Source organism: Aeromonas sp. 30P (genome assembly GCF_051919805.1).
Lineage (GTDB): Bacteria > Pseudomonadota > Gammaproteobacteria > Enterobacterales > Aeromonadaceae > Aeromonas > Aeromonas veronii.
The window spans coordinates 297,877-340,000 of record NZ_JBQBEA010000001.1 but is presented as its reverse complement, the minus strand read 5'-3'; the positions used below and the strand labels follow the sequence as shown (position 1 = coordinate 340,000).

The following is a 42,124-nucleotide window of genomic DNA, read 5'->3' as shown; positions in this document are numbered from 1 at the left end:
GGGTGGCCGAGGCCACCCCTTTTCATGTCTGTATATAACGAATCGATTAGGCGATTACGCTAGCTACAACACCAGCACCTACGGTACGGCCACCTTCACGGATAGCGAAACGCAGACCGTCGTCCATTGCGATCGGAGCAATCAGGGTAACAACCATTTTGATGTTGTCGCCCGGCATTACCATCTCTACGCCTTCCGGCAGTTCGATGGTACCGGTCACGTCGGTAGTACGGAAGTAGAACTGCGGACGGTAGCCTTTGAAGAACGGGGTATGACGACCACCTTCTTCTTTGGACAGTACGTACACTTCAGATTCGAACTTGGTGTGCGGCTTGATAGAACCCGGCTTGGCCAGTACCTGACCACGCTCTACGTCTTCACGCTTAACACCACGCAGCAGCGCGCCGATGTTCTCGCCTGCACGACCTTCGTCCAGCAGCTTACGGAACATTTCAACACCGGTACAGGTGGTAGAAACGGTATCTTGATACCAACGATTTCTACAGTCTCACCTACTTTAACGATACCGCGCTCTACACGACCGGTAACTACGGTACCACGGCCAGCGATAGAGAATACGTCTTCGATAGGCATCAGGAACGGCTGGTCAATCGCGCGCTCCGGCTCCGGGATGTAGGTATCCAGGTGGCCAGCCAGCTCGATGATCTTCTCTTCCCACTGAGCGTCGCCTTCCAGCGCTTTCAGTGCGGAACCACGAACTACCGGCAGGTCATCACCCGGGAAGTCGTACTCGGTCAGCAGTTCACGAACTTCCATCTCAACCAGTTCGAGCAGCTCTTCGTCATCAACCATGTCACACTTGTTCATGAACACGATCATGTACGGAATACCAACCTGACGACCCAGCAGGATGTGCTCACGAGTCTGCGGCATCGGGCCGTCAGTCGCTGCTACTACCAGGATCGCGCCGTCCATCTGGGCAGCACCGGTGATCATGTTTTTAACGTAGTCGGCGTGACCCGGGCAATCTACGTGGGCGTAGTGACGGGTAGCGGTGTCGTATTCTACGTGGGAGGTGTTGATGGTGATACCACGCTCACGCTCTTCCGGTGCCTTGTCGATCTGGTCAAAGGCGAAAGCTTTACCACCGAAGTGCTTGGCCAGCACGTTGGTGATAGCTGCAGTCAGGGTGGTTTTACCGTGGTCAACGTGGCCGATGGTGCCGACGTTTACGTGCGGTTTATTACGCTCAAATTTTTCTTTAGACACGACGTAGTCCTTCTAGGTTAAACCCGCCTACCGTCGTAGGCGGGGAATCTTAAATTACTTGGATTTGCGCTCTTCGATCACGGCTTGTGCAACGTTGGTCGGTGCATCGTGATACTTGGCGAATTCCATGGCGTAGGAAGCACGACCCTGGGTAGCGGAACGCAGTGCAGTTGCATAACCGAACATTTCGGCCAGCGGCACCAGAGCACGTACGATCTTGCCGGACGGGCCATCTTCCATACCTTCGATCAGGCCACGACGACGGTTCAGGTCACCGATAACGTCGCCCATGTAATCTTCCGGAGTTTCAACTTCTACTTTCATGATCGGTTCGAGCAGAACCGGGTTGGCTTTCATGAAGCCAGCCTTAAAGGCCATGGAAGCAGCGATTTTGAACGCCAGTTCGGAAGAGTCGACATCGTGGTAAGAACCGAAGTGCAGACGCACACCCAGATCCATAACCGGGTAACCAGCCAGCGGACCAGATTTGAGCTGCTCACGGATACCTTTATCAACACCCGGGATGAATTCACCAGGAATGACACCACCTTTGATGTCGTTGACGAATTCGTAGGCTTTGCCTTCTTCCAGCGGGTACATGTCGATAACAACATGACCGTATTGACCGCGACCACCAGACTGCTTGGCATGCTTGCCTTCGATGTCTTTAACGGTGGTACGGATGGTTTCACGGTAGGCAACCTGCGGCTTACCTACGTTGGCTTCAACCTTGAACTCGCGACGCATACGGTCAACGATGATGTCCAGGTGCAGCTCACCCATACCAGCGATGATGGTTTGACCTGACTCTTCGTCAGTCCATACGCGGAAGGACGGATCTTCCTGAGCCAGACGGCCCAGTGCCAGACCCATCTTCTCCTGGTCAGCCTTGGTTTTCGGCTCAACCGCGATAGAAATTACCGGCTCCGGGAATTCCATACGCTCGAGGATGATCGGTGCGTTCGGGTCACACAGGGTGTCACCAGTGGTCACGTCTTTCAGACCGATAGCAGCAGCGATGTCACCAGCGCGTACTTCTTTGATCTCTTCACGCTTGTTGGCATGCATCTGAACGATACGGCCAAAACGCTCGCGCTTGTCCTTGACGGAGTTCAGCACGGTGTCACCGGAGTTGATCACGCCAGAGTAGACACGGAAGAAGGTCAGGTTACCAACGAACGGGTCGGTAGCGATCTTGAACGCCAGAGCAGAGAACGGCTCGTCATCGGAAGCGTGACGCTCGTCTTTGGTCTCGCCGTCCATTTTCAGGCCGTCGATAGCAGCAACGTCGGTCGGAGCCGGCAGGTACTCGATCACGGCATCCAGCATTGCCTGTACGCCCTTGTTCTTGAACGCGGAGCCACAGGTTACCAGGATGATTTCGTTGTTCAGCACGCGCTGACGCAGAGCACCTTTGATCTCTTCCTCGGTCAGCTCTTCGCCGCCCAGGTATTTTTCCATCAGGTCTTCAGACGCTTCAGCAGCGGCTTCAACCAGATTCATACGCATTTCTTGCGCCTGTTCCAGCAACTCAGCCGGGACGTCTTCGTAATCGAAGGATACGCCCTGATCAGCTTCATTCCAGTTGATGGCTTTCATCTTGACCAGGTCAACAACGCCCTTGAAGTTCTCTTCAGAGCCGATGTTCAGCTGAAGGGGAACCGGAGTACCTTTCAGACGGGTCTTGATGTGCTCAACGCAGCGCAGGAAGTTGGCGCCGGTACGGTCCATCTTGTTGACGAACGCGATACGGGGAACCTTGTACTTGTTAGCCTGACGCCATACGGTTTCAGACTGTGGCTGTACGCCACCTACGGCACAGTACACCATCACGGCACCGTCCAGAACACGCATTGAACGCTCTACTTCGATAGTAAAGTCAACGTGGCCCGGGGTATCGATGATGTTGATACGGTGCGGTTGGAACTGTTTACCCATACCGGACCAGAAAGCGGTGGTCGCGGCGGAGGTGATGGTGATACCACGCTCTTGTTCCTGTTCCATCCAGTCCATGGTGGCAGCGCCATCGTGAACTTCACCGATCTTGTGACTTACACCGGTGTAAAACAGTACGCGCTCGGTAGTAGTAGTCTTACCGGCGTCAATGTGAGCGGAGATACCGATGTTACGATAACGCTCAATGGGGGTTGTACGAGCCATTGTCATCCTCTTACTAAGGCGCTTGTCCCTAGATAATTAAAGGTGCGCAGAGTCAAAAGACCCTGCGCAAGCGGATTACCAGCGGAAGTGAGCGAAGGCTTTGTTCGCTTCAGCCATACGGTGAACGTCTTCACGTTTCTTGACAGACGAACCCTTATTGTCAGCGGCATCCAGCAGCTCGCCAGCCAGACGCTGAGCCATTGATTTTTCACCACGTTTACGAGCGGCATCAACCAACCAGCGCATTGCCAGGGCATTGCGACGTACCGGACGAACTTCTACCGGCACCTGATAGGTTGCACCACCGACGCGACGAGATTTAACCTCGACCGCCGGACGAATGTTATCCAGAGCTTCTTCGAATACGGCCAGGTGCTCTTTGCCAGATTTGGTGGCAATGATGTCCAGGGCGCCATAAACAATGGCTTCTGCAACAGATTTCTTACCGTCAACCATTACTACGTTGACAAATTTAGCCAGCAGCTCTGATCCGAACTTGGGATCTGGCAGGATTTTACGCTGACCAACAACACGACGTCTTGGCATTTCAAATTCTCCGTAACTTCAGGGATTACCCAAAACTAGAAAGCTATCTAACTAGAAACGAATTAACGTTTGGCCTTACTTAACGGAGAACCATTAAGCTTTAGGACGCTTCACGCCATACTTGGAGCGAGCCTGCTTACGGTCTTTAACACCGGCACAGTCCAACGCACCACGAACGGTGTGATAACGAACACCTGGCAAGTCTTTTACACGACCGCCACGGATCAGAACAACAGAGTGCTCTTGCAGGTTGTGACCTTCACCACCGATGTAGGAGGTGACTTCGAAGCCGTTGGTCAGACGTACACGGCACACTTTACGCAGTGCAGAGTTAGGCTTCTTCGGGGTGGTGGTATATACACGAGTGCATACGCCACGCTTCTGAGGGCACGCTTCCAGCGCCGGCACGTTGCTTTTCACAACGAGCTTGATGCGTGGCTTGCGAACCAACTGGTTAATAGTTGCCATCAAAAGGCTCCTGATAATGACTTCATAAACGTGTGGAAAATCCTCCCCGCAGATACGGGGACGCGAAATTTTATGCCCTGTTGTCTGGGGAGTCAAGATTTATACAATTTGCGTCACAAAAGGGCAATTCGGATCCGTTTGATTTCACGACATCATCTTGAATTTTCTTGGAAATGTGCTTCTCAGCCACCCCAGGTGCGCGGGGAACCTTTTTGCGCAATCAGTGCCACCAGACCCGCCATATCGAGCACATTACCCACCCGATGCTGCAAACCGCGAGCTTGCAGATCTTCCTGCATCACATAAAGCGGGATACCCGCCAGCCGCGCGCTCCACTGGGGAGCCGATGCCGCAATCACGGCATCCTGCATCAGTACCAGCTCATCCTCGGGCTGAAGGTATGAGAGCGCCTCTGCCAGAGCCTGACTCTGAAAAGGGGAGTTCAATATCAGATGCAACATGGAGACCTCAAAAGCTGATGTGAGTCGAACATTGTGCCCAGCGCCGAGCCAGTTCCTGGCGCGGTAGACTCTCGACGGGGATCAGCAGATCATCCACAGTCACGCCACGCTCTGCCAGCGAGTCAGCACAAACATAGACCTCTTCGATGTCGTAGAGTTCCAGCATCTTGAAGGTAGGTGCGTAGTGGCGCTGTAAAATGGCGGCAGGCTGCTGCTCCTTGAGCAGTTGCAGCACACCGTCCCCAATCAGGAAGAGCGCCAGCTCATCGCTCATGGCCGAGGTGGCCAACAAGGCATCCAGTCCTTCCCGGCCGGCGGCATGGCCATGGGGGCCACGACTGCAGATAAAGGCGATTTTCTTGCTCATGACTCCCCCTAAAACTGAACCAGTCGATCGGCGGTGAGCGCCGCCTCGGCCAACTGGCCCAGACCGCTCAGACAAAATGGCGCTTGCAGATTGAAGTGTACCTGCCCTGCCCCCTTGGCTTCCTGTTCATCGAGCACACCGCGTCGCATGGCAGCGGCGACACAGACGTCGATACGGATCCCCTGCTCTGCTGCCAGCTCTCGCCACAGACGCACCAGGTCAGTCTCATCGGATGCAGGCAGATGCAAACCGTTGCCGTTGCAGACCCCGTCCTGATAGAAGAACAGGTGGGACAAGGTATGCCCCTGTGCCAACAGGGTGCGGGCAAAACGATAGGCTGTGCTGGCCGATTGGGTGCCATAGGCGGGCCCCGTGACCAGGATGGCAAAACTCAGACTCATAGCAGGACTCCTGTGCTGACCCGGTCCATTTTACGCCAAAAACAAAAAAGCCCCTGCCAGGAGGGGCTTGATTCAATCTGTTGATCAGAGATGGGCAATCGCCTCGACCTCGACCAGCACATCTTTCGGCAGACGGGCCACCTCCACGCAGGAGCGGGCTGGCGCCGCATCGCCAAAGTAGCGGGCATAGACCTGGTTGAAGGCAACGAAGTTGTTCATGTCGCTCAGGAAGCAGGTGGTTTTGACCACTTTGCTGGCATCGGCACCGGCAGCGTGCAACACAGCAACCAGGTTCTTCATCACCCGTTCGGCCTGCTCTTCGATGCCGCCAGCCACGATTTCCATGGTGGCAGGATCGAGCGGGATCTGCCCGGAGGTGAAGATCATCTCGCCAACCTTGGTAGCCTGAACATACGGACCAATCGCGGCAGGCGCCTTGTCGGTTGCAATCACTTCTTTAGCCATTCATCTATCCCCTTCTGGAATGAGTTACTCGTTCTCGTCTTCACCCTGCTTGCGCTGTCGGATGTAAAGATAAACGGTATGTTTTGAAATATTGAGTTTGTCCGCCACCAGATTGATCGAATCCTTGATATCGAAAATGCCCTTCTCGAACAGCTGGGTCACGATGAAGCGATTCTTGGCATTATTGGCCACGGTGGGATCGCGATTGATCTCGTCGATGGTGTTATCCACCGTCTGGGCAACCAGCTCTTCCACGCTGTTGGCGAAGGTCTCTGGTGACTGACGCGCCGCCTGCTGGGGCGTCGGGAAAAATTCGGCCACGAACTCGTGGAAAGGCGCATTGATGTGCAGATTGATGCAGATAAGCCCCACTACTTGCCGCTCGCTGTTGCGAATGGCGATGGTGCTCGACTTCATCAGCGCGCCGGTACGGCTGCGAGCGAAATAGCTCTGGGTGTAATCCTGGCCGGTGCTCTCGATGTCCTTGAGCATGCGCAGGGCGAGATCGGTGATGGGCGCCCCGAGGGTGCGTCCGGTATTGAAGCCGTTGGCGATCTTGATCACCGACTCGTGCAGATTTTCCAGGGAGTGGAGTACCACTTCACAATGCTTGCCGAACAGCTCGGCCAAGCCATCGATGAGCCCATCGTATGAGCGCAACAATTCCCTGTCTTCATCTGTAAAAGTGCGGCTGATCAGCTGTTCTTCGGGAAGCATGGCTTCCTCGATACCGACAGTCATGTTCTACCCCTGTAATAACCATTCAACTTTCCCGAGTTTTAAATTGCAGGGGAGTAAAGTCAACTTTTTTTGATTTTTTACTCTACAACTTTGCTCTGGATCATCCTGAAACCCGCGCTGCGTCTACCTTTGCCGAGGAATTGGCCAACAAAAAGGGCTCCTTGAAGGAGCCCTTTTTAATCACGGATGACGAGTTACTCTTCGTCGAAGCTACCGGCTGCGTTCAGCAGATCCGCCAGGTTCTGCTCCGCTTCATCAGCGGTCACCTGCGGGGTGCCAACAGCACGAGCTGCGGCAGCACGCTGGTTGATCCGGCTGTGGTGGTAGGCAAAGCCGGTACCAGCCGGGATCAGACGACCCACGATGACGTTCTCTTTCAGACCACGCAGTTCATCACGCTTGCCACCTACGGCGGCTTCGGTCAGAACGCGAGTGGTTTCCTGGAAGGAAGCCGCGGAGATGAAGGACTCGGTGCTCAGAGATGCCTTGGTAATACCCATCAGTACATGACGGTAGGTCGCAGGGGTCTTGCCCTCGGCAACCAGCTTACGGTTGGCAATCTTCACACGAGCCACTTCAACCTGTTCGCCTTCGATCAGATCGGTATCGCCAGCGCTCAGGATCTCGCACTTGCGCAGCATCTGACGAACGATGACTTCGATGTGCTTGTCGTTGATCTTAACGCCTTGCAGACGGTAAACGTCCTGCACTTCGTTGGCGATGTAGTTGGCTACCGGGCTGATACCGCGCAGACGCAGGATGTCGTGAGCAGACTCAGGACCGTCCGCCAGCACTTCACCCTTCTCAACTTTTTCACCTTCGAACACGTTCAGGTTACGCCACTTCGGAATCATCTCTTCGTAGACGTTGCCACCATCAGTCGGGGTGATGACCAGACGGCGTTTGCCCTTGGTCTCTTTCCCGAAAGAGATGGTACCGGAGATCTCGGCCAGAATTGCCGGTTCCTTCGGTTGACGAGCTTCGAACAGATCCGCAACGCGCGGCAGACCACCGGTGATGTCCTTGGTACCGCCGGACTCTTGCGGGATACGCGCTACCGCGTCACCCACGCCCACGTTGGCACCATCTTCCAGGTTCACGATCGCCTTGCCCGGCAGGAAGTACTGGGCGGCTACATCGGTACCCGGAATCATCACGTCTTTGCCGTTCAGGTCGACCAGTTTAACGGTCGGACGCATCTCTTTACCGGCGCTCGGACGCTCGTTGACGTCCAGAACAACGATAGAAGAGAGACCGGTCAGCTCGTCGGTCTGACGAGTGATGGTCACGCCATCGATCATGTGTTCGAACTGCAGGCGACCTGCCACTTCGGTGATGATCGGGTGGGTGTGCGGATCCCAGTTGGCAACGGTCTCGCCTGCGCTCACGGCCTGGCCGTCCTTCACTTCCAGCACGGAACCGTAAGGCAGCTTGTGGCTTTCCTTGGTACGGCCCATGTCGTCCATGATGGTCAGTTCGGTAGAACGTGAGGTGATAACCAGTTTGTCATCGCTGTTGTGAACGAACTTGGCGTTCTGCAGCTTGATGGTACCGGTGTTCTTGACCTGGATGCTGCTTTCAGCAGCGGCACGAGATGCAGCACCACCGATGTGGAAAGTACGCATCGTCAGCTGGGTACCCGGTTCACCGATGGACTGGGCGGCGATAACACCGACAGCCTCACCCTTGTTAACCAGGTGACCACGGGCCAGATCACGGCCGTAGCAGTGAGCACAGTTACCGAAGTCAGTTTCACAGGTGATGGCAGAACGTACCTTCACACGGTCAACGGAGTTGCGTTCCAGCAGGTCACACAGCTGCTCGTCGAGCAGGGTGTTGCGAGCAACCAGGATCTCGTCCTCGGTACCCGGCTTGATGACATCTTCTGCCACCACACGACCCAGCACGCGCTCACGCAGCGGCTCGACCACGTCGCCACCCTCGATCAGCGGAGTCATCCACAGACCGTCGGTAGTGCCGCAATCGTCCTCGGTGATCACCATATCTTGCGCCACGTCTACCAGACGACGAGTCAGGTAACCGGAGTTCGCAGTCTTCAGTGCGGTATCCGCCAGACCCTTACGAGCACCGTGGGTAGAGATAAAGTACTGCAGTACGTTCAGACCTTCGCGGAAGTTCGCGATGATCGGGGTCTCGATGATGGAGCCATCCGGCTTGGCCATCAGGCCACGCATACCGGCCAGCTGACGGATCTGGGCGGCGGAACCACGCGCACCAGAGTCGGCCATCATAAAGATGCTGTTGAACGAGGCCTGCTCTTCTTCTTCACCCAGCGAGTTGACGTTACGCTCTTTGGACAAGTTCTCCATCATGGCCTTGGAGACGCGCTCGTTGGCGCTGGCCCAGATATCGATAACCTTGTTGTAACGCTCACCCGCAGTCACCAGACCTGACAGGAACTGGTCCTGGATCTCGGCAACTTCGGCTTCGGCTGCCGCGATGATGTCTTTCTTGGCATCCGGGATGACCATGTCATCGATACCAACGGAAGCACCGGACAGGGCCGCGTAGTGGAAACCGGTATACATCAGCTGGTCAGCGAAGATAACGGTGTCCTTCAGGCCCTGCTTGCGATAGCAGGTGTTCAGCAGACGGGAGATGAGCTTTTTGCCCAGCGCCTTGTTGGATACGCACTTGATCCAGTTCTGCGGATTGGCATCCAGATCAGCCTGTTCTGCAGCAGTCAGCACCTTCGGCTCGTCGATCAGGGCGTATTCCATACCTTTCGGCAGGATCAGGCTCAGGATCGCACGACCAACGGTGGTGTTCTTCATCTCGGTGTGTTCACGCAGAGAACCGTCTTCCTGACGCAGGTATTCGGTAATGCGTACTTTCACACGAGCATGCAGATCGGCCAGACCGGCGCGATATACTTTCTCGGCTTCTTTCGGGCCGGCCAGCACCATACCTTCGCCTTTGGCGTTGATACGGGCACGGGTCATGTAGTACAGACCCAAGACCACGTCCTGAGAAGGAACGATGATCGGCTCACCGGAGGCAGGCGACAGGATGTTGTTGGTAGACATCATCAGCGCACGCGCTTCCAGCTGGGCTTCCAGGGTCAGCGGTACGTGGACCGCCATCTGGTCACCATCGAAGTCCGCGTTATACGCAGCACAAACCAGCGGGTGCAGCTGGATTGCCTTACCTTCGACCAGAGTCGGTTCGAATGCCTGGATACCCAGACGGTGCAGAGTCGGTGCACGGTTCAGCAGAACCGGGTGTTCGCGGATCACTTCGTCCAGGATATCCCAAACGACAGCTTCCTCGCGCTCCACCATCTTCTTGGCGGCCTTGATAGTGGTCGCCAGACCGCGGGTTTCCAGCTTGCCATAGATGAACGGCTTGAACAGTTCCAGCGCCATCTTCTTCGGCAGACCGCACTGATGCAGACGCAGAGTCGGGCCTACGGTGATAACGGAACGACCGGAGTAGTCGACACGCTTACCGAGCAGGTTCTGACGGAAACGACCCTGCTTACCCTTGATCATGTCAGCCAGGGATTTCAGCGGGCGCTTGTTGGAACCGGTGATGGCACGACCACGACGGCCGTTATCCAGCAGGGCATCGACGGACTCTTGCAGCATACGCTTTTCGTTGCGCACGATGATGTCCGGAGCAGCCATCCAGCAGACGCTTCAAGCGGTTGTTACGGTTGATCACGCGACGGTACAGATCGTTCAGATCGGAAGTCGCGAAACGGCCGCCGTCCAGCGGTACCAGCGGACGCAGGTCCGGCGGCAGCACAGGCAGCACTGTCATGATCATCCACTCCGGCTTGTTGCCGGACTGCAGGAAAGCTTCCATCAGCTTCAGACGCTTGGTGGTCTTCTTGCGCTTGGTCTCGGAGTTGGTTTGATCCAGCTCCTCACGCATGGTTTTGACTTCACCTTCCAGATCGATAGCGCGCAGCAATGCCAGGATTGCTTCGGCACCCATCTTGGCGTCAAATTCGTCGCCCCACTCTTCCAGCGCATCCAGGTACTGCTCTTCAGAGAGCATCTGGCTGCGTTCGAGGTTGGTCATGCCCGGCTCGATTACCACGAAAGATTCGAAGTAGAGCACACGCTCGATGTCGCGCAGGGTCATGTCCAGCAGCAGACCGATACGGGACGGCAGGGACTTCAGGAACCAGATGTGGGCAGTCGGGCTGGCCAGCTCGATGTGGCCCATACGCTCACGACGGACCTTGGTCTGGGTCACTTCAACGCCGCACTTCTCACAGATCACACCACGGTGTTTCAGGCGCTTGTACTTGCCGCACAGACACTCGTAGTCCTTCACCGGTCCGAAGATACGGGCGCAGAACAGACCATCACGCTCCGGCTTGAAAGTCCGGTAGTTGATGGTCTCAGGCTTTTTGACCTCACCGAATGACCAGGAGCGGATCATGTCAGGAGAGGCCAGACCGATCTTGATACTGTCAAACTCTTCGGTCTTGGTCTGAGCCTTCAAAAACTTGAGTAAGTCTTTCACGTGTTTCCCCTGTCAGGAGTCTAACCTCGGCGCCCCAGCTGCCAAAACAGCGGGGCGCCCACGTCAATTCTCGAACAATAAGAGCGAGCTCTTACTCTTCGTCCAGCTCGATGTTGATACCCAGAGAGCGGATTTCCTTCAGCAATACGTTGAAGGATTCGGGCATGCCCGGCTCCATACGGTGGTCGCCATCCACGATGTTCTTATACATCTTGGTACGGCCATTCACATCGTCAGACTTGACGGTCAGCATTTCCTGCAGGGTATATGCCGCACCGTAAGCCTCCAGGGCCCACACTTCCATCTCACCGAAACGCTGACCACCGAACTGAGCCTTACCACCCAGCGGCTGCTGGGTAACCAGGCTGTAAGAACCGGTAGAACGCGCGTGCATCTTGTCGTCGACCAGGTGGTTCAGCTTGAGCATGTACATGTAACCAACGGTTACTTTACGCTCGAAGCGGTTACCGGTACGGCCATCGAACAGATCAATCTGACCGGATTCCGGCAGATCGGCCAGCTTCAGCAGGGCTTTGATTTCGCGCTCTTTGGCACCATCAAACACTGGAGTAGCAACCGGCAGACCCTTACGCAGGTTACCCACCAGGGTACGTACGTCGTCGTCAGACAGTTCGGCGATGTTCACTTGCTGGGTGTCCTTCTCGCCCAGGTCATAGACCTGCTGCAGGAAGTTGCGCATCTCGTGCAGCTCGCGCTGCTCTTTGACCATGCGATCGATCTTCTCGCCGATACCCTTGGCCGCAAGGCCCAGGTGCACTTCGAGGATCTGACCGATGTTCATACGGGATGGTACGCCCAACGGGTTCAGTACGATGTCGACAGGACGGCCGAACTCGTCATGAGGCATATCCTCGACCGGACAGATCTTGGAGATAACACCCTTGTTACCGTGACGGCCCGCCATCTTGTCACCCGGCTGGATGCGACGCTTGACTGCCAGATAAACCTTGACGATTTTCAGTACGCCCGGCGCCAGATCATCACCCTGGATAATCTTGCGACGCTTGTTCTCGAATTTCTTGTCGAACTCGGCTTTCAGCTCAACGTGCTGTTCAGCGATCTGTTCCAGTTCGGTCTGCTTGCCTTCGTCTTCGATGGCCAGTTCAAACCACTTGGAGCGATCGAGCTTGTTCAGACGATCTTCGCTGTAACCGGCGGCCAGCAGCAGGTTGCGGGAACGGCCGAAAATGCCGTCTTCCAGGATCTTGAACTCTTCGGTCAAGTCCTTCTTCGCTTCCTTCAGCTGCATCTCTTCGATTTCTTTGGCGCGCTTGTCTTTTTCCACGCCATCGCGGGTAAAGACTTGCACGTCAACCACGGTACCGTACACACCGTTCGGTACACGCAGGGAGGAGTCCTTCACATCGGACGCCTTCTCACCGAAGATGGCGCGCAGCAGCTTCTCTTCCGGCGTCAGCTGGGTTTCACCTTTCGGGGTTACCTTACCGACCAGAATGTCGCCGCCCTTCACTTCGGCACCCACGTAGACGATACCGGACTCGTCCAGCTTGGACAGAGCGGCTTCACCCACGTTCGGGATGTCAGCAGTGATCTCTTCCGGACCCAGCTTGGTGTCACGGGAGATACAGGCCAGTTCCTGGATATGGATGGTGGTCAGGCGATCTTCCTGAACAACACGCTCGTTCACCAGGATCGAGTCTTCGAAGTTGTAACCGTTCCACGGCATGAACGCGACGCGCATGTTCTGACCCAGCGCCAGTTCACCTAGGTCGGTGGACGGGCCATCAGCCAGTACGTCGCCAGCCATCACCGGCTCACCCAACATCACGCAAGGACGCTGGTTGATACAGGTGTTCTGGTTGGAACGGGTGTATTTGGTCAGGTTGTAGATGTCGATACCGGCTTCGCCTGGCATCAGCTCATCTTCATTGACCTTCAGGACGATACGGGAGGCATCGACATAGTCGATTACGCCGCCACGCTTGGCCACTACGGTTACACCGGAGTCAACGGCCACAGCGCGTTCCATACCGGTACCTACCAGCGGCTTGTCAGCACGCAGAGTCGGTACAGCCTGACGTTGCATGTTTGAACCCATCAATGCGCGGTTCGCGTCATCGTGTTCCAGGAACGGGATCAGAGCCGCTGCTACAGATACGATCTGCTGCGGGCTCACGTCCATATACTGGATCTGGTCGGCGTTCATAAAGGTGGATTCACCTTTGTGACGGCACGGGATCAATTCATCTTTCAGACGGCCATCTTCGGTGGTCGCGGCGTTAGCCTGTGCGATCACGTACTTGCCTTCTTCAATAGCAGACAGGTAGTCCACTTCGTCGGTGATCACACCGTCAATGACCTTGCGGTACGGGGTCTCGAGGAAACCGTACTCGTTGGTACGAGAGTACACGGACAGAGAGTTGATCAGACCGATGTTCGGACCTTCAGGAGTCTCGATAGGGCACAGACGACCGTAGTGGGTCGGGTGTACGTCTCGGACTTCAAAGCCGGCACGCTCACGAGTCAAACCGCCCGGGCCCAGCGCGGAAATACGACGCTTGTGGGTCACTTCGGAGAGCGGGTTGTTCTGGTCCATAAACTGGGACAGCTGGCTGGAACCAAAGAACTCTTTTACTGCGGCGGAGATCGGCTTGGCATTGATCAGATCCTGCGGCATCAGGGTGTCCAGGTCGCCCAGGGAGAGACGCTCCTTGACCGCACGCTCGACACGCACCAGACCGACGCGGAACTGGTTTTCAGCCATTTCACCGACAGAACGGATACGACGGTTACCCAAGTGGTCGATATCGTCCACTTCGTCGTTACCGTTACGGATGTCGATCAGGCGCTTCATCACATCGACGATGTCGTCTTTGGTCAGTACACCTGCGCCAGTCTCGTCTTCACGACCCAGACGGCGGTTGAACTTCATCCGACCTACGGTAGACAGGTCGTAACGCTCGGCGGAGAAGAACAGGTTTTCGAACAGCTGTTCTGCAGCTTCGCGAGTAGGCGGCTCGCCCGGACGCATCATGCGATAGATCTCGACCAGCGCTTCCAAACGGTTGGAGCTGGAGTCGACACGCAGGGTCTCGGACATGTAGGCACCGTGATCCAGTTCGTTGGTGAACAGAACCTCGAAATGCTTGAAGCCGGCTTGGGACAGGTTGGCGATCGCTTCCAGGCTCAGCGCCTGGTTGGCGGTCACGACCATCTCACCAGTTTGCGGATGTGCGTAGTCCTTGGCAGCAACTTTGCCAACAACATACTCAACCGGTACCTCAATCTGGGTAACGGCGTCTTTTTCCAACTGACGGATGTGACGCGCAGTCACACGACGACCGGTCTCAACCACCACGGCGCCATTGGCCACGATGTCAAAGGTCGCAGTTTCACCACGCAGACGCTCCGGCACCAGATCCATCATCAACTTGCCATCTTTTACTTCAAAACCGATGGTCTCGAAGAAGGTGGCCAGGATTTGTTCGGAAGTGAAGTCCAGGGCGCGCAGAATAATGGATGCTGGCAGTTTGCGACGACGGTCGATACGGACAAACAGGTTGTCTTTCGCATCGAACTCGAAGTCCAGCCAGGAGCCACGGTAGGGGATAACGCGAGCGTTATACAGTACCTTACCGGATGAATGAGTTTTGCCTTTATCGTGGTCGAAGAAGACGCCCGGGCTGCGGTGCAGCTGGGAGACGATAACCCGCTCGGTACCATTGATAACAAAGGTGCCGTTCTCGGTCATGAGCGGAATTTCGCCCATGTATACTTCTTGTTCCTTGATGTCTTTGACGGTGCCGGCAGCTGCTTCACGGTCGTACAGAACCATACGAAGCTTGACACGCAGCGGCGCGGAGTAGGTCACTCCACGGATCTGGCATTCTTTTACGTCAAATACCGGCTCACCCAGGCGATAGCTGACATACTGAAGCTCAGCACTACCGGAGTAACTGGTGATCGGGAAAACGCTACGGAAAGCGGCCTCTAGGCCATATTCACCTTCCGGGTCAGCCTCGATGAACTGCTTGAAGGAGTCCAGCTGAATGGACAACAGATAAGGCGTGTCCAGTACCTGGTCTCGCTTACCGAAGTCCTTACGAATGCGTTTTTTTTCGGTATAAGAGTAAACCATAGGGTTCCTCAGCTCGCTGATAAGTGACCCACTCTGTCCCGCGGGACAGCTCTGTCTCAACACCGTTTTGTGTTGGCCCGGACGAAAGAAGACAGTCCGGATTGCTGGTGCACCGAGAGTCGTAAACGGTGTGAAATGCTCTCAGTCTACAGCGCAAAAAGGCTGGTGAACAAAAATTCACCAGCCCTAGCCTGTTTTATCAGGCTAATCTACATAAATGCAGATTATTTGATCTCAACAGAAGCACCGGCAGCTTCCAGCTCTTTCTTCAGAGCTTCAGCTTCGTCCTTGGACACGCCTTCCTTCAGGTTAGCCGGAGCAGCTTCTACCAGATCTTTGGCTTCTTTCAGGCCCAGACCGGTAGCGCCACGAACGGCTTTGATAACGGCAACTTTGTTGGCGCCAGCAGCAGTCAGAACTACGTCGAACTCGGTCTTCTCTTCTACTGCTTCAGCAGCAGCCGGGCCAGCCATTACGGCAGCAGCGGCAGAAACACCGAACTTCTCTTCCATAGCTTCGATCAGCTCAACAACTTCCATTACGGACATGGAAGCAACGGCTTCGATGATTTGGTCTTTAGTGATAGACATGACAAAAATTCCTGATGTTGAATAAACTCAAACAGCCTAGATAGGCGAGAATCAAGCAGCAGCTTGTTTCTGGTCGCGAACAGCAGCGATAGTACGAACCAGCTTGCCAGCAGAGGCTTCTTTCATAGTCGCCATCAACTTCGCAATTGCTTCTTCGTAAGTCGGCAGCGTGGCCAGACGATCAATTTGTGCTGCGGCGATAAACTCACCGTTAAAAGCGCCAGCCTTGATTTCGAACTTTTGGTTCGCTTTGGCAAACTCTTTGAACAGACGAGCAGCAGCGCCCGGGTGTTCGTTAGAGAAAGCAATCAAGGTAGGACCGGTAAATGCGTCGTTCAGGCACTCGTATTCGGTACCTTCTACCGCGCGACGCAGCAGGGTGTTACGCACAACGCGCATGTACACACCGGCTTCACGAGCGGTTTTACGCAGGACGGTCATCTTGTCTACAGTTACACCGCGAGAATCGGCAACAACTGCAGAAAGAGCGCCTTTGGCAGCTTCGTTGACTTCAGCAACAATTGCCTTTTTGTCTTCGAGTCCCAATGCCATTGGCTTAACTCCTGGATTGAATCCGGGTCTATTGACCCAGTACTGACACATCCCCCCTACCTTTACAACAGAGGGGAACGATGCGGTAGCAGGATTCCAGAAGAGAAAGAATCTTTCTCGCTGGGTTTCCGGCACCGTCTACGCAGGAAACATTAAGGCTTTGCAGCCTCCTGCGGTCTTGGACGGAGGTCGAAACCCCCAACCAATCAAGGCGCAAAATTATAGATTAAATTTTGCGCCTTGTAAAACCCATCAATTAGGCCTGAGCTTCCAGAGAAGCTTGGTCTACGGCAACACCGGCACCCATGGTGGTGGAGATGCTGACTTTCTTGATGAATTGACCTTTGGCGGAAGAGGGCTTGCCTTTTTTCAGGGCAACCAGCAGAGCTTCCAAGTTTTCTTTCAGCTGAACTTCGTTGAAAGAAACCTTACCCAGAGTGGTATGGATGATACCATTCTTGTCGTTACGGTAACGAACCTGACCAGCCTTGGCGTTCTTGACAGCTTCGGCAACGTTAGGAGTTACAGTACCAACTTTCGGGTTCGGCATCAGGCCGCGCGGGCCCAGGATTTGACCAAGTTGACCAACAACGCGCATGGCATCCGGGGATGCGATAACTACGTCGAAGTTCATCTCGCCTTTCTTAACCAGATCGGCCAGGTCATCCATACCTACCAGGTCAGCACCGGCAGCTTTTGCTGCTTCGGCGTTGGCACCTTGAGTAAATACGGCAACGCGTACATCACGACCGGTACCGTGCGGCAGTACAGTAGCACCACGTACGTTCTGGTCAGATTTACGAGCGTCGATACCCAGGTTGACAGCAACGTCAACGCTTTCAACGAACTTGGCGGTAGCCAGTTCTTTCAGCAGGGCAATGGCTTCGTTGATGGAGTACTCTTTTGTACCGTCAACTTTTTCGCGAATAACGCGCATACGCTTGGAAAGTTTAGCCATTGTCTTAATCCTCCACTACCAGACCCATGGAACGAGCGGAGCCTGCGATGCAACGTACTTTTGCATCCAGATCGGCACCAGTCATATCCGGCTCTTTGGTCTTGGCGATTTCTTGCAGCTGAGCAACGGTCACCTTACCAACCTTGTCTTTGTTCGGCTTGGAAGAACCAGACTTGATGCCAGCAGCTTTCTTCAGCAGGAAGGAAGCGGGTGGAGTCTTGGTTTCGAAGGTGAAGGAACGGTCGCTGTAAACGGTGATCACGACCGGAGTCGGTGAACCTTTTTCCAGCTTCTCTGTACGAGCGTTGAACGCCTTACAGAATTCCATGATGTTAACACCGTGTTGACCCAGTGCAGGACCAACGGGAGGAGACGGGTTGGCTGCACCAGCAGCAACCTGCAGCTTGATATAAGCTGTGACTTTCTTAGCCATTAGGAAATTACCTCAAATATGGGTTCTAGCGCCTCGGAGACTTGCTCCTGCAAACGGCTCCCCAACTAATAAAGGGGCAGCGAATTATAGAGATATTCGCTGCCCCTGACAACCGTTAAACGTACAGAATTCAATCAGCCCTTTTCGACCTGACCAAAATCCAGCTCAACAGGAGTAGAACGACCGAAGATCAGTACAGAGACCTTCACGCGGCTCTTCTCATAATCGACCTCTTCAACGGTACCGTTGAAGTCGGCAAACGGACCATCGGCAACCCGCACCATTTCGCCCGGTTCAAACAGGGTTTTCGGACGCGGCTTGTCGTGGGCATCCTGCAGACGGTTCAGGATGGCATCGGCCTCTTTGTCAGAGATCGGTGCCGGACGGTCGGAAGTACCGCCAATGAAGCCCATTACACGCGGTACGTTACGCACCAGGTGCCATGTGGTTTCATCCATGATCATCTGGACCAGGACATAACCCGGGAAAAACTTGCGCTCACTCTTGCGCTTCTGGCCAGCACGCATCTCGACCACTTCTTCGGTCGGGACCAGTACTTCACCGAACATGTCTTCCATGCCATGCATCTTGATATGTTCACGCAGGGACTTGGCTACACGGCCTTCATAGCCGGAAAAAGCCTGCACGACATACCATCTCATACGTTGTTCACGTTGTTCAGTCATGGCTTATCCTTACACACCGGTAATCAGGTTGACCAACCAGACCAAGGCACCGTCCAGAACGAACAGCAGCAGCCCCATCACGGCGGTCACCGCCAGCACAATCAGGGTTGTCTGAATGGCTTCCTGACGGGTCGGCCATACGACCTTGCGGACTTCCAGGCGAGACTCACGGGCGAATGCCAGTGTTGCCTTTCCCTTGGTGGTTTGCAGGGCTACTGCACCAGCAGCAGCAATGACAACGACCACACCCAGGGCGCGGACGGCAGCGACAACATCGTTGAGCAGGTAATTACCCACTACAGCGGCCGCCAGGATAATGAAAACCAGGCCCCAAAGCAGGGTATCCTTGCTTCCGCCCTGGCTCTCAGAACTAACACTCATACAACCCACCTGTATCTGACGTAACCAAAGACACAAAAGCCCCGTACGAGACGAGGTATATGGCAGGGGCGGCAGGACTCGAACCCGCAACCATCGGTTTTGGAGACCGCTGTTCTACCAATTCGAACTACGCCCCTACACAAGAAAGCCCCTATTATAGGGGCTTTGCTTTATTTATGTAAGCCAAAGATTAAGCGATTACGCTGGCTACAACACCGGCACCTACGGTACGGCCACCTTCACGGATAGCGAAACGCAGGCCGTCGTCCATCGCGATCGGAGCAATCAGGGTAACAACCATTTTGATGTTGTCGCCCGGCATTACCATCTCTACGCCTTCCGGCAGTTCGATGGTACCGGTCACGTCGGTAGTACGGAAGTAGAACTGCGGACGGTAGCCTTTGAAGAACGGGGTATGACGACCACCTTCTTCTTTGGACAGTACGTACACTTCAGATTCGAACTTGGTGTGCGGCTTGATAGAACCCGGCTTGGCCAGTACCTGACCACGTTCTACGTCTTCACGCTTAACACCACGCAGCAGCGCGCCGATGTTCTCGCCTGCACGACCTTCGTCCAGCAGCTTGCGGAACATTTCAACACCGGTACAGGTGGTAGAAACGGTATCTTTGATACCAACGATTTCTACGGTCTCACCTACTTTAACGATACCGCGCTCTACACGACCGGTAACTACGGTACCACGGCCAGCGATGGAGAATACGTCTTCGATAGGCATCAGGAACGGCTGGTCAATCGCGCGCTCCGGCTCCGGGATGTAGGTATCCAGGTGGCCAGCCAGCTCGATGATCTTCTCTTCCCACTGAGCGTCGCCTTCCAGCGCTTTCAGCGCGGAACCACGAACTACCGGCAGGTCATCACCCGGGAAGTCGTACTCGGTCAGCAGTTCACGAACTTCCATCTCAACCAGTTCGAGCAGCTCTTCGTCATCAACCATGTCACACTTGTTCATGAACACGATCATGTACGGGATACCAACCTGACGACCCAGCAGGATGTGCTCACGAGTCTGCGGCATCGGGCCGTCAGTCGCTGCTACTACCAGGATCGCGCCGTCCATCTGGGCAGCACCGGTGATCATGTTTTTAACGTAGTCGGCGTGACCCGGGCAATCTACGTGGGCGTAGTGACGGGTCGCGGTGTCGTATTCTACGTGGGAGGTGTTGATGGTGATACCACGCTCACGCTCTTCCGGTGCCTTGTCGATCTGGTCGAAGGCGAAAGCTTTACCACCGAAGTGCTTGGCCAGCACGTTAGTGATAGCTGCAGTCAGGGTGGTTTTACCGTGGTCAACGTGGCCGATGGTACCCACGTTAACGTGCGGTTTATTACGCTCAAATTTTTCTTTAGACATGATCGTCCCTCTAAACTAACGCTGAGTACGCGGTGGCAAGCTAACCACAGAACAGTTTATATGATGGATTTGAATCTGGTGGGAAAGAGAGAGGTACTGATGGCTGGTTCGCTTGCCGAACTCACCCTAGGGTGCGGCTCTGCTAACGCCTGAGCCATATCAGCATCTTGGAGCGGGCAGCGGGAATCGAACCCGCATCATCAGCTTGGAAGGCTGAGGTAATAGCCATTATACGATGCCCGCATTTCTCTAACCCAAAGAACTCAAACCGCAGAGAAATATGGTGGAGGGAGAAGGATTCGAACCTTCGAAGGCAGAGCCGTCAGATTTACAGTCTGATCCCTTTGGCCGCTCGGGAACCCCTCCAGACGCCAGATTGTCACAACGGTAATTCTGCTTGCACCCGTTGTGTTTATCGCTTTTGCACGGCAAATAGACGACAGACAGTCAAGCGTCGCGCATTTTATTGTAAGGTTTTGGGGGATGCAACCATTGAACCCGGCAAAATATGCTTTATTGCTGGGAAGTTTGCAAAAAAGCGGGGGCAAACAAGCCAATCCTGCTGCGTCCCTTGTCGCTCCCCCACCCTTGGTGTATGGTCGCCGTGCCCAAGAAACAGTGATGACACCATGACGACAGAGCATAACCCCTATCTGCAATTCACCCGCGAACAATGGGCGTTATTGCGCGATTCGGTCCCCCTGACCCTGACCGAACACGATCTGCAGACCCTGCGCGGGATCAACGAGAAGGTGTCATTGCGGGAAGTGGAAGAGATCTATCTGCCTCTCTCCCGCCTGCTCAATCTCTATGTCAAAGCCAAACAGCGTCGCAGCCGGGTGCTGGAGCAGTTTCTCGGCCAGTCCCGCGGCAAGGGCACCTATATTATCAGCATTGCCGGCAGCGTGGCGGGGGGCAAAAGCACCACGGCCCGTATTCTGCAGGCCCTGTTGGAGCGCTGGCCGGAACATCCGCGGGTGGAGCTGGTCACCACCGACGGCTTCCTCTATCCCAACAAGGTACTGGAAGAGCGCGGCCTGATGCGCCGCAAGGGGTTCCCTGAGTCCTACGACATTCGCCATCTGGTGGAGTTTGTCGCCAATATCCGCGCCGGTCACGAGAAGGTCGAAGCGCCGGTTTACTCCCACCTTATCTACGACATCATTCCCGATGAGAAGAAGGTGGTGGAGCAGCCGGACATCCTGATCCTGGAAGGGCTCAATGTGCTGCAAAGCGGCATGGATTACCCTCAGGAGCCCCATCGGGTCTTCGTGTCGGACTTCGTCGACTTCTCCATCTATGTGGATGCCGATGCCGAACTGCTGCGCACCTGGTATATCGAACGCTTCCTGAAATTCCGCAGCGGCGCCTTCTCGGATCCCGACTCCTACTTCCATAACTACGCCAAGCTGGCGGAGAGTGAGGCGACCCAGATCGCGAGCAACATCTGGCAAGATATCAACTATCTGAATTTGCAAGAGAATATCCTACCAACGCGTGAGCGAGCCAACCTGATCATGACCAAGGGCCATGAGCACGCCATCGAGCAGATCAAACTGCGCAAATGATGACAGCCATTGCCGGATAACGAAGAGGGGGCCCGCAGGCCCCCTCTTCTGTTTGGCATCATGAGTGGCCTTGCAGTCCCTCAGTCGCCCCGACGCAGGGAGAGCTCGCCCCCTAGATAGAATTTGATCCCTTCACCTGTCTCCAGTCGCAGGGCGCCGCGATCGTCGATGCCACGAGCGATGCCGCGGATCTCCTGATCCCCCATCAGCAGGCGTACCGGGCGACCGGCAAAGTGATCGAGCCGGTTCCACTCATCGACAAAGCTTGCCAACCCCTGCTGCTCAAAGGTTTGCAGCGCCCGCTGCAGATGGACGATCATCCGGGCCGCCAGTTGATTGCGATCCACTAGTTCCGGATTGATGTGACGCAGCTCGGCCCAGGCCTGATCAATCTTCTCACCTTCGCGGGCAGGCATCGCCAGATTGAGACCGATACCGATCACCAGATGACAACTGGCCCCGGCGCTACCGCTCATCTCTACCAATGCCCGCCAGCTTGCGGCCCTGATAGTAGAGGTCGTTCGGCCACTTGAGCTCGACCCCCTGATAACCAAGGGACTCCAGCGCTTCAACCACTGCCACGCCGACCGCCAGACTGAGCCCCATGGCTGCCGCCATGCCTTGTTCGAGTCGCCAGTACATGCTGAGGATCAGCTGGCAACCAAACGGCGAAATCCAGGGTTTGCCACGACGACCGCGCCCGGCGGTCTGGCACTCGGCCAGACAGCTCTCACCGGAGCGCAGCTCATTAACCCGATCCAGCAGGTATTGGTTGGTCGAGCCAATGACCGGAAAACAGTGCACCGGCGCCATCGGGGCCAGTGCCTGCAGCTGCGCCTCGTCATAGAGCGCCATCGGCACCGCCAGCCGGTAACCCTTGCCGGTCAGGCTAAAGAGATCCAGCCCCAGCTCCTTGAGCGCCGCCATGTGTTTGCTCACCGCCGCCCGGCTGATGCCGAGCTGCTCGCCCAGCTGTTCGCCGGAGTGAAACTGGCCGTCACTGAGCAGGATGATCAGGGTCTGTCTGATGGGAGTCAACGTCATGAGAGCACCTCATCGAGCCAGGTTTCACCCTGTGCGCCCATGAAGCGCACCTCGTGCTCCAGTACCACGCCAAACGTCTGCTCCACGCTGTCGCGCACGTGGGCCGCCAGCGCGATCAGCTCCATGGCACTGGCGCCCCCCAGATTGACCAGCACCAGCGCCTGCTCCTGATGAACAGCGGCGCGGCCGATGGCGAAACCTTTCAGCCCGCACTGATCGATGAGCCAGCCCGCCGCCAGCTTGGCCTGCCCTTCTCCAGCAGGATAGCAGGGCATCTGCGGGTAGCGCGCCTTGAGATTCTCCGCCAGCGCGGCAGGCACCACCGGATTCTTGAAGAAGCTGCCCGCATTGCCGAGCACCGCAGGATCCGGCAGCTTGGCCATGCGGGTGGCACAGACGGTATCGAAGATGGCCTGCGCCGAAGGCGCGTCACCGAGCGCCGCCAGCGGGCCATAGCCCAGCACCGGTTGCCACGCCTTGGGCAGTGTGAGCCCGACTGCGGTGATCAGGTGGGAGTCCTGATACTCGTGCTTGAAGATGCTGTCACGATACCCGAAGCGGCACTCTGCCGCCGCGATCCGTTCAATCTCGCCACTCTGCCAGTTGAACGCCTCGACATAGGCGCAGAAGTCGGCCAGCTCAACGCCATAGGCACCGATGTTCTGCACCGGCGCTGCACCGACCGTACCGGGAATGAGCGCCAGATTCTCCAGCCCGCACCAGCCCTGTTGCAAGGTATGACGCACCAGCTGATGCCAATCTTCACCGGCCGCCACATGGAGCAACCAGTGATCGCCACCATCTTCAGCGGTAATCCCCTTGAGCCGGTTGAGCACCACCAGACCGAGAAAATCGGTGGTGAAGAGCATGTTGCTGCCGCCGCCCAGATTGAGGCGCGGCAGCTGGTTGAGCTGCGGATCGGCACGCAGGGTCGCCAGATCGGCAACCTGCTCCACCTCGGCCAGCCAGAGGCAGTACGCATCGAGGGCAAGGGTGTTGAGCTTCAACAAGGAGGCGTTGGCATTCAGTTTCATCGGTCTATCCCGGCTTGGTGCAAGGGCGCAGTCTACCTCAAGTTGCCCCATGACGAAAAACCCGAGCCCTTTTCGGGGGAATAGCAGTGGTTTAGAGTAGGCGACTTCAACTGCTGAGGAACAACTCATGAACAACCAGTTTGCCGTCATCGGCCTGGGCCTGTTTGGCAGCGCGCTGTGCGAAGAGCTGCAACGGCAAGATGCCGAAGTACTGGCCATCGATATCGACGAGAGCAAGACCCGGCAAATCGCCGCCCTCTGCAATCACGTGATCGTGGCGGATGCTACCGACGAGGCCACCGTGGCCGAGCTGGGACTGGCCAATTTCGATATCGTCTTCGTTGCCATCGGTGACAACCTGGAGACCAGCATCCTCACCACCCTCGTCTTGAAAGAGGCAGGCGTGAAGAAGGTGTGGGTCAAGGCGCGCGACAAGTTCCACGCCAAGATCCTGCAGAAAGTGGGCGCCGACAAGGTGATCAACCCGGAGTGGGACATGGGCCGCCGGGTCGCCCAGAGCATGCTGGACAACCGGCTGTTCGACTATCTGGAGCTGGGCCACGACATGGTGCTGACCGAGTTCGTGATTGGCCTGCAACAGAACGGCCGGGAACTAGGCGACTTCCACCTGCTGCAACAGAGCGATTTCCAGCTGCTCGCCATCAAGCGTGGTGATGTGCTGCACAACGTGCTGACCGGCAAGATGGAGCTGCAACTGGGCGACATCCTGATCCTGGCGGGCAACAAGCACGCTATCGACCACTGGCTCGAAACTCTATGATCAACTGGCGCAGCAGCTACGCCTTCGCCCTCCATCGGGAGCAGGACTCTCGCTGGAGCGAAGCCCGGCTGATCCTCGGCAGCTTTCTGATCATTCTGCTGATTGGCACCATCTTTCTGGTGCAACCCTCCAGCCACAATGGCGAGGTTACCTTCGTCAACGCCCTGTTTACCGCCACCTCGGCCATCAGCGTGACAGGTCTTGGCGTGGTGGATACCGGCACCGCCTTCACCCTGCAGGGGCAGATTTTCCTGTTGATGCTGATGGAGATCGGCGGTCTGGGCCAGATGACCATGACCCTGCTGCTGATCGCCATCTTCAGCAAGCGGGTCGGTCTGCGCCAACAGGTGCTGGCCAAGGAGGCGCTGGGACAGGAGGGCTCGGTCAACATCATCCAGCTGGTCAAACGGATCGTGCTGTTCGCCTTTATTGCCCAGCTGATCGGCACCGGCATCATGGCGATCCGCTGGGTGCCCGAGATGGGTTGGGTGCACGGCCTCTATGTCAGCTTCTTCCACGCGGTATCAGCCTTCAACAACGCCGGGTTTTCGCTGTTTGCCAACAACCTCATCGACTATAGGGACGACCCCATCATCAGCCTGACCATCGCCGGTCTGCTGATCCTGGGGGGGATCGGCTTTACCGTCATCGTCGATCTGGTGCGCAACCGCCGCTGGCGCAAGCTGAAGCTGCACAGCAAGCTGATGTTGCTGATGACCCCGGCGCTGCTGCTGGCCGGTACCCTGATGTTCTGGCTGCTGGAACACAACAACCCGGGCACCCTCGGCAAGGCCGGTATCGGTGGCCAGCTGCTGGCTGCCTTCTTCCAGTCTGCCAGTGCCCGTACCGCCGGTTTCAATACCATAGATATCGGGCTGATGACCCCGGCGGCGTTGCTGTTTCTGATGATGTTGATGTTTATCGGTGCCGGTGCCACCTCGACCGGTGGCGGTATCAAAGTCACCACCTTCGCGGTGGTGCTGCTGGCGACCAAGGCGTTTCTGACCAAACGGCCCCATGTCACCGCTTTTGGCCGCACCCTGTCGCCCCAGATCGTGACCCGCTCGCTGGCCATCATCATCGTCAGCACCATGGTGCTGATGCTGGCGATGTTCCTGCTGATGGTGACCGAGGATCTGCCGTTCGACAAAATCATGTTCGAGACCATCTCGGCATTTGCCACCGTCGGTCTCTCCACCGGCATCACCGCCTCCCTGAGCGAGCCGGGCAAGCTGATCCTGGTGCTGGTGATGATCTGCGGCCGTCTCGGCCCGCTGACCCTGGCCTTTATGCTGGCCCGCCCGGTCGAGACTCGCATCCGTTATCCGGAAGAGAACGTCTATACCGGCTGACCAGCCATGAACACGGGGGCAGCCACTGGCTGCCCCGTTTTTTTATTCGGCTTGTTGCTGCGTCTTGAGCCAGCGCCCCGGGCTCACCCCCAACTCCCGCTCGAATGCCCGACCAAAGGCAACACTGCTGCTATACCCCGCCCCCAGAGCCACCTGCACCATGGGCTCCCCCGCTAGCAGTTGCTGGCAAGCGCGCGCCATGCGCCAGCGGGTTAGATAACCCAGCGGCGCTTGACCAACCCGCTCCTGAAACTTCGCGGCAAAGCGGGCCCGCGACATGCCGGCCTCCCGCGCCAGCGTGGCCACCGTCCAGGGTTCATCCCCACGCTGATGCATCACCGAGATCGCTTTGGCCAACTGGGGATCGGAAATACCTGCCAGCATCCCCTGCTGACACACCCCTTGCTCGACCAGATGACGCAGCAGCAGGATCAACAGTACCTCCAGCAAGCGGGAGATCAGCGGATCCTGCCCGTAGCGGGGGTGAAACGCCTCATCAAACAACTGGTTCAGCACCGACGTCAGGGCAGGCAACTCCCTTAGCGGCAGCACCAGCGAGCCCGGTAATGCCAGTTGCAACGGCGATGCGCCCCCCTTGCCGAATGCGACATTGGCGCACACCAAATCACAACCCCCCAGCGTTCTGGGTTCAAGCTTGTGGGGACGTCCCCGAGGGAACAGGATCAGGGTCGGCTCCTCGAGCAGCAAGCTGGCGCCCCCCTCTTCACGCAGCATGACGGCACCGCTGCGCAGCAGATGAAGATGTCCGCCACCGGGTAATCATCACTGGAGGAGTTCTGGCACAGGTTGCCGGCGAAGAAGATCTTGGCTTCGGGGGAGGCATGAACCAACAGGGCAGAGAGCGGATCCATATTTGAGACGAATAGTATTTAATTGCAGACGATGAGTGATAAACCGTATCACGAATGACGGCACACTGTCTCCCGTACCTTCACTACCACAGGAGAAGATCATGAGCCGTATCCAACCCGTATCCCAACCGCAACCCGCAGCCGCCCAGACCCTGGCCACCCTGCACCGCAATCTGGGCATGGTGCCCAACCTCTACACCACCCTGGCCCACTCGCCAGCCCTGCTCAATGGCTTCCTGGCCTTTGCCGAGGCGCTTGGCAAGGGGCGCCTCACTGCCTCACAACGGGAGTTGCTGGCACTGGCCATAGGTCAAGCCAACGCCTGCCAATACTGTTTGTCTGCCCACACACTACTGGCGGGCAAGGCCGGATTCTCGGCCAAGGAGATCCGGGCTGCCCGGCTCGGCCAGGCCTCGGCTCCCCTTGATCACGCCCTACTGCAACTGGCAACAGCACTGGTCAGTCAGCGCGGGGTGCTCAGTGACGAGCAGCTTGCTAGCGCCCGTGCCGCAGGCGTAGATGACGAGCTGCTGCTGGAGGTGCTCGGCCAGGTGGTGGTCAATACCCTGACCAACTATGGCAACCACCTGGCGGCGACCGAGATCGACTTCCCGCCCGTCACTCTGACCCCTTAAACAAGGAGCCCCCCATGCAGCAACATGACAAAGGCTTTCTGGTCGCTCTGGCGGGCGTGGTATTGACCCTGCTCTGGATCGGCGTCTTCAAGTTTACCCCGACAGAGGCCGCCGCCATCAAACCACTGGTAGCCAGCCACCCCTTGATGAGCTGGCTCTATGGCCCCCTGTCGGAACAGAGCGTATCGAACCTGATCGGGGTGGTCGAGATAGTGATCGCCATCGGGCTGGTCGTGGGTCTGTGGCAACCCCGCATCGGTTACTGGTGCAGCATGGGGGCTATCGTCACCTTCCTGGCGACGCTGAGCTTCCTGCTGACCCTGACAGGTGTCTGGAAAGTGGTTGATGGCGTGCCAGTCACCGAGTTCTTCCTGTTCAAGGATCTGGTGTTTCTCGGTGTGGTGCTGCACTACCAGCACAGGATCCGTGCCAGCTTGCCCACTCAGGCAGCCTGACAACAATGCCTTTGGCGCCCAGGATGGGCGCCTTTTTTCGTTATGCAGCCCTGGTCTGGCGCTTGCTGGCCGTCTTGCGCGGTCGGGGCCCGCCAGTCGTGCTGGCCGCCGGACTCTTTCGCTTGGTAAAACGCCGCTTGCCGGCACCCGGCGCCTCCTTGGGCAGGGCGCTGAAGCTGGCGCCTGAGTCCTGCCGCACCCCTTCAATCAGACCGTTGAGCTGCTCGGTGAGCGGCCCCATAAACTGCTGGTAGCTGCCGTGGCGCTCGGCGATCTGGCCGAGGCTCTGCTCCCATAGCGCCGTCATATCCGGCGTGGTGGCAGTAGCAGGCAGCGCCTGCACCAGCGCCCGCCCGGTCGGGGTCGCCTTGATGCTCTTGCCCTGACGCACCAGAAAGCGGCGCTTGAACAGCAGGTCGATAATACCTGCCCGGGTCGCTTCTGTGCCGAGACCATCGGTGTCGCGCAGGGTCTTGCGGATCTCGGGATCCTGCACATAGCGGGCGATGCCGGTCATGGCCGCCAGCAGGGTGGCATCGGTGAACGACTTGGGCGGCTGGGTCATCTTCTCCTGCAGTTCACCCCGCTCGCACAGCAGTTGCTCTCCCTCTTTCAGGGCAGGCAGCGTGCCCGCCTTCTCTTCGTCGTCATCCTCCTCGACCCCGAGCAGCGCCTTCCAGCCCGCCTTGATAATGCGCCGCGCCTTGGCCTGAAACAGGCCACCGGCGATGCGCAGCAGCACCTTGCTGTCGTTGTATTCGAACGGGGGATAGAACTGCAGCAGATACTGTCGGGCAATCAGGCCATAGAGCTTAGCTTCGTCGGCCCCCAGCATGGCGGGGTTGCCCTGCTTCTCAGTGGGGATGATGGCGTGGTGGGCATCCACCTTGCTGTCGTTCCACGCCTTGCTGCGGATCTTGCCGTCCGCCTCGGCGACCGCCTTGGCCAGCGTGGGCGCCGTGGCGGCGATGGCGCTGCGCACCTGTTCGGCCCGCTTGAAGTGGTCGGTCGGCAGATAGCGGCTGTCGGAGCGCGGATAGGTGATGAGCTTGTGGCGCTCGTAGAGGCTCTGGCAGATGTCGAGCACCCGCTTGGCATCCATGCCGAAGCGCTTGGCGGCATCGATCTGCAGGCTGGAGAGGTTATAGGGCAGCGGCGCCGCCTGCTTGCGGGCCTGCTCCTCCACCGATTCAACCTGTGCGGGTTGGCCATTGATCCGGCTCACCACCTTGTCGGCCAGCGCCCGATTGAGCACCCGCCCCTCCTCATCCTGCCACGGCAGGCAGGCTTCCGATGGCAGCCACTTGGCGGTGAAGCGCTCGTTGCTATCGGTCAGCAGATGGGCCAGCACCTCGTAGAAGGGTTTGGGGACGAAGGCCTCGATCTCGAGATCCCGCCGCACCACCAGCCCCAGCAGCGGGGTCTGCACCCGGCCAACCGAGAGCAGCTCACTGCAACCCGCCTTGCGCCCGAGCAGGGTGTAGGCGCGGGTCATGTTGATTCCGTAGAGCCAGTCGGCCCGACTACGGGCCAGCGCGGAGACCGCCAGCGGTACGAATTCCTTGTTGTCCCTTAGTTTGTCGAGGGCGCGGCGCACCGCAGGCGGGTTGAGATCGCTGATGAGGCAGCGCTGCACCGGCTTGGATTTCGGGTAGCCGAGAAAGTCGATCACCTCATCCACCAGCAGTTGCCCTTCCCGGTCCGGGTCACCGGCGTTGACCACGCAGTCCGCCTGCTTGATCAGTCGCTTGATGACGGTGAGCTGGGTTTTGGTCTTGGGCTTGGCCACCAGCTGCCACTGGGCGGGGATGATGGGGAGATGCTCCATCCGCCACTGCTTGAAGGCGGCGTCATAGGCATCGGGCTCGGCCTGCTCCAGCAGATGGCCGATACACCAAGTGACCACATCCCCCTGGGCTGTTTCGATAAAACCGTCGCCCTTCTTGTGGGGCTTGGGCAGGGCATCGGCAATGGCGCGGCCCAGCGTGGGCTTCTCGGCGATAAAGAGTCGCATCGGTGGCTACCTGCAATACTGTATATGCAGACAGTATACAACTGCCACCGCGAAAGCCCAACTGCCCCTAATCGTCGAACGGGTGATCGTGGATGGCGGCAAACAGCCGCGCCTGATTGAGCAGCGGCGCATAGTGGAAGGCATTTTCGCCATCTTCCGCAAGCAGATAGTCGGTCAGCTGTTCGCGCACCGCCTCTTGCAGGGTCTCCAGCTTCCACGGCTTGGCAAGGTAGTAGTGCAACCCGCCACGATTGACCGCTTCGACGGTGGCCTCCAGCCCCGCTTGTCCGGTCAGCAGCAATTTGCGGCTGGCCCGAGTGGTGGCACGCCGGTTCAGCTCCACCAGAAAATCGACCCCCAGGGTTCCCGGCATGATGTGGTCACAGAGGATCAGCGCCAGCTTGTTGCCGTCGCGCTCCCACTCCTCCACCACCGCACGCGCCTCATCGACGCTCTCGGCGGCTTCCAGTTCGAAGTGGGAACGGAACGGGGCGAGATCGTGGATCACCGCATCCAGCACCTCACGCTCATCGTCCACACACAGGATCAGATAGTGTTTGTTCATTGCTCCTCCTTGGCGACATGGTTTGGCACGCCGCGCGATTGATGCTGGCGACGGCTCAGGCCGCATGCTCCTTGTCGTGATGAGGTTCGCCCCCGTAACCGGCCTGCCTCATGCCGTCCAGCGGCAGACAGACCCGCATCCGGGTGTAACGGCCCGGTTCGGAGGCCACCTCGATCCGGCCGTGGTGCTGTTGCACTATCTGCAGCGAAACGCTCAGACCAATCCCGAGGCCGAAATGTCCCTCCCGCTTGGTGGTGAAGTTGAGATCGAAGATCCGCTGCCACAGTTCGGGCTCGATGCCGCAACCGCTATCCTCTATCTCTACCATGACCCACTCGGGATCCAGCAATCCGGTGCGGATGGTGAGCCGCCCCGGGCCGCTCATGGCATCCAGACTGTTGGCGATGAGGTTGGTCCACACCTGTTGCAGGGCGATGGGGTGACAGCGCACCAGCGGCAGCGGCTGGTACTCCTTGCAGAGCTCATGATGCTTGAGGCGGTTTTCGAAAATCATCAGGGTATCTTCCAACCCCTCGTGCAGGTCCACCAGCGAGGGCTCGTCCCTGTCCTGCCGGGCATACTGCTTGAGGCTCTTGACCAGATCGCCGATGCGACGGGCACACACTTCGATATTGCGCAGGAAGCTGCCGGTCTGCTGGAACAGCTCCAGCCGGGAGAGCAGGGCCTCCCGCTCGTCGGCAGTGCGGCCGGCAAACCAGCGCTGCCAGTTCAGCTCGTCATCCAGATTCATCTGCACCGCCAGCCGCGCCTGCTGGCGATCGCCAAAGCGCCCCTCAGCCTGCCGGGTCTTGTCACGGATTTCGCTGGTCGAGACCGGCTGGGAGGAGAGCGCCTGACAGAGGGTCTGGTTGCCCAGCCCCTTGATGGGGGCAGGTAGTTCGAGATTGACCAGATCGGGGATGGCGGCCCGCAGGGTCTCGCTGCCACGGATAATGGCCGCCACCGGGTTGTTGAGCTCGTGGGCGACACCGGCCACCAGCTGACCCAGCATCGCCATCTTTTCGCTCTCCACCAGCTGGGCGTGAGCGGCATCGAGTGAGTTGAGGGTCTGTTGCAGCCGCATCTCGGTGCGGATGCTGTTTTGCAGGCGACGGTTGAAGTGGCGCAGCAGCAGGTTGGTAAAGGAGGGGAGCAGTTCGCTGCGCGCCTGCATCACCCGGGAGAATTGCAGCTTGTCGAGCTTGATCACCTCGGCACCGGTCAGGGTCACGCGGTGGTGAAGGCGGGTTCGCCGGTGACGAAGGACATGCCCCCCACCAGCGAGCCGGTACGGTAGTGCACCACCTCCTGATCGATCCCCTGCTCGTCCCGCTTGCGCAGCACCACCTCCCCCTTGGCGATAAACCATAGGAAGCTGTTGGGCTCCCCCTCACGGGTCAGCACATGGCCCGGACTGTAGTGGCGGCAGACTCGCTCCTCGTCATTGCCCTCGAAAAACTGGTAGAGACCGTCGATCACCACCCGGGAGAGTTCTTCATCGCTGCAGTGGGTATAATCCATAAAGCCCTGCCGATAGGCAGCCAACTGGCGATCGACGTGGGCTCGCAGCAGCTTCTGGTTGTCGAGCACGGCGGCATAGCTCAGCAGGTCCGCCTCGGGACGCTGCAATACAAAATGGCTGGCCTGCTCGATCACCGCCCGGCGCAGGCTGCCATCGCGCCAGGGGCGTTGCAGGTAGTAGTCGAGACGACCGAGGTTCACCGCCTCGATGATAGATTTCATCTCCGGCTGGCTGCCCAGCAGGATCTTGCGACACGCCTCGTGACGGCTGCCGAGGCGGATCAGAAAATCGGCCCCTCGCCCATCCCCCAGCTCGCTGTCACACACCACTACGGCGGGTGGCTGCCCCTTTCGATCCAGCTCGTCCAAGGCCAGCTCCGCCGACCCCTGACCGACCACCACCACCAGCGCGAAATGGCCGAGCAGCGGAGCCAACTCCTGTTCGAATTCGGCCAGCAGTTGCACGTTGGCGGCGACACACAGCAGTGAGAAAGGGCTCATCAGCGACACTCCGTTGAGGCTCACTGCTCACTATATCAGCGAATCTTGTGGGGTTTTGCGAGGGGGCTAACAGCTGTCGCGGAAAGTGCACAAATAGATAAAACAGAAAACAACTGAATTTAATTCGACAAATCTGTCAATAACAAAACAAAAAAACAAAATGTGACAACAATCAAAAATATAATCCATGATGGAGGTCAACGCCTTATCCCTGTCATTACTACTACTATTGGACTAGTACTATGTAGGTAATTATTGACCGTAGGAAAACGCCGCCATGATTGGAAAACTGATAAGAAAAACCTGGTTCTGGCTCCTGCTGCTCGGGGCCCTGCTGGGTGTCGCGGCACTGGGTGTCACCGTGACCGTGCTGCACAAGACCAGCTCCACCGAATTCTGCGTCTCCTGCCACTCCATGCAGACTCCGCTCGCCGAGTATCAGGGCAGTGTCCACTTCCAGAACACCAAGGGGATCCGCGCCGAGTGCGCCGACTGCCACATCCCGGGCGACCCCACCTCCTACCTGTGGACCAAGATCCGCGCCGTGAAGGATATCTATCACGAGGCGATCGGCACCCTGGATACCCCGGAAAAGTATGAAGCCCACAAGTTGCGGATGGCTCAGTCCGTCTGGGACGAGCTGAAAGCCAACGACTCCGCCACCTGCCGCAGCTGCCACAGCTACGAGGCGATGGACATTCTGGCCCAGCGCCCCAATGCCCGCGCCGAGCACCCGGTCGCCATCAAGGAGGGCCAGACCTGTATCGACTGCCACCGCGGTGTCGCCCACATCATGCCTGACATGAGCGGCCTGGCTGCCGCCGGTGCCAGCGAGCTGGCGCAGGCTGCGGCCCAGACTCCGGCCAACGTCACTACCCGTTACGCCATCGCCACCACCCCACTGTACCTCGATGCCGCCGCCAAGACTGACGAAGGTACCCTGATGCCTTCAACCAAGGTGGAAGTGCTGGCCAACGAAAACGGCCGCGCCAAGGTGCAGATCGAAGGCTGGCAACAGGATGGTGTGAGCGAAGTATTCTACGCCGCACCGGGCAAGCGGATCCTCAGCGTACTGGTCGGCGATGCCGCCAAGAAAGCGCTGATCACCGGCCAGAGCGAAACCGACAGCGCCACCAACCTCACCTGGCATCAGGTCAAGCTGACCGCCTGGGTCGACCAGAGCCAGCTCATCGGCGATCAGGGCAAGCTGTGGCAATACGCCTCCACCCTGATGTCCAACAACTGTACCGGCTGCCACGGCCTCACCGCGCTGGATCACTTCAATGCCAACCAGTGGATCGGCGTCATCAAGGGGATGGAATCTCGTACCTCCCTGACCCCGGAACAGGCTCGCATGTTGACCCAGTATGTCCAGAAACACGCCAGTGACATGAGCGCGGCCCACTAAGGCTGGCACAGAGGATAACCGTTATGACTTTTTTCAATGACAAGAAGACCAATCTGTCCCGCCGCAACCTGCTCAAGGGGCTCGGCGCCTGCGCAGCCCTGCCCCTGCTCGGCGGTATTTTTCCCAAGAGTGCGCTGGCGCAAGCCATCAGCACCGCATTGAGCCAATTCCCGACTCTGGTGCCCGCCCAGAAGGGCATTCTGACCGGCGCCCACTGGGGTGCTTTCGAGGCGATCGTCGAAGATGGCCGCATGGTGCGCGTCCAGCCGGTGGCCGATGATCCGGCGCCGAACGATCTCATCGACATGGCGCCGTTCCAGGTGCACGCCAAGAACCGCATCAAATACCCCATGGTGCGCAAGAGCTGGCTAGAGCATGGCCCGGGCGCCAAGCCGGAGCTGCGCGGTGCCGACGAGTGGGTGCGAGTGAGCTGGGACAAGGCGATCGAATTGGTGGCCGGTGAAATCCAGCGCGTGCAGAGTGACTTCGGCCCGCAGGCGATCCACGCCGGTTCCTACGGCTGGAAGAGCGTCGGCATGTTCCACAACAGCCGCACCCTGCTGCACCGCCTGATGAACCTCTCCGGCGGCTTCACCGGTTATGCCGGTGACTATTCCACCGGCGCGGCCCAAGTGATCATGTCCCACGTGATGGGTTCCATCGAGGTGTACGAGCAGCAGACCGCCTGGCCCAATGTGGTGGAAAACGCCGAACTGGTCGTGCTGTGGGGGGTCAACGCTCAGGTCACCCTGAAGAACAGCTGGAACATGCCGGACCACGAAGGGCTGGCTGGCTTTATGGCGCTGAAAGAGAAGGGCACCCGCGTCATCAGCATCGATCCCATCTACAACGAGACCGCCAAGATGGTCGGCGCCGAGTGGATTGCGCCGAACGCTTACACCGACGTGGCCATGATGCTGGGTGTGGCCCACACCCTCTACAGCGAGAAGAAGCACGATCAGGCTTTCCTCGATCGCTACACCGTCGGCTTCGACAAGTTCCTGAACTACCTGCTCGGCAAGGATGACGGCCAACCGAAGAGCGCCGAATGGGCGAGCACAGTCTGCGGCGTCGATGCCAAGGTGATCCGCCAGCTGGCTCTCGACATGGCCGCCAAGCGCACCATGATCATGGCCGGTTGGGGGATGCAGCGTCAGCAGCACGGCGAACAGCCGAACTGGATGCTGGTCACTCTGGCCTCCATGCTGGGCCAGATCGGCCTGCCGGGCGGCGGCTACGGCTTCAGCTACCACTACTCCTCCGGTGGCAGCCCCACAGCCAAGGGCGGCATTCTGGCGGGTATCTCCGCCGGCAACGCGCCGAAGAACAGCCCGGCACCGATCCCGGTGGCCCGCATCGCCGACTGTCTCGCCAATCCGGGCAAGACCATCGACTTCAACGGCCGCAAGGTGACCTATCCGGACATCAAGCTGGTCTACGTGGCGGGCGGCAACCCCTTCCACCACCATCAGGACACCAACAACCTGCTGCAAGCGTGGCGCAAGCCGCAGACCGTGATCGTTCACGAGCCCTACTGGACCGCCACCGCCAAACACGCCGATATCGTGCTGCCGGTCACCACCAGCTACGAGCGCAATGATCTGGAGATGGGCGGCGACTACTCCCAGCGCTATGTGTTCCCGATGCACCAGTGCGTCCCGCCCCAGTTTGAAGCCCGCAACGACTTCGACATCTTCAGCGCCATCGCCGCCAAGCTGGGCGTGCAGGAGCAGTACACCGAAGGGAAGGACGAGATGCTGTGGCTCAAGCAGATGTATGACGGCATGGCGGCGCAGGCCCGCGGCGCCCGCGTCGCGCTGCCGCCGTTCAACATGTTCTGGGAATCCAACAATTACATCCGCTTCCCGATCCCCGAGGCCAACCGGCAGTGGATCCGTCACGCCGATTTTCGCGAGAATCCGCTGCTCAATCCGCTCGGCACCCCGTCCGGCAAGATCGAGATCTTCTCCAACACGGTAGCCGGGATGGGTTATGCCGACTGCGCCGGTCATCCCAAGTGGTATGAGCCCAAGGAGTGGGTGCAGAGCGAGGTGGCGGCGCGCTATCCGCTGTCGCTCAACACTTCGCATCCGACCCAGCGGCTGCACTCCCAGCTCGACAACACCCCGCTGCGGGACAAGTTCGCCATCGCCGACCGCGAAGCAATCATGATCCATCCCGCCGACGCCAAGGCTCGTGGCATCGCCCAGGGGGATCTGGTGCGCGCCTTCAACGAACGCGGCCAGATCCTGGTGGGCGCCCTGCTCTCCGAAGATGTGCGCCAAGGGGTGGTGCGGATCTGCGAAGGGGCCTGGTATGACCCGGCCAAGCCGGGCGAAGCGGGCAGCATCTGCAAGAACGGCAACGTCAACTGCCTCACCTTCGACGAGGGCTCGTCCAATCTGGCGCAGGGCAACTGCGGCCACATGGCCCAGCTGCAGATCGAGAAGTACACAGGCCCGGTGCTGGCCAACACCGCCCACGCGGTACCGGCCAACGGCTAAGGCGATTACCACCCAATAAAAACGGCGCCATCAAGGCGCCGTTTCTTTATCCGTCTGCCAAAGCTCAGGCATGGTCGGAACGGGTTTAGAACTCCCCTTCCTCCATATACTCCTGCGCGCATTCAACCAGCTGCGGCCACAGCTCTTCCGGCACCCAGGCGTCCGGGTCATCTTCATCCCCGTCGTACTGGCTCCAGAAATAGCGACGCAGGCCGGAGGCAAACTCGTCGCTGATCTCGGCCAGCTCCGAGAGCGGTCCCAACCAGGCGATGCGGCGCAGGCCGGAGGCGAGATCGTTGATGGCATCCATCAGGGTGCGATCGTCGAAGCTCTGCTCCACCAGCAGGGTGAAGCGCTCGCGCGCCTGCTCGGTCTGCTCTTCATCCAGCTCGCCCACATCGGCCAGCAGGTCGACAAAATCTTCCAGAAGGAACGCGATCAGGCCATCCCTGTCTTCAAACCACTGGATCTGGGCGCCCTTGACCCCCAGCACAGAGGCATCAAACGAATCGTCAAGGTGACACAGTGCCCACGGATCGTCGGTCATGCTTCTCTTCCTCAGGCTAAAACAAATGCCATATGTTATGCCTAGCTCTCGACTCTTGCCACCTTGGGCAACGAGAGTGAGGCGGCCAGACCGCCCAGTTCGGCGCGGCCCATGATGAAACTGCCCCGATAGGCTTCCGCCAGATCGGAGACGATGTTGAGACCCAGGCCCGAGCCCGGCACCTTCTCGTCGAGCCGCACCCCGCGCAGCACCGCCTTGGCGATCTGATCTTCGCTCATGCCGGGGCCGTCATCCTCGATACGCAAGGTGATCCAGCCCCCCAGCTCGGCGCTGGAGATGCGCAGCTCGCTGGCAGACCACTTGAAGGCATTCTCCAGCAGGTTGCCTACCATCTCGTCGAAATCCTGCTCTTCCACCCCGACCGCCAGATTGGCGGGCACCTGCAGATCCACCGTTTTGCCCGGATAGAGGCGGGAGAAGGCGCGGCAGATATACTCCACCCGCGCCCGCACCGGGGTCGAGACCCCGAGGATCTTGGCGGCACCGGTCACCCGTGCCTTGCCGAGGTGGTAGTCGATATGGCGCTGGATCTGGTCGAGCTGCTCGCCGATGGCGGCCTGATCCTCCGGCGACAATTGAGCCACCTGATTGCGCATGATGCTGAGCGGCGTCTTGAGGGCGTGGGCCAGATTGCCGGTGTGGGAGCGCGCCCGCTGCAGCAGCTCGCCGTAGTGGTGCAGCAGCCGGTTGATATCCTCCACCAGCGGCTGGATCTCCAGCGGATAGCGCAGCCGGAACCCCTCCTGATGACCCTCGTGAACCCGCCCCAGTTCACGGCGCAGCAGGTGCAGCGGCCGCAAACCGTAGACGATCTGGAACATGAAGCCGAGCACCAGACCGGCGGCAGCAAAGCCGAGACCGAGGAACAGGCTGATGCGGGTCTTGTTGAGGGTCTGGGTCAGGGCGCTACTGTCCTTGGCCATCACCAGAGTGAACACCCGATCCGAACCGGGCAGCAGCACGGTGCGGGTCATGATCAGCAGCGGCTCCTTGTTGGGCCCCTTGCCGACGAAGAGGTCGGGATCGCCAAACGCCGACTTGAGGCCATCGCTCTTCAGGTTGGTATCCCATAGGGAACGGGAGCGCCCCACCACATCGCGGCCCAATTCCAGCTGCCAATAGTAGCCGGAGTAGGGTTGATTGAAGCGCGGATCGGAGAGGGAGCCGGTGACCACCGGCAGGCCGGTTTTGGCCACTTCCAGCCGGGAGAGCAGATCATAAAGCTGCAGGCGCAGGCCGTCGGCCTCCGCCTCCTGCCAGTAGTTGCGCATCATGGTCTGCAGACTGAAACCGGTGGCGAACAGAAACAGCCCGCACCACACCAGCGCGATGGCGACCAGTCGCCCCCGCAGGGTTCTGACCAGCCTCATTCGTTGATCCGGTACCCGAGGCCGCGCACTGTCTCAATCAGATCGGGGTTGGTTTTCTTGCGGATCCGGCCGATGAACACCTCCACGGTATTGGAGTCACGGTCAAAATCCTGAGCATAGATGTGGTCGATCAGCTCGCTGCGCGACACCACCTTGCCCCGATGCTGCATCAGGTAACCCAGCACCCGGAACTCGTGGGCAGTCAGCTTGATGGGGGTCCCTTCGTACCACACCTGCGACGCCGCCATGTCGAGCCGCACCCCGCCAATCTCCAGAATTGAGCTGGCGTTGCCCGCTGCCCGGCGCACCAGCGCATGGACCCGCGCTACCAGCTCGGCCACCTGGAACGGCTTGGTAAGGTAGTCATCGGCACCGGCGTTGAGCCCCTCTATCTTCTCGTGCAGCTGACCACGGGCGGTCAGCACCAGCACCGGGGTATCGATCCCCTTGCTGCGCCACTCTTTCAGCACGCTCAGGCCATCGCGCCCCGGCAGGCCGAGGTCGAGAATGATGGCATCGTAGGGTTCGGTCTCGCCGAGAAAACCGGCCTCGTTGCCGTCGTGGCATAGGTCGGTGACAAAGCCGGAGAGGCGCAGCTGTTCGGCCAGCTGGCCAGCCAGAATTTTTTCGTCTTCAACAATCAGAATTCGCATGAACAGGCTTCCACATAGGGGTTATTCATCATCCTCGACCGGGGGCTTTGGCGGTTCGAACAACCGCTCCAGATGGTGGCCCTTGGCCCACACCAGCTCAAGGTTGTCGGCCCGATAGGCTACCTTGATCACGCTGTTTTCCCGATCGATGACTCGCAGTTCATAGAGCCAGATACCATCCTCTTCCCCCAGATCCACCCGCAACACCCGCACCGGCAATCTGGCCGCCACCTCCATCATTTCATGGAAGGGCCGAACCCGTCCCTCATGGACAGCTTGCTGCAGCATGGCTTCATCAGGCGTGACCGCCTGTGCCAGCAACGGCAGCAATAACCCAAGCAGAGGGAGCGCTCTATTCATGGATGATTCATCTCCAAAAACCTAACATAATGGCGTTTATAGTCTGCCAGCCATGAATCCGGAATGAATATGATCCCGCGCAGTTTCCTGCTGATCCTTTGCCTGTTGAGTGCCACAAGCTGGGCGGCCCAGAGCCGTCTCGACATGGCCGGGCTGGTCAAACTCCTGCTGGCGCAAGGGTATCACGACATTCGGGAAGTGGAGCTGGAAGGGGACAAATTCGAGGTCAAAACCCTCAATCGCCAGGATCAGAAGGTGCATCTCATCGTCGATGCCTACACCGGCGAGATCAAACAACAAGAGGCCGATTAGGCCTCTTTTGCATTCCAGCGTCCCCGCATGGGGCGCAGCAGTTTCTCCCGTCTCGGCCAGAGCAGGGCGCAGGCCAGCAGCAGGTAGATGAGGGGCTCCCCCCAACCGCTCTTGAGCGACCACCAGTAATGCACCGGCACCAGCAGGGCGATGGCATAGACCCAGTTGTGCAGCTTCTGCCATGCTGCGCCCATTCTGCGCTGCAATGCGGGCAACGAGGTGATGCTGAGGGCGGCCAGCAGCAGCAGTGCCACCATCCCCACCACTATGTAGCTGCGCTTGACCAATTCGCCGCCAATCAGCCCCCAGTCAAACTGCAGATCCAGCCCCAGCCACACCATGAAGTGGAGCAGCGCCCAGGCAAAACACCAGAGCCCGAGGGGGCGGCGCAGCTTGATGAGTTGCCCCTGCCGCCAGCGCTTGGCCAGCGGCGACACTAGCAGGGTGAGCAGCAGCAGGTTGAGCGCCCCCTTGCCGAGGTAGTGGATAAGCTCGGGCACCGGATCCCCCCCAGCAGACCCGCTGGAATGGCAAAAACCAGCCAGAGCAGGAAGCCGAGGGAGCCCAGATGCACCAGCACCCGCAAGCCGTTGATATGGGCCGGTTTCAATCTCAGTACCATTGGCGCAGATCCATCCCCTGATAGAGCGAGGCGACTTCGTCACCATAGCCGTTGAACATCAGGGTCGGCTGACGCTTGGCACCAAATACTCCACCCTCGCCAATAAAGCGCTCGCTGGCCTGACTCCAGCGCGGGTGATCCACCTGCGGATTGACGTTGGCGTAGAAGCCATATTCGTTGGGAGCCAGCAGGTTCCAGGTGGTGGGCGGCATCTCCTCCACCAGCCGGATCGAGACGATGCTCTTGATGCTCTTGAAGCCGTACTTCCACGGCACCACCAAGCGGATCGGCGCGCCATTCTGGGCGGGCAGGGTCTTGCCATAGAGCCCCATCGCAAGGAAAGAAAGAGGATGCATCGCCTCGTCGATACGCAGCCCCTCCACATAGGGATACTCGATGCCGCCCCCCAGACTGGAGGCCTGACCCGGCAGCTGTTTCGGATCAAACAGGGTTTCGAAGGCAACAAACTTGGCGCGACTGGTGGGCTCGGCACGGCGGATGATCTCTGCCAGCGAGATGCCGTTCCAGGGCAGTATCATGGACCAGGCTTCAACGCAGCGCAGCCGGTAGATCCGCTCCTCCAGCTCGCTCTTGTTGATGAGATCCCACACATCGAGGGTAAAAGGCTTGGTCACCTCCCCCTCCACCTTGAGGGTCCAGGGTTCGGGCTTGAGGTAATGGCCGTTGCGAGCCGGGTCGGACTTGTCGGTGCCCAGCTCATAGAAGTTGTTGTAACTGGTGGCCTTCTCTTCCGGTGTCAGCACCAGATTGGCCGGGCGCTCGGCAGGCTTGCTGTTGAGCGGTTTGGTGGCTAACCGGGGAGCATCCTCTTTACCGCGCAGCAGATCGAGAACACCGGCCTGAGTGGGAAACGCCAGGGTGGCCGCGCCCAGACCCAGCCCTTTGAGAATAAGGCGGCGGTCCTGATAAACGGCTTCCGGGGTGACATCCTGTTCGGTGAGGGGGTGGGCGGTACGACGCTTGATCAACATGAAAAACTCCCGGGGCTGAGTGAGGCAATATGGGTAAGACCCGCCCCGGCAGATTTTTATTTCACACAAATTTACATCATGTGGTGCAGGGGCAGTGCCTTGGCCATGGTGCCGACCAGAAACAGGACTACGAACACCAGCAGGGGAACGATCACATTTGGCGCCATCAGACTCACTCCATGAGCAGGACAGGGCCTCTAACTATGGCCGACTGTCAGGCCGGTCACCAATGAATTTTTTTCGCGAGCGCAAGCGTATTCCTGAGTTGAAAAGGGTGATGAAGATCACACACAATTCGGCCCCCGCTTGCCGCCCCGATTGCCGGGGGTAGGCTGCCCATTTTGCGAAGCCAACTGAAGAGTCGCCCCATGAGCCCACTGATCGCCATCGCCATCACCACTGGAATTCTCTCCGCCCTCTGGGGCTGGATTGCCGTCGCGTTCGGCCTTATCTCCTGGGTCGGCTTTCTCGGCTGCACCAGCTATTTCGCGTCAAGCGGCGGCTACAAGGCACTGCTGCAGACCATCTTCTGCAACACCAGCGGCATGCTGTGGGCACTGCT

Annotated in this window: 35 protein-coding genes, 3 tRNA genes and 5 pseudogenes (1 of these 43 cut by a window edge); 9 read left to right on the top strand and 34 right to left on the bottom strand. The window is 58.3% G+C overall.

Translation table 11 applies throughout. The annotated features are described in order from the left end of the window. Positions 1-46: 46 nt before the first annotated feature. The 21 genes and pseudogenes from tuf (ACTG2B_RS01715) to ACTG2B_RS01615 all read right to left on the bottom strand — a co-directional run bounded on the left by tuf (ACTG2B_RS01715) (position 47) and on the right by ACTG2B_RS01615 (position 20,797). Positions 47-1,230, bottom strand: a pseudogene (gene tuf, locus ACTG2B_RS01715) (elongation factor Tu). A 54-nt stretch (positions 1,231-1,284) separates the two neighbouring features. Further along, positions 1,285-3,390 (bottom strand): elongation factor G, encoded by a 2,106-nt coding sequence (gene fusA, locus ACTG2B_RS01710; protein WP_021229318.1) that lies wholly within the window; start codon positions 3,388-3,390, stop codon positions 1,285-1,287. Between the two features lie 75 nt (positions 3,391-3,465). Next, positions 3,466-3,936: a 30S ribosomal protein S7 gene (gene rpsG / locus ACTG2B_RS01705; RefSeq protein WP_005339911.1), complete on the bottom strand. Its 471-nt coding sequence runs from the start codon at positions 3,934-3,936 to the stop codon at positions 3,466-3,468. Positions 3,937-4,029: 93 nt separating this feature from the next. Beyond that, on the bottom strand, positions 4,030-4,404 hold the full coding sequence (gene rpsL / locus ACTG2B_RS01700; protein WP_005306278.1) for a 30S ribosomal protein S12: 375 nt from the start codon (positions 4,402-4,404) through the stop codon (positions 4,030-4,032). A gap of 182 nt (positions 4,405-4,586) precedes the next feature. Continuing rightward, entirely contained in the window at positions 4,587-4,865 is a 279-nt protein-coding gene (tusB, locus tag ACTG2B_RS01695) for a sulfurtransferase complex subunit TusB (RefSeq protein ID WP_005339909.1), read from the bottom strand. Between the two features lie 7 nt (positions 4,866-4,872). Beyond that, on the bottom strand, positions 4,873-5,232 hold the full coding sequence (gene tusC, locus ACTG2B_RS01690; RefSeq protein WP_368152836.1) for a sulfurtransferase complex subunit TusC: 360 nt from the start codon (positions 5,230-5,232) through the stop codon (positions 4,873-4,875). An 8-nt stretch (positions 5,233-5,240) separates the two neighbouring features. After that, positions 5,241-5,633: a sulfurtransferase complex subunit TusD gene (gene tusD / locus ACTG2B_RS01685; RefSeq protein ID WP_042054810.1), complete on the bottom strand. Its 393-nt coding sequence runs from the start codon at positions 5,631-5,633 to the stop codon at positions 5,241-5,243. 84 nt (positions 5,634-5,717) lie between these two features. After that, on the bottom strand, positions 5,718-6,098 hold the full coding sequence (locus ACTG2B_RS01680) for a RidA family protein (RefSeq protein WP_005339904.1): 381 nt from the start codon (positions 6,096-6,098) through the stop codon (positions 5,718-5,720). Positions 6,099-6,122: 24 nt separating this feature from the next. Then, a complete protein-coding gene (locus tag ACTG2B_RS01675) occupies positions 6,123-6,839 on the bottom strand; it encodes a helix-turn-helix transcriptional regulator (protein ID WP_005339902.1) in 717 nt (238 codons plus the stop codon). 194 nt (positions 6,840-7,033) lie between these two features. Further along, a pseudogene (gene rpoC, locus ACTG2B_RS01670) lies at positions 7,034-11,336 on the bottom strand (DNA-directed RNA polymerase subunit beta'). 91 nt (positions 11,337-11,427) lie between these two features. Continuing rightward, positions 11,428-15,456, bottom strand: coding sequence for a DNA-directed RNA polymerase subunit beta (rpoB, locus tag ACTG2B_RS01665; protein WP_005339897.1), 4,029 nt, complete (start codon positions 15,454-15,456; stop codon positions 11,428-11,430). Between the two features lie 224 nt (positions 15,457-15,680). Further along, the gene (gene rplL, locus ACTG2B_RS01660) at positions 15,681-16,046 is read right to left on the bottom strand and encodes a 50S ribosomal protein L7/L12 (RefSeq protein WP_005306304.1); all 366 of its coding nucleotides are present in this window, start codon (positions 16,044-16,046) and stop codon (positions 15,681-15,683) included. A gap of 51 nt (positions 16,047-16,097) precedes the next feature. Further along, entirely contained in the window at positions 16,098-16,598 is a 501-nt protein-coding gene (gene rplJ, locus ACTG2B_RS01655; RefSeq protein WP_005339895.1) for a 50S ribosomal protein L10, read from the bottom strand. Positions 16,599-16,854: 256 nt separating this feature from the next. Then, positions 16,855-17,556 (bottom strand): 50S ribosomal protein L1, encoded by a 702-nt coding sequence (gene rplA, locus ACTG2B_RS01650; RefSeq protein ID WP_005339888.1) that lies wholly within the window; start codon positions 17,554-17,556, stop codon positions 16,855-16,857. 4 nt (positions 17,557-17,560) lie between these two features. Then, positions 17,561-17,989 carry a 50S ribosomal protein L11 gene (gene rplK / locus ACTG2B_RS01645; RefSeq protein WP_005339887.1) on the bottom strand — a complete coding sequence of 143 codons (429 nt, stop codon included), beginning with the start codon at positions 17,987-17,989 and terminating at the stop codon, positions 17,561-17,563. 134 nt (positions 17,990-18,123) lie between these two features. Then, the gene (gene nusG, locus ACTG2B_RS01640) at positions 18,124-18,675 is read right to left on the bottom strand and encodes a transcription termination/antitermination protein NusG (protein ID WP_005306318.1); all 552 of its coding nucleotides are present in this window, start codon (positions 18,673-18,675) and stop codon (positions 18,124-18,126) included. 9 nt (positions 18,676-18,684) lie between these two features. Further along, the gene (secE, locus tag ACTG2B_RS01635) at positions 18,685-19,056 is read right to left on the bottom strand and encodes a preprotein translocase subunit SecE (protein ID WP_005306322.1); all 372 of its coding nucleotides are present in this window, start codon (positions 19,054-19,056) and stop codon (positions 18,685-18,687) included. A 60-nt stretch (positions 19,057-19,116) separates the two neighbouring features. Continuing rightward, positions 19,117-19,193 (bottom strand) — tRNA-Trp (locus ACTG2B_RS01630). 53 nt (positions 19,194-19,246) lie between these two features. Beyond that, on the bottom strand, positions 19,247-20,431 hold the full coding sequence (gene tuf, locus ACTG2B_RS01625) for an elongation factor Tu (protein WP_005339879.1): 1,185 nt from the start codon (positions 20,429-20,431) through the stop codon (positions 19,247-19,249). Between the two features lie 168 nt (positions 20,432-20,599). Next, positions 20,600-20,674, bottom strand: a tRNA-Gly gene (locus ACTG2B_RS01620). Positions 20,675-20,712: 38 nt separating this feature from the next. Beyond that, a tRNA-Tyr gene (locus ACTG2B_RS01615) sits at positions 20,713-20,797 on the bottom strand. 263 nt (positions 20,798-21,060) lie between these two features. On the opposite strand from ACTG2B_RS01615, the gene coaA reads away from it, so the two are divergent. Continuing rightward, positions 21,061-21,999, top strand: coding sequence for a type I pantothenate kinase (coaA, locus tag ACTG2B_RS01610; RefSeq protein WP_005339877.1), 939 nt, complete (start codon positions 21,061-21,063; stop codon positions 21,997-21,999). A gap of 80 nt (positions 22,000-22,079) precedes the next feature. Here the strand turns inward: coaA and birA are convergent. Further along, positions 22,080-23,043: pseudogene (birA, locus tag ACTG2B_RS01605) on the bottom strand (bifunctional biotin--[acetyl-CoA-carboxylase] ligase/biotin operon repressor BirA). Next, positions 23,040-24,077 (bottom strand): UDP-N-acetylmuramate dehydrogenase, encoded by a 1,038-nt coding sequence (murB, locus tag ACTG2B_RS01600; protein WP_439995098.1) that lies wholly within the window; start codon positions 24,075-24,077, stop codon positions 23,040-23,042. Before murB ends, birA begins: the two are co-directional and overlap by 4 nt. Before the next feature lie 127 nt (positions 24,078-24,204). On the opposite strand from murB, the gene ACTG2B_RS01595 reads away from it, so the two are divergent. After that, positions 24,205-24,858, top strand: coding sequence for a potassium channel family protein (locus tag ACTG2B_RS01595; protein ID WP_005339863.1), 654 nt, complete (start codon positions 24,205-24,207; stop codon positions 24,856-24,858). Next, complete coding sequence (locus ACTG2B_RS01590) at positions 24,855-26,210, top strand: TrkH family potassium uptake protein (protein ID WP_005341850.1); 1,356 nt, start codon at positions 24,855-24,857, stop codon at positions 26,208-26,210. The genes ACTG2B_RS01595 and ACTG2B_RS01590 overlap by 4 nt, the downstream gene beginning before the upstream one ends. Before the next feature lie 42 nt (positions 26,211-26,252). Here ACTG2B_RS01590 and ACTG2B_RS01585 read toward each other — a convergent pair. After that, positions 26,253-27,082: pseudogene (locus tag ACTG2B_RS01585) on the bottom strand (cupin domain-containing protein). A gap of 101 nt (positions 27,083-27,183) precedes the next feature. On the opposite strand from ACTG2B_RS01585, the gene ACTG2B_RS01580 reads away from it, so the two are divergent. Together ACTG2B_RS01580 and ACTG2B_RS01575 are read left to right on the top strand one after the other, a co-directional pair. Beyond that, complete coding sequence (locus ACTG2B_RS01580) at positions 27,184-27,717, top strand: carboxymuconolactone decarboxylase family protein (protein ID WP_439995097.1); 534 nt, start codon at positions 27,184-27,186, stop codon at positions 27,715-27,717. A gap of 14 nt (positions 27,718-27,731) precedes the next feature. Next, positions 27,732-28,172, top strand: a complete 441-nt coding sequence (locus ACTG2B_RS01575) for a DUF417 family protein (protein WP_307895705.1) — start codon at positions 27,732-27,734, stop codon at positions 28,170-28,172. Positions 28,173-28,212: 40 nt separating this feature from the next. On the opposite strand, the gene ACTG2B_RS01570 is transcribed toward ACTG2B_RS01575, so the two are convergent. The 4 genes from ACTG2B_RS01570 to ACTG2B_RS01555 form a co-directional block, all read right to left on the bottom strand. After that, complete coding sequence (locus ACTG2B_RS01570) at positions 28,213-30,186, bottom strand: DNA topoisomerase III (protein WP_439995096.1); 1,974 nt, start codon at positions 30,184-30,186, stop codon at positions 28,213-28,215. A 67-nt stretch (positions 30,187-30,253) separates the two neighbouring features. Continuing rightward, positions 30,254-30,751 (bottom strand): response regulator, encoded by a 498-nt coding sequence (locus ACTG2B_RS01565; RefSeq protein ID WP_439995095.1) that lies wholly within the window; start codon positions 30,749-30,751, stop codon positions 30,254-30,256. A gap of 55 nt (positions 30,752-30,806) precedes the next feature. Beyond that, a complete protein-coding gene (locus ACTG2B_RS01560) occupies positions 30,807-31,982 on the bottom strand; it encodes a sensor histidine kinase (protein ID WP_439995094.1) in 1,176 nt (391 codons plus the stop codon). Further along, positions 31,979-32,773 carry a cyclic nucleotide-binding domain-containing protein gene (locus ACTG2B_RS01555; RefSeq protein WP_439995093.1) on the bottom strand — a complete coding sequence of 265 codons (795 nt, stop codon included), beginning with the start codon at positions 32,771-32,773 and terminating at the stop codon, positions 31,979-31,981. The genes ACTG2B_RS01560 and ACTG2B_RS01555 overlap by 4 nt, the downstream gene beginning before the upstream one ends. A 277-nt stretch (positions 32,774-33,050) precedes the next feature. On the opposite strand from ACTG2B_RS01555, the gene ACTG2B_RS01550 reads away from it, so the two are divergent. Together ACTG2B_RS01550 and torA are read left to right on the top strand one after the other, a co-directional pair. Continuing rightward, entirely contained in the window at positions 33,051-34,181 is a 1,131-nt protein-coding gene (locus ACTG2B_RS01550) for a NapC/NirT family cytochrome c (RefSeq protein ID WP_439995092.1), read from the top strand. A 23-nt stretch (positions 34,182-34,204) separates the two neighbouring features. Then, positions 34,205-36,685 (top strand): trimethylamine-N-oxide reductase TorA, encoded by a 2,481-nt coding sequence (gene torA / locus ACTG2B_RS01545; protein ID WP_439995091.1) that lies wholly within the window; start codon positions 34,205-34,207, stop codon positions 36,683-36,685. An 85-nt stretch (positions 36,686-36,770) separates the two neighbouring features. Here the strand turns inward: torA and ACTG2B_RS01540 are convergent, their stop codons facing one another. Genes ACTG2B_RS01540 through ACTG2B_RS01525 form a run of 4 tightly spaced genes read right to left on the bottom strand, consistent with a single transcriptional unit; the run spans position 36,771 to position 39,636 of the window. Beyond that, complete coding sequence (locus ACTG2B_RS01540; protein WP_005339830.1) at positions 36,771-37,232, bottom strand: hypothetical protein; 462 nt, start codon at positions 37,230-37,232, stop codon at positions 36,771-36,773. Positions 37,233-37,273: 41 nt separating this feature from the next. After that, a complete protein-coding gene (locus ACTG2B_RS01535; RefSeq protein WP_128815778.1) occupies positions 37,274-38,623 on the bottom strand; it encodes a sensor histidine kinase in 1,350 nt (449 codons plus the stop codon). Next, positions 38,620-39,276 carry a response regulator transcription factor gene (locus tag ACTG2B_RS01530; RefSeq protein ID WP_005339826.1) on the bottom strand — a complete coding sequence of 219 codons (657 nt, stop codon included), beginning with the start codon at positions 39,274-39,276 and terminating at the stop codon, positions 38,620-38,622. The genes ACTG2B_RS01535 and ACTG2B_RS01530 overlap by 4 nt, the downstream gene beginning before the upstream one ends. 21 nt (positions 39,277-39,297) lie before the next feature. Further along, positions 39,298-39,636: a PepSY domain-containing protein gene (locus tag ACTG2B_RS01525; RefSeq protein ID WP_005339825.1), complete on the bottom strand. Its 339-nt coding sequence runs from the start codon at positions 39,634-39,636 to the stop codon at positions 39,298-39,300. A gap of 63 nt (positions 39,637-39,699) precedes the next feature. Between ACTG2B_RS01525 and ACTG2B_RS01520 the strand changes: the two genes are divergently transcribed. Next, positions 39,700-39,948: a PepSY domain-containing protein gene (locus ACTG2B_RS01520; protein ID WP_013724184.1), complete on the top strand. Its 249-nt coding sequence runs from the start codon at positions 39,700-39,702 to the stop codon at positions 39,946-39,948. Here the strand turns inward: ACTG2B_RS01520 and msrQ are convergent. Further along, positions 39,945-40,570 (bottom strand): annotated as a pseudogene (msrQ, locus tag ACTG2B_RS01515) (protein-methionine-sulfoxide reductase heme-binding subunit MsrQ). The gene ACTG2B_RS01520 and the pseudogene msrQ overlap by 4 nt on opposite strands. Beyond that, positions 40,561-41,562, bottom strand: a complete 1,002-nt coding sequence (gene msrP, locus ACTG2B_RS01510; protein ID WP_439995090.1) for a protein-methionine-sulfoxide reductase catalytic subunit MsrP — start codon at positions 41,560-41,562, stop codon at positions 40,561-40,563. Before msrP ends, msrQ begins: the two are co-directional and overlap by 10 nt. 368 nt (positions 41,563-41,930) lie before the next feature. Here msrP and ACTG2B_RS01505 point away from each other — a divergent pair, with 368 nt between their 5' ends. After that, positions 41,931-42,124: the 5' portion of a DUF1097 domain-containing protein gene (locus ACTG2B_RS01505; protein ID WP_203119761.1), read on the top strand. It continues 289 nt past the right edge of the window; 194 of the gene's 483 nt are visible here — the first part of the coding sequence; its start codon is at positions 41,931-41,933; the stop codon falls past the right edge of the window.

Bases quoted from the DNA above. Each gene is read 5' to 3' on its own strand.
- rplJ (WP_005339895.1), bottom strand. From the start codon at position 16,598: ATGGCATTGGGACTCGAAGACAAAAAGGCAATTGTTGCTGAAGTCAAC.
- rplL (WP_005306304.1), bottom strand. From the start codon at position 16,046: ATGTCTATCACTAAAGACCAAATCATCGAAGCCGTTGCTTCCATGTCC.
- nusG (WP_005306318.1), bottom strand. From the start codon at position 18,675: ATGACTGAACAACGTGAACAACGTATGAGATGGTATGTCGTGCAGGCT.
- rpoB (WP_005339897.1), bottom strand. From the start codon at position 15,456: ATGGTTTACTCTTATACCGAAAAAAAACGCATTCGTAAGGACTTCGGT.
- tusB (WP_005339909.1), bottom strand. From the start codon at position 4,865: ATGTTGCATCTGATATTGAACTCCCCTTTTCAGAGTCAGGCTCTGGCA.
- tusC (WP_368152836.1), bottom strand. From the start codon at position 5,232: ATGAGCAAGAAAATCGCCTTTATCTGCAGTCGTGGCCCCCATGGCCAT.
- ACTG2B_RS01675 (WP_005339902.1), bottom strand. From the start codon at position 6,839: ATGACTGTCGGTATCGAGGAAGCCATGCTTCCCGAAGAACAGCTGATC.
- coaA (WP_005339877.1), top strand. From the start codon at position 21,061: ATGACGACAGAGCATAACCCCTATCTGCAATTCACCCGCGAACAATGG.
- ACTG2B_RS01565 (WP_439995095.1), bottom strand. From the start codon at position 30,751: ATGAACAAACACTATCTGATCCTGTGTGTGGACGATGAGCGTGAGGTG.
- ACTG2B_RS01590 (WP_005341850.1), top strand. From the start codon at position 24,855: ATGATCAACTGGCGCAGCAGCTACGCCTTCGCCCTCCATCGGGAGCAG.
- tusD (WP_042054810.1), bottom strand. From the start codon at position 5,633: ATGAGTCTGAGTTTTGCCATCCTGGTCACGGGGCCCGCCTATGGCACC.
- ACTG2B_RS01555 (WP_439995093.1), bottom strand. From the start codon at position 32,773: ATGAGCCCTTTCTCACTGCTGTGTGTCGCCGCCAACGTGCAACTGCTG.
- ACTG2B_RS01595 (WP_005339863.1), top strand. From the start codon at position 24,205: ATGAACAACCAGTTTGCCGTCATCGGCCTGGGCCTGTTTGGCAGCGCG.
- msrP (WP_439995090.1), bottom strand. From the start codon at position 41,562: ATGTTGATCAAGCGTCGTACCGCCCACCCCCTCACCGAACAGGATGTC.
- ACTG2B_RS01550 (WP_439995092.1), top strand. From the start codon at position 33,051: ATGATTGGAAAACTGATAAGAAAAACCTGGTTCTGGCTCCTGCTGCTC.
- fusA (WP_021229318.1), bottom strand. From the start codon at position 3,390: ATGGCTCGTACAACCCCCATTGAGCGTTATCGTAACATCGGTATCTCC.
- ACTG2B_RS01535 (WP_128815778.1), bottom strand. From the start codon at position 38,623: ATGAGGCTGGTCAGAACCCTGCGGGGGCGACTGGTCGCCATCGCGCTG.
- ACTG2B_RS01520 (WP_013724184.1), top strand. From the start codon at position 39,700: ATGAATATGATCCCGCGCAGTTTCCTGCTGATCCTTTGCCTGTTGAGT.
- murB (WP_439995098.1), bottom strand. From the start codon at position 24,077: ATGAAACTGAATGCCAACGCCTCCTTGTTGAAGCTCAACACCCTTGCC.
- ACTG2B_RS01575 (WP_307895705.1), top strand. From the start codon at position 27,732: ATGCAGCAACATGACAAAGGCTTTCTGGTCGCTCTGGCGGGCGTGGTA.
- ACTG2B_RS01570 (WP_439995096.1), bottom strand. From the start codon at position 30,186: ATGCGACTCTTTATCGCCGAGAAGCCCACGCTGGGCCGCGCCATTGCC.
- ACTG2B_RS01580 (WP_439995097.1), top strand. From the start codon at position 27,184: ATGAGCCGTATCCAACCCGTATCCCAACCGCAACCCGCAGCCGCCCAG.
- rplK (WP_005339887.1), bottom strand. From the start codon at position 17,989: ATGGCTAAGAAAGTCACAGCTTATATCAAGCTGCAGGTTGCTGCTGGT.
- ACTG2B_RS01525 (WP_005339825.1), bottom strand. From the start codon at position 39,636: ATGAATAGAGCGCTCCCTCTGCTTGGGTTATTGCTGCCGTTGCTGGCA.
- rpsG (WP_005339911.1), bottom strand. From the start codon at position 3,936: ATGCCAAGACGTCGTGTTGTTGGTCAGCGTAAAATCCTGCCAGATCCC.
- torA (WP_439995091.1), top strand. From the start codon at position 34,205: ATGACTTTTTTCAATGACAAGAAGACCAATCTGTCCCGCCGCAACCTG.
- ACTG2B_RS01540 (WP_005339830.1), bottom strand. From the start codon at position 37,232: ATGACCGACGATCCGTGGGCACTGTGTCACCTTGACGATTCGTTTGAT.
- ACTG2B_RS01530 (WP_005339826.1), bottom strand. From the start codon at position 39,276: ATGCGAATTCTGATTGTTGAAGACGAAAAAATTCTGGCTGGCCAGCTG.
- ACTG2B_RS01680 (WP_005339904.1), bottom strand. From the start codon at position 6,098: ATGGCTAAAGAAGTGATTGCAACCGACAAGGCGCCTGCCGCGATTGGT.
- rplA (WP_005339888.1), bottom strand. From the start codon at position 17,556: ATGGCTAAACTTTCCAAGCGTATGCGCGTTATTCGCGAAAAAGTTGAC.
- rpsL (WP_005306278.1), bottom strand. From the start codon at position 4,404: ATGGCAACTATTAACCAGTTGGTTCGCAAGCCACGCATCAAGCTCGTT.
- secE (WP_005306322.1), bottom strand. From the start codon at position 19,056: ATGAGTGTTAGTTCTGAGAGCCAGGGCGGAAGCAAGGATACCCTGCTT.
- tuf (WP_005339879.1), bottom strand. From the start codon at position 20,431: ATGTCTAAAGAAAAATTTGAGCGTAATAAACCGCACGTTAACGTGGGT.